Annotated in this window: 54 protein-coding genes, 1 other RNA gene and 1 pseudogene (1 of these 56 running past the window's edge); 28 read left to right on the top strand and 28 right to left on the bottom strand. The window is 39.5% G+C overall.

Translation table 11 applies throughout. The features are described from left to right. Nucleotides 1-481, bottom strand: a 481-nt coding sequence (locus AC1M9F_RS12745; protein WP_481597952.1) for a 3-oxoacid CoA-transferase subunit A, incomplete at its 3' end; no start/stop codon positions are given. 272 nt (nt 482-753) lie between these two features. Between AC1M9F_RS12745 and pcaU the strand changes: the two genes are divergently transcribed. Then, on the top strand, nt 754-1578 hold the full coding sequence (gene pcaU / locus AC1M9F_RS12750; protein ID WP_481597953.1) for an IclR family transcriptional regulator PcaU: 825 nt from the start codon (nt 754-756) through the stop codon (nt 1576-1578). 77 nt (nt 1579-1655) lie between these two features. Here the strand turns inward: pcaU and pobA are convergent, their stop codons facing one another. Next, nucleotides 1656-2846, bottom strand: coding sequence for a 4-hydroxybenzoate 3-monooxygenase (gene pobA / locus AC1M9F_RS12755; RefSeq protein WP_481597954.1), 1191 nt, complete (start codon nt 2844-2846; stop codon nt 1656-1658). Between the two features lie 155 nt (nt 2847-3001). Between pobA and AC1M9F_RS12760 the strand changes: the two genes are divergently transcribed. The 6 genes from AC1M9F_RS12760 to AC1M9F_RS12785 all read left to right on the top strand — a co-directional run bounded on the left by AC1M9F_RS12760 (nt 3002) and on the right by AC1M9F_RS12785 (nt 8735). Then, a complete protein-coding gene (locus tag AC1M9F_RS12760; protein ID WP_180000496.1) occupies nt 3002-3811 on the top strand; it encodes an IclR family transcriptional regulator domain-containing protein in 810 nt (269 codons plus the stop codon). 365 nt (nt 3812-4176) lie between these two features. After that, complete coding sequence (locus tag AC1M9F_RS12765; RefSeq protein WP_481594067.1) at nt 4177-5523, top strand: MFS transporter; 1347 nt, start codon at nt 4177-4179, stop codon at nt 5521-5523. A gap of 64 nt (nt 5524-5587) precedes the next feature. Beyond that, complete coding sequence (locus AC1M9F_RS12770; protein WP_481597955.1) at nt 5588-6853, top strand: OprD family outer membrane porin; 1266 nt, start codon at nt 5588-5590, stop codon at nt 6851-6853. Nucleotides 6854-6992: 139 nt separating this feature from the next. After that, nucleotides 6993-7571 carry a nuclear transport factor 2 family protein gene (locus tag AC1M9F_RS12775; protein ID WP_481597956.1) on the top strand — a complete coding sequence of 193 codons (579 nt, stop codon included), beginning with the start codon at nt 6993-6995 and terminating at the stop codon, nt 7569-7571. After that, entirely contained in the window at nt 7541-8041 is a 501-nt protein-coding gene (locus tag AC1M9F_RS12780; RefSeq protein ID WP_481597957.1) for a chalcone isomerase family protein, read from the top strand. Before AC1M9F_RS12775 ends, AC1M9F_RS12780 begins: the two co-directional genes overlap by 31 nt. A 10-nt stretch (nt 8042-8051) precedes the next feature. Further along, a complete protein-coding gene (locus AC1M9F_RS12785) occupies nt 8052-8735 on the top strand; it encodes a response regulator transcription factor (RefSeq protein ID WP_092768268.1) in 684 nt (227 codons plus the stop codon). A 49-nt stretch (nt 8736-8784) separates the two neighbouring features. Here AC1M9F_RS12785 and AC1M9F_RS12790 read toward each other — a convergent pair whose 3' ends face one another. From AC1M9F_RS12790 to AC1M9F_RS12820, 7 genes are read right to left on the bottom strand one after another with little or no spacing between them, the layout of a single operon-like run. Next, nucleotides 8785-10128, bottom strand: a complete 1344-nt coding sequence (locus tag AC1M9F_RS12790; protein WP_481591954.1) for a sensor histidine kinase — start codon at nt 10126-10128, stop codon at nt 8785-8787. 44 nt (nt 10129-10172) lie between these two features. After that, complete coding sequence (locus AC1M9F_RS12795) at nt 10173-11222, bottom strand: SAM-dependent methyltransferase (protein ID WP_180028022.1); 1050 nt, start codon at nt 11220-11222, stop codon at nt 10173-10175. 8 nt (nt 11223-11230) lie between these two features. Then, a complete protein-coding gene (locus AC1M9F_RS12800; RefSeq protein WP_481596545.1) occupies nt 11231-12010 on the bottom strand; it encodes a DUF1295 domain-containing protein in 780 nt (259 codons plus the stop codon). Nucleotides 12011-12030: 20 nt separating this feature from the next. Then, complete coding sequence (locus AC1M9F_RS12805; RefSeq protein ID WP_035269391.1) at nt 12031-13227, bottom strand: SAM-dependent methyltransferase; 1197 nt, start codon at nt 13225-13227, stop codon at nt 12031-12033. Nucleotide 13228: 1 nt separating this feature from the next. After that, nucleotides 13229-14017, bottom strand: a complete 789-nt coding sequence (locus AC1M9F_RS12810) for a DUF1365 domain-containing protein (protein ID WP_481597958.1) — start codon at nt 14015-14017, stop codon at nt 13229-13231. A gap of 8 nt (nt 14018-14025) precedes the next feature. After that, a complete protein-coding gene (locus AC1M9F_RS12815; RefSeq protein ID WP_481597959.1) occupies nt 14026-15312 on the bottom strand; it encodes an NAD(P)/FAD-dependent oxidoreductase in 1287 nt (428 codons plus the stop codon). Continuing rightward, nucleotides 15309-16283 carry an acyl-CoA desaturase gene (locus tag AC1M9F_RS12820; protein WP_481597960.1) on the bottom strand — a complete coding sequence of 325 codons (975 nt, stop codon included), beginning with the start codon at nt 16281-16283 and terminating at the stop codon, nt 15309-15311. Before AC1M9F_RS12820 ends, AC1M9F_RS12815 begins: the two co-directional genes overlap by 4 nt. A gap of 424 nt (nt 16284-16707) precedes the next feature. Here AC1M9F_RS12820 and AC1M9F_RS12825 point away from each other — a divergent pair, with 424 nt between their 5' ends. The 4 genes from AC1M9F_RS12825 (at nt 16708) to AC1M9F_RS12840 (ending at nt 20559) form a co-directional block, all read left to right on the top strand. Next, on the top strand, nt 16708-17340 hold the full coding sequence (locus AC1M9F_RS12825; RefSeq protein ID WP_481597977.1) for a paraquat-inducible protein A: 633 nt from the start codon (nt 16708-16710) through the stop codon (nt 17338-17340). Nucleotides 17341-17375: 35 nt separating this feature from the next. Beyond that, a complete protein-coding gene (locus AC1M9F_RS12830) occupies nt 17376-18110 on the top strand; it encodes a paraquat-inducible protein A (RefSeq protein ID WP_481590812.1) in 735 nt (244 codons plus the stop codon). A gap of 93 nt (nt 18111-18203) precedes the next feature. Beyond that, the gene (locus AC1M9F_RS12835) at nt 18204-19853 is read left to right on the top strand and encodes a PqiB family protein (RefSeq protein WP_481589476.1); all 1650 of its coding nucleotides are present in this window, start codon (nt 18204-18206) and stop codon (nt 19851-19853) included. After that, complete coding sequence (locus tag AC1M9F_RS12840) at nt 19840-20559, top strand: PqiC family protein (RefSeq protein WP_081403296.1); 720 nt, start codon at nt 19840-19842, stop codon at nt 20557-20559. Before AC1M9F_RS12835 ends, AC1M9F_RS12840 begins: the two co-directional genes overlap by 14 nt. 178 nt (nt 20560-20737) lie before the next feature. Here the strand turns inward: AC1M9F_RS12840 and AC1M9F_RS12845 are convergent, their stop codons facing one another. Together AC1M9F_RS12845 and AC1M9F_RS12850 are read right to left on the bottom strand one after the other, a co-directional pair. Beyond that, nucleotides 20738-20851, bottom strand: a complete 114-nt coding sequence (locus AC1M9F_RS12845; RefSeq protein WP_416224330.1) for a hypothetical protein — start codon at nt 20849-20851, stop codon at nt 20738-20740. A gap of 3 nt (nt 20852-20854) precedes the next feature. Then, nucleotides 20855-21295: a transposase gene (locus AC1M9F_RS12850; protein WP_481590774.1), complete on the bottom strand. Its 441-nt coding sequence runs from the start codon at nt 21293-21295 to the stop codon at nt 20855-20857. A gap of 260 nt (nt 21296-21555) precedes the next feature. On the opposite strand from AC1M9F_RS12850, the pseudogene AC1M9F_RS12855 reads away from it, so the two are divergent. Next, nucleotides 21556-22306, top strand: a pseudogene (locus tag AC1M9F_RS12855) (tyrosine-type recombinase/integrase); the annotation flags it as partial. 96 nt (nt 22307-22402) lie between these two features. Here AC1M9F_RS12855 and ssrA read toward each other — a convergent pair. Further along, nucleotides 22403-22763: a transfer-messenger RNA gene (gene ssrA, locus AC1M9F_RS12860) on the bottom strand. Nucleotides 22764-22895: 132 nt separating this feature from the next. On the opposite strand from ssrA, the gene glpK reads away from it, so the two are divergent. Beyond that, on the top strand, nt 22896-24380 hold the full coding sequence (gene glpK / locus AC1M9F_RS12865) for a glycerol kinase GlpK (RefSeq protein ID WP_481597961.1): 1485 nt from the start codon (nt 22896-22898) through the stop codon (nt 24378-24380). A gap of 52 nt (nt 24381-24432) precedes the next feature. Here the strand turns inward: glpK and AC1M9F_RS12870 are convergent, their stop codons facing one another. Beyond that, nucleotides 24433-24930 carry a thioesterase family protein gene (locus tag AC1M9F_RS12870; RefSeq protein WP_180028745.1) on the bottom strand — a complete coding sequence of 166 codons (498 nt, stop codon included), beginning with the start codon at nt 24928-24930 and terminating at the stop codon, nt 24433-24435. Nucleotides 24931-25038: 108 nt separating this feature from the next. On the opposite strand from AC1M9F_RS12870, the gene hemB reads away from it, so the two are divergent. After that, the gene (gene hemB, locus AC1M9F_RS12875; RefSeq protein WP_180000234.1) at nt 25039-26049 is read left to right on the top strand and encodes a porphobilinogen synthase; all 1011 of its coding nucleotides are present in this window, start codon (nt 25039-25041) and stop codon (nt 26047-26049) included. 200 nt (nt 26050-26249) lie between these two features. Next, nucleotides 26250-27356, top strand: coding sequence for a glycine oxidase ThiO (gene thiO, locus AC1M9F_RS12880; protein WP_481597962.1), 1107 nt, complete (start codon nt 26250-26252; stop codon nt 27354-27356). Here thiO and AC1M9F_RS12885 read toward each other — a convergent pair. Beyond that, nucleotides 27353-28264, bottom strand: coding sequence for a TIGR01777 family oxidoreductase (locus AC1M9F_RS12885; protein WP_481597963.1), 912 nt, complete (start codon nt 28262-28264; stop codon nt 27353-27355). The genes thiO and AC1M9F_RS12885 overlap by 4 nt on opposite strands. A 64-nt stretch (nt 28265-28328) precedes the next feature. Continuing rightward, on the bottom strand, nt 28329-28781 hold the full coding sequence (locus tag AC1M9F_RS12890) for an ABZJ_00895 family protein (protein WP_481597964.1): 453 nt from the start codon (nt 28779-28781) through the stop codon (nt 28329-28331). 725 nt (nt 28782-29506) lie between these two features. On the opposite strand from AC1M9F_RS12890, the gene AC1M9F_RS12895 reads away from it, so the two are divergent. The 3 genes from AC1M9F_RS12895 (at nt 29507) to AC1M9F_RS12905 (ending at nt 35232) form a co-directional block, all read left to right on the top strand. Next, nucleotides 29507-30280 (top strand): hypothetical protein, encoded by a 774-nt coding sequence (locus AC1M9F_RS12895; protein ID WP_481597965.1) that lies wholly within the window; start codon nt 29507-29509, stop codon nt 30278-30280. A gap of 95 nt (nt 30281-30375) precedes the next feature. Next, entirely contained in the window at nt 30376-31623 is a 1248-nt protein-coding gene (locus AC1M9F_RS12900; RefSeq protein ID WP_481597966.1) for an exonuclease SbcCD subunit D, read from the top strand. A 9-nt stretch (nt 31624-31632) separates the two neighbouring features. Further along, nucleotides 31633-35232: an AAA family ATPase gene (locus tag AC1M9F_RS12905; RefSeq protein WP_481597967.1), complete on the top strand. Its 3600-nt coding sequence runs from the start codon at nt 31633-31635 to the stop codon at nt 35230-35232. A gap of 44 nt (nt 35233-35276) precedes the next feature. On the opposite strand, the gene AC1M9F_RS12910 is transcribed toward AC1M9F_RS12905, so the two are convergent. Together AC1M9F_RS12910 and AC1M9F_RS12915 are read right to left on the bottom strand one after the other, a co-directional pair. Further along, nucleotides 35277-36074 carry a thioesterase family protein gene (locus AC1M9F_RS12910; RefSeq protein WP_180028750.1) on the bottom strand — a complete coding sequence of 266 codons (798 nt, stop codon included), beginning with the start codon at nt 36072-36074 and terminating at the stop codon, nt 35277-35279. Between the two features lie 116 nt (nt 36075-36190). After that, nucleotides 36191-36877, bottom strand: coding sequence for a YggS family pyridoxal phosphate-dependent enzyme (locus AC1M9F_RS12915; RefSeq protein WP_035267462.1), 687 nt, complete (start codon nt 36875-36877; stop codon nt 36191-36193). Nucleotides 36878-36999: 122 nt separating this feature from the next. Between AC1M9F_RS12915 and AC1M9F_RS12920 the strand changes: the two genes are divergently transcribed. Next, the gene (locus tag AC1M9F_RS12920) at nt 37000-38037 is read left to right on the top strand and encodes a type IV pilus twitching motility protein PilT (RefSeq protein ID WP_092768204.1); all 1038 of its coding nucleotides are present in this window, start codon (nt 37000-37002) and stop codon (nt 38035-38037) included. 34 nt (nt 38038-38071) lie between these two features. Next, nucleotides 38072-39196, top strand: coding sequence for a PilT/PilU family type 4a pilus ATPase (locus AC1M9F_RS12925; protein ID WP_481597968.1), 1125 nt, complete (start codon nt 38072-38074; stop codon nt 39194-39196). Nucleotides 39197-39251: 55 nt separating this feature from the next. Here the strand turns inward: AC1M9F_RS12925 and fur are convergent, their stop codons facing one another. Further along, nucleotides 39252-39689: a ferric iron uptake transcriptional regulator gene (gene fur / locus AC1M9F_RS12930; protein WP_035267453.1), complete on the bottom strand. Its 438-nt coding sequence runs from the start codon at nt 39687-39689 to the stop codon at nt 39252-39254. A gap of 112 nt (nt 39690-39801) precedes the next feature. Between fur and AC1M9F_RS12935 the strand changes: the two genes are divergently transcribed. Continuing rightward, a complete protein-coding gene (locus tag AC1M9F_RS12935) occupies nt 39802-40200 on the top strand; it encodes an outer membrane protein assembly factor BamE (RefSeq protein ID WP_092768200.1) in 399 nt (132 codons plus the stop codon). 45 nt (nt 40201-40245) lie between these two features. On the opposite strand, the gene AC1M9F_RS12940 is transcribed toward AC1M9F_RS12935, so the two are convergent. The 8 genes from AC1M9F_RS12940 to AC1M9F_RS12975 all read right to left on the bottom strand — a co-directional run bounded on the left by AC1M9F_RS12940 (nt 40246) and on the right by AC1M9F_RS12975 (nt 48636). Then, entirely contained in the window at nt 40246-40569 is a 324-nt protein-coding gene (locus tag AC1M9F_RS12940) for an RnfH family protein (protein ID WP_092768198.1), read from the bottom strand. Beyond that, the gene (locus AC1M9F_RS12945; RefSeq protein ID WP_481597969.1) at nt 40566-41648 is read right to left on the bottom strand and encodes a hypothetical protein; all 1083 of its coding nucleotides are present in this window, start codon (nt 41646-41648) and stop codon (nt 40566-40568) included. The genes AC1M9F_RS12940 and AC1M9F_RS12945 overlap by 4 nt, the downstream gene beginning before the upstream one ends. Before the next feature lie 109 nt (nt 41649-41757). Next, a complete protein-coding gene (locus AC1M9F_RS12950) occupies nt 41758-42606 on the bottom strand; it encodes a class II glutamine amidotransferase (RefSeq protein ID WP_481593835.1) in 849 nt (282 codons plus the stop codon). A 172-nt stretch (nt 42607-42778) separates the two neighbouring features. Then, on the bottom strand, nt 42779-43684 hold the full coding sequence (argB, locus tag AC1M9F_RS12955) for an acetylglutamate kinase (RefSeq protein WP_035267425.1): 906 nt from the start codon (nt 43682-43684) through the stop codon (nt 42779-42781). Between the two features lie 22 nt (nt 43685-43706). Continuing rightward, a complete protein-coding gene (locus AC1M9F_RS12960) occupies nt 43707-45131 on the bottom strand; it encodes a phosphomannomutase/phosphoglucomutase (protein WP_481597970.1) in 1425 nt (474 codons plus the stop codon). 195 nt (nt 45132-45326) lie between these two features. After that, nucleotides 45327-45779: a dUTP diphosphatase gene (dut, locus tag AC1M9F_RS12965; protein WP_035267418.1), complete on the bottom strand. Its 453-nt coding sequence runs from the start codon at nt 45777-45779 to the stop codon at nt 45327-45329. Between the two features lie 24 nt (nt 45780-45803). Beyond that, the gene (locus AC1M9F_RS12970) at nt 45804-47843 is read right to left on the bottom strand and encodes a UvrD-helicase domain-containing protein (protein WP_035267404.1); all 2040 of its coding nucleotides are present in this window, start codon (nt 47841-47843) and stop codon (nt 45804-45806) included. 139 nt (nt 47844-47982) lie between these two features. Beyond that, nucleotides 47983-48636 (bottom strand): YiaD family glycine zipper/OmpA-like lipoprotein, encoded by a 654-nt coding sequence (locus AC1M9F_RS12975; protein WP_092768184.1) that lies wholly within the window; start codon nt 48634-48636, stop codon nt 47983-47985. 244 nt (nt 48637-48880) lie between these two features. Between AC1M9F_RS12975 and AC1M9F_RS12980 the strand changes: the two genes are divergently transcribed. The 6 genes from AC1M9F_RS12980 to AC1M9F_RS13005 all read left to right on the top strand — a co-directional run bounded on the left by AC1M9F_RS12980 (nt 48881) and on the right by AC1M9F_RS13005 (nt 53338). Further along, a complete protein-coding gene (locus AC1M9F_RS12980; RefSeq protein ID WP_481589486.1) occupies nt 48881-49810 on the top strand; it encodes an acyltransferase in 930 nt (309 codons plus the stop codon). A gap of 23 nt (nt 49811-49833) precedes the next feature. Further along, the gene (locus AC1M9F_RS12985; protein ID WP_481597971.1) at nt 49834-50883 is read left to right on the top strand and encodes a preprotein translocase subunit SecA; all 1050 of its coding nucleotides are present in this window, start codon (nt 49834-49836) and stop codon (nt 50881-50883) included. 116 nt (nt 50884-50999) lie between these two features. Then, the gene (gene minC / locus AC1M9F_RS12990; RefSeq protein WP_180000266.1) at nt 51000-51713 is read left to right on the top strand and encodes a septum site-determining protein MinC; all 714 of its coding nucleotides are present in this window, start codon (nt 51000-51002) and stop codon (nt 51711-51713) included. A gap of 61 nt (nt 51714-51774) precedes the next feature. Further along, on the top strand, nt 51775-52587 hold the full coding sequence (minD, locus tag AC1M9F_RS12995) for a septum site-determining protein MinD (protein WP_035267390.1): 813 nt from the start codon (nt 51775-51777) through the stop codon (nt 52585-52587). A 2-nt stretch (nt 52588-52589) separates the two neighbouring features. Further along, a complete protein-coding gene (minE, locus tag AC1M9F_RS13000; RefSeq protein ID WP_035267388.1) occupies nt 52590-52862 on the top strand; it encodes a cell division topological specificity factor MinE in 273 nt (90 codons plus the stop codon). A gap of 188 nt (nt 52863-53050) precedes the next feature. Next, nucleotides 53051-53338, top strand: a complete 288-nt coding sequence (locus tag AC1M9F_RS13005; RefSeq protein WP_481587883.1) for a PA4642 family protein — start codon at nt 53051-53053, stop codon at nt 53336-53338. Between the two features lie 112 nt (nt 53339-53450). Here AC1M9F_RS13005 and AC1M9F_RS13010 read toward each other — a convergent pair whose 3' ends face one another. Then, nucleotides 53451-55853, bottom strand: coding sequence for a YadA-like family protein (locus tag AC1M9F_RS13010; RefSeq protein WP_481597972.1), 2403 nt, complete (start codon nt 55851-55853; stop codon nt 53451-53453). A 467-nt stretch (nt 55854-56320) separates the two neighbouring features. Here AC1M9F_RS13010 and AC1M9F_RS13015 point away from each other — a divergent pair, with 467 nt between their 5' ends. Further along, nucleotides 56321-57190 carry a helix-turn-helix transcriptional regulator gene (locus tag AC1M9F_RS13015; RefSeq protein ID WP_035267383.1) on the top strand — a complete coding sequence of 290 codons (870 nt, stop codon included), beginning with the start codon at nt 56321-56323 and terminating at the stop codon, nt 57188-57190. 45 nt (nt 57191-57235) lie between these two features. On the opposite strand, the gene AC1M9F_RS13020 is transcribed toward AC1M9F_RS13015, so the two are convergent. Then, nucleotides 57236-57671, bottom strand: the final stretch of a protein-coding gene (locus AC1M9F_RS13020; RefSeq protein ID WP_481597973.1) for a DNA translocase FtsK 4TM domain-containing protein. The gene runs 2717 nt beyond the window's last position; the window shows 436 of its 3153 coding nt (coding positions 2718-3153); its start codon lies off the right edge, out of view; its stop codon occupies nt 57236-57238.

The raw sequence follows: 57671 nt of genomic DNA on the forward strand, positions 1-57671 counted from the left end.
TATGCGCTTTAATTAACGCAAAGTCAGCTTTGATTGGATTTTCTAAAACGTAGTCTTTACCTTCATAATTCATGGTTGGTTTGCCTTCAGCAAGCAAAGTACCAAAACCTGTAGGTGTGTAGATTGGACCTAAGCCCATACCCGCCGCTTGAATACGGCAAGCCAAGTTGCCTTGCGGTACAAGTTCTAACTCGATTTTGCCTGCACGGTAGAGTTCATCGAAGACATAAGAGTCAGACTGACGAGGAAAAGAACAGATGATTTTACGTACAGCGCCTGCTTGTAACAGTTTAGCCAAGCCGTAATCACCATTACCTGCGTTGTTGTTGACGATCACTAAGTCTTTAATACCGAGTTCAATTAAGCCATCGATGAGTTCAGCAGGCTGACCTGCAGTACCAAACCCACCAATCATAATGGTTGAACCGTCTTTAATTTGGGATAAAGCTTCAACTAAAGACTGTGACGATTTATCGATCATCCAACAACTCCCTCTGTACAACATATTTTAATATTTGGGGAATCCACGATTAGCGCAATTTCAATCTGGACGGAGATTGAAATATGCAACTAAATCGCTTGGATTCCGTCACTCCATTCTTGATAAATTAAAAAGCTTGAGCTACGTTGAAAAAAGGTTTTTGTACGATTTACAGATTTTTTGTTCGATGATCGAACAATATCTTGAGTATATTGCTCAAGATTCTAAATCAGCATCAATAATTCAATTTTTAAAATAGCAAGGAAAATGCTGTGTCTACAGAATCAGACTCAAGGAACAGACAACTTCAAAATCCAGATAATAAAAAGTGGATTCGTCATGAAGACTTTATTGCAGGTATCAGCAAAGGACTTGCTATCTTGGATTGTTTTGCAAATGACCGTCACCGTTTAAATGTGACCATGGCTGCAGAAAAAACAGGGTTGACTCGAGCCGCTGCAAGACGACATTTAATGACTTTAGAATATTTAGGTTATTTAGAGTTTGATGGTCATTACTATTATTTAACACCTAAAATTTTAAAATTTTCAGGTGCATATTTAAGTGGTGCACATCTGCCTAAAATTGCTCAGCCATTGTTGAATTTACTTACTCAGCAAACCTCTCTCATTTATTCCGTGATGGTATTAGATGGCTACGAAGCTATTACGATTGCACGTAGTGCAGCGCATCAACAGACTGATCGTGTTAATCCTTATGGATTACATTTAGGTAACCGACTACCCGCTCATGCGACATCTGCAGGGAAAATTTTATTAAGTTATTTATCCAAGGAAGCACAACAAGAATGGTTGGAAAAATATCCACTCAAAGCACTCACCAAATATACGTATACCGATAATGAGAAATTTATAAAATTATTAGCAGAAGTTAGAGCTGATGAATATTGTTACTCAGCTGAAGAACATGAGTTAGGCGTACATGCTTTGGCTGTACCTATTCACAATCATCGTGCTGATGTTGTCGCAGCATTGAACATTGTGTCACCGACAGGTAAAACCAGTAAGGAATATTTAATTCAGTATATTCTGCCCTTATTACAGCAAACCTCGATTGAATTTAGACAATTTGTTTAATAAAAAAACACACCAAATTGTGGAGCAATTTGGTGTGTGCTAAAAATTAGCCAATGGATTAAGCTTGACTTCGAGGATTAACTCGCTTTTTGGAGTGGTAGTCCAACATAGTTTTCAGCAAGCGTAGTTTGCCCTGCTTCTGAACCAAGAATATAACTTAATTCAGCTTGTTTGATTTTATGCTCGAATTCGGTTTCTGCCTCAAAACGATGTAATAAATGAGTCATCCACCAAGAGAAACGCTCTGCTTTCCATACACGTTTTAAGCAATTTTCAGAATACTGCTCAATCCCCTGCTCAGAACCCGTTTGATAATATTCAATGAGAGCTTGAGAAAGATACGCAATATCAGATGCAGCGAGGTTTAAACCTTTAGCTCCTGTTGGCGGTACAATATGAGCAGCATCACCCGCCAAGAACATTTTACCAAAACGCATTGGTTCAGTGACAAAACTACGTAATGGCGCAATACTCTTCTCAATTGATGGACCAGTCACGAGCTTTTCACGGCTTTCAGGATCTAGACGATTTTTTAACTCTTCCCAAAATTGCTCATCTGACCAGTTTTCAACTTTATCCGTTAACGGTACTTGTAGATAATAGCGACTTCTCGTGTTAGAACGCATACTGCATAATGCAAATCCACGATCAGATTGCACATAAATTAGTTCATCCGCAACAGGAGGTACATCTGCCAATACCCCTAACCAGCCAAATGGATAGACTTTCTCAAAAGTTTTAATTTTGTCTTCTGGCACACTGGCACGGCACACACCATGGTACCCATCACAACCTGCGATAAAATCACATTCAACTTTAACTTGCTGACCATTATGCTCAAAAGTAACACTTGGTTGACCGTAGAAATCATGTACTTGAACGTTAGCTGATTCATAGAATGAAGTGAGTTGAGCCACTGTGCGAGCCTGCATTAAATCTTTGGTGACTTCAGTTTGGCCATATACCGTAACTTGTTTACCACCCGTCAACTGCGTTAAATCAACACGGTGCTTTTCACCATTGGTTAGAATTTCAATACCCTGATGAGGTAACCCTTTTTCACGGAGTTGCTGATCTACACCAGCTTCAGTCAATAAATCTACTGAAACTTGCTCTAAAATCCCAGCACGGATACGACTGGCAACATATTCAGCACTACGCTGTTCAATTAAAATATGATCAATACCCGCTTTATATAGCAGTTGACCGAGTAATAAACCTGCTGGACCTGAACCAATAATCGCGACTTTCGTTTTTAAAATTTCCATATTGCAAACACCCTCAATTTTTTTCCTTTTGTAAAACCTAATGAAATTCCAACTGAGGTACTAGACTTTAGCCCTAAATACGACCGAATTTAGTGACAAATGACCGATCATCGGACAAGATATCAGAATTAAAGGGTGTAAATCAGAGCAATATCATGCGCAATGAATTGATTTCAAATGCTAAAAATAAAGAAGTAATTCAATATGATGATTATATTGCAGGCCTTGCTAAAGGTTTGAATCTATTAGAGTGCTTTGGTGTTGAACGTCAAAAATTAAATGTCACCCAAATTGCTGAACGTACAGGATTGAGTCGCAGCGCAGCACGTCGATATTTAAGAACTTTAAAATTTTTAGGTTATTTAGACACAGATGAACATTTTTATTGGCTCACCTACAAAGTTTTACGCTTTTCAAGTGCTTATCTAAGCTCTGCATATTTGCCAAAAGTCGCTCAACCTATGCTGAATTTACTCAGTATTAAAACTGCACTGAGCTATTCAGTCACGGTACTCGATGAACATGAAGTAGTACCTGTTGCGAAAAGTGTTCCTCAACAGAACGAATCATCTAAAATGAGTCCGTTGGGTATTCATCTAGGGAATCGCCTTCCAGCCTACGCCACCTCAACAGGTAAAATACTACTCTCAAGATTGAGCCATGATGAACTTAATCAATGGCTTGCACAATATCCACTCAAGAGATTAACGCCTTTTACCATCATAGATCATCAAAAGTTTATAAACACCATTGCAACTGTTCAAAAACAAGACTATTGCATTTCTACAGAAGAACATGAATTGGGAATTATTGCTTTAGCTGTCCCTATTCTCAACATGCAAGGTGATACTGTAGCCGCACTCAACTGTATCGGATCCAGCCACAGAATTACAGAAACATATTTAATCCAAAATATTTTGCCCCAGCTTAAACAAGTAGCTCATGATTTGCGCGCTATTTTATAAAATTCGGAAGATTCGAATGAACTTTTAAGATTTTTTTCCTTTCTTTAACTGAGGCGTTCATTTTTTTAATCCCTAGTACTTTAGTATATTTTTCAAGTACTTCTTCGCAAATATGGATCCATTTAATCTAAAATATATCTAAGTTAATATTTTTTTGCTTGAATTTGGATCCAATAATGCTAAATTCATGCACATTGCAGACGTGTTGATTATTTCATCAATACCAGAATATGGACGGGTTCTGACTGCGATGAACACCTTAAACATTACTAGGATGACTTCTGAAGTCTGCCTACGTTTATGACATGTAATCACATGCCACACGTAGTGCTTTTCAATGAGGTCTTATTCCATGGAGAAAGTAAATGGTTCAGAACCCGCGTGAGGAAATGAATAACAAGACCATGAATGGGTTTCAGTGGTTTGTTATCGGTATCTGTATTTTATTAAATGTTATTGATGGCTTTGACGTTCTTGTCATGGCCTTTACTGCTGCATCTGTTTCTGCCGAGTGGGGACTGACTGGCGCTGAACTTGGTGCACTATTAAGTGCTGGCTTATTTGGTATGGGTGCTGGCTCACTATTTCTTGCACCTTGGGCTGACAAAATCGGTCGCCGCCCACTCATCTTACTTTGCCTACTTATCTCTGGAGTAAGTATGGTTGCAGCATCATTTGCTCAGACTGCAATGCAACTTGGCATGATGCGTTTTGTGACTGGTTTAGGCATCGGCGGTATTCTCGCAAGTAGTAATGTTATTGCAAGTGAGTACGCATCTCTGCGTTGGAGAAGTCTCGCAGTCAGCTTACAATGTACAGGTTACGCGATTGGTGCAACCGTTGGTGGGATTATTGCTATTGCACTTATCAGCAATTTCGGATGGCGTGCAGTCTTCTTAACAGGTGGTCTAGCGACTTTATTCATGTTGGTCGTGTCTTATTTCACCTTACCAGAATCACTTGATTACCTTTTGGTTAAACAGCCAAAAAATGCTCTAGAACGTATTAATGTTTTAGCAAAGAAAATCAATATTACCCCATTACAGCAACTTCCTACGGTTACTATGACCAGCGAACAAGCAAAGAGTGGTTTGGCACGTTTGTTCAGCCCTAAATTGGCGCTTCAAACGATTTGTATCTGGTTTAGCTTCTTCTTCGTTATGTTTGGTTTCTACTTCGTCATGAGTTGGACACCAAAAATCTTGTCTGCAAATGGGATGACCACTGAACAAGGTGTAACAGCAGGTGTCCTGATTAGTGCTGGCGGTATGTTTGGTGCTGCGCTGTTAGGTCTGATTAGTTCACGTATCCGTATTTACTATGTTCAAGCGGCTTTCCTTGCCTTAACTGCAATCTTGATCTGGTTATTTGTGAACAGCACTGGTTCACTCATGATCGCATTCATTCTTGCTTTATTCCTTGGCATGATGTCAAACGGATGTGTCGCAGGTCTATATGCGATGTCTCCTGCAATCTATGATGCTGATGTTCGTGCGACTGGTGTAGGTTATGCGATTGGTTTTGGTCGTGTAGGCGGTATTTTGTCTCCACTGGTAGCAGGTGCTTTCCTCGACAGTGGTATCTCATCACTTGTACTTTACGGTTATTATGCATTGGCATTCGTTGCAGCCATTATCATGGTATTAAGCATTTCAAAACTCAAAAATAAAGAAACTGCACAATTGCATTTCCAACAACCAACATCTGCATAATCATTTTTTTAATACTTTAGAGCTAGACAAGACGTCTAGCTCCACTTTTCATATAGGGACAATAATGAGATTTTCTTCAATCTTTTTAGGGGTAATTGCGTCTGGATTTCTATCAACAACGCAAGCAAATTCATTTATAGATGATTCATCAGTCAATCTAACAGCTCGCAATTTTTATTTTGATCGCTCATATACACAAGATGAATCAGGTAAAGCTCAGAAAGACTGGGCTCAAGGTTTTATCTTTAAAGCTAATTCAGGCTATACACCAGGTACCGTAGGACTAGGTTTAGACATTATGGCACTGGCCGGTTTTAATCTTTTAGGCAGTGATGCCGACGATTATGCAGCTTCGGGATTACTACCAAGCAGTCCATCAGGTAAAGCTGATCAGTATGGAGAAATTCGCTGGACGGTAAAAGCGAAAGTGGGAAAATCGACTTTACATGGGGGTACGCTCGCACCAATGTTCCCTGTTTTGTTCTCATCACCAGCTCGCTTATTCCAGCAAAATTATCGAGGTACACATCTTCAAATCAATGAAGTAGATAATTTGAAAATTCATGCCCTGTATGTGGATCGTGTGAATCAACGTGATTCAACAGATTATGAAAAAATTAAAGTTGGCAATCCTAATAAGCGATTTAAGACTGCTGCCGAATCATCTGGCTTACACATGCTTGGTGCTGAATATAAATTTAACGATCAAATTAGTGCGCAACTCTTTCATGCCAACCTTCATGATGTTTATCACCAAAATTTCATTGGTGCAAAAAGCAAACATGATATAGGTATTGGGCATTTATTAGGGGATGTACGCCTGTTTGTGAGTGAAGACTCAGGTCAAGCTCGTGCAGGACATATTGAAAATCAACATTTGAGCGGTATTTTTGGGCTTAACCGTAACAATCATACTTTCAGTTTGGGCTATATGCAGTCTTTTGGTGATACAGCTCTTCCGACCTTAGCGGGTTCAGAGCCAGCAGTGTTCTTAGATAGTATGAGTGCTGATTTCACCAACATTAATGAAAAAGTCTATCACGCACGCTATGACTATGACTTTAAAGACACTTCATTGAAAGGTCTAAAGTTTATGACTCGTTATAGTAAAGGCGATGATATTGAAATTCGTAACACCGACAATCAGACGTTTGAACAAGATGCTCTTGATTTCGAGCTCAGCTATCGTGTTCCAACGGGTAAACTCGAAGGTTTAAATATTCGTACACGTTATAGTCGCTACCGTAACGATATCCCACCAGTAGGTATGGCATTTAAGTCGGATGACGAAATGCGTGTCAACATTGATTACACTTGGAAATTTAAATAAAACAAAGTTAAAGGGAGTTCAACGGAACTCCCTTTAACACAAATACCTTTCATTGATCACAGCTCATATTTTAATTTCACATCCGTTTCACAAGATTGCCAGTAGATTAAAAATAAGAATAAATTAGTGGATTGAGATCATGAAACACGTCAAAAAAATTGTGGCTGCGACATTGAGCCTTCCTCTACTCTTTTTATCAGGCTGTGCAAGCATCCCAAGTTACTCTGATGATTATGCTCAAGCAAGATCGACAGTTCAAGGCATCACCATGACGCCTGCCAAAGCTCAAGATATAGGAGTTCGTTTTACCAGTGCATTCAATACTTTAGGTACACCTGAATTCACTTACCGAGCAAGCAATCTGTATGCTGACAGTTTATATATCAATGACACACTTTCACAATTTAGTAAGCGTGAAAATCTAGTCGAACATTTCAAAGGTATGAATAACCGTGTCAGTAATGTTTCAGTCAAATTGCTAAACACATCACATTTTGACGACTCAGCCTATGTGCATTGGCGTATGGCATATGATTTTAAAATCTTCGGCACGACTCGAAGCATGGAATCACATGGAATTAGTGAAATAAAACTCAATGAGCAAGACAAAATTGTGTTCCAGCAAGACTTTTGGGACCCAGCTGATGGCTTATTTCGCTCACTACCATATGCTGGAGGGTTATACGCATGGTTATTACCTTTCAAAAAATCGCAATAATGGCCCTCTCTGCTTTGAGTCTATTCTTCTTACCACTCGCGCATGCACAAAGTGTGCGTGAGTGTGGTCAAGGAGACCTCAAAGTCAGACAAAAAAATGTCGGTAAAGCAACTTATTTCGCTCAAAATTGTCAAAGCACTTGGAAGAATCAAGATATTCGCATGGACTTTGCTTATACTCAAAATATTCCAGAATGGGCTTTTAAAAAGGCTGCAACGCACTTTCTCAAACGAAATATCAAACAAGCCAATACGTTGAAACAGCTTGACCAGATCACACAATTGTACCAACCCGTTCGGTCTGGTGATATTTACAGTCTAAGCTATAACCATACGACCCAGACTTTAACCTTAAGTCTAAATCAAAAAATTTTGGGTAAAATTCAATACATGAATGCCAATGATTATTTTAATATTTGGCTGGGTTCATCTCCATTTAGTGATACTTTAAAAAAGCAATTATTGGACTAATCGTGTCGCCATGACTAAACATTTTATTTTAATGGTCGAAGATCATTACGAACTTGCTTCAACATTATGTGAATTTTTAGAAGAGCATAATTTTGTGGTTGATCATGCGCGTAATTTGGATGTGGCACGTCAACTGCTTAAACAACATCCTTATCATATTCTACTGTTAGATATTAATTTACCTGACGGTACAGGTTATGACCTGTGTGAATGGCTTCGCAACGAACAGGGACTCGACCTCCCAGTACTGATGCTGACTGCTCGTGATACTTTGGATGATAAATTAAAAGGTTTCCGAGCTGGTACAGATGATTATTTAGTGAAACCATTTGATTTTAATGAATTGGTTTATCGTGTTCGTGCACTGATCAAACGCTCATTAGGAGAAGTATCTAACAGCCAAATTAAAATTCACGATCTCACATTAGACCCTGCTTTACAGCAAATCACACGTGCAGGTCAAATGATCGAACTGCCACCTATTCAATTCAAACTTTTAAAATTACTCATGCGAAACTCACCTAAAGTGCTCACTAAACAGGAGATCATGCTTGAGTTATGGGGGGATGAAGAACCAGAAAGCGATGCGCTCAGAAGCCATATCTATAATTTAAGAAAAATGGTCGATAAGCCCTTTGAACAAAAATTAATACACACCGTTTCAGGGGTAGGTCTAAAGATCGCAGTTGAATAAAACTAGTTACTACTGAATTCACACTTCAGATCAAATTCCCCCAAATACACTATTTTGGAGGCTGATCATTCAAGTAAACGACCACAATCAGTCCTGAACTGAGTGACAAGTCAACTTTTGGATGAGTCATCAAATAGTATTCACGATCAAATAACTCTACTCTCCAGCCAAGTTGTTTACATAATTTTTGAACCAGTTGTAGCCCGATACCATGACCTTTGATATCGAGTTGCAGCTGCTGATTCGTTAATTCTTGCACTTTAGAGTTATTCGGTAAATCAATCCCGATCCCATTATCTGCGACCAACACTTTATTTTTTTCGAGAATAACATTAATGCTTGTACCTTGAGAGTAATTCAATGCATTTCTTAAAATATTGCTGAATACCATTTTCGTCATCGATGGATATAAATGACGTTTGACCTCATCAACTTCGATGTTTAAATCGATACTCATTCCTTTAGCCAAACTGACACTATTCAAGTCGCTCACAACATCTTGAAGCAGTTCTGATAAGCGTGTTTTTTCACTTTGTAAATTGCTTGTGGTATTTCGAGCAATGGCCAAAAGTGTATCGACCAATAACTGCATATCTTCAATTGTGTTTTGCAATCGAGTAAAGGATTTGTTATCACCATAACGGGCCTGACAAAGTTGTACATTGCCCTTCAATATTGTGAGCGGTGTTCGAAGTTCATGACTAACATCGCCAGTAAACTCTCTTTCACGCTGAATGAATTCGCTTAGAACTTGATGATATTTTTCAAGTGCTTGCTTGAGATATTCAGCCTCCAAATTAGAATCTGTTTTAATTTCTTTAAATGGTGATGCTCGATTATTCTGATGTTCCCAATCGATATGTTCGAGTGCATTGGCTAAGCGTGTGATGGGCGAAAAATAGCGGCGTGCACGGCGATTCCACCACCACAGCACACTGTATAGCAAAAATAAGCTGACCATGAGTGGCGCTAAACCAAACAGCCAAATAAGCTTATTAACATTACTTTCACCAAACACTAAAAAAACGTGTTCACCATTGCGTGTCCCATAAACCGTCATCCGGTCTTTACCATCGATATAGTGTCGATGTACACCCGATTGGAGTTTTAAATTACGAAATTCAGAGGGGGCTAACTCGTCATCGGACCAACGATATCCATATAAATTTTTAGTGTCGGGTAAAGCAGCTTCTGGATTACGCTCCATACGCTGCCAGTAATGCTCCATCTCCTGTTCGAGCGCTGTGGTCAGCAATGTTCCTTTAATGACCCAAGCACTGCAACCAATCCCAATCACAATAGACAAGGCAATAAGACCAATTTGTAGCCAATAATAGCGGTTAAACACCTCACCCAAAGGATGATCGCGTTTATCCCTAAATAGCCTCATCATGGACATGTACCCTCTTCACCTTATCGCTAAGCTTAGTTTGAACTTCAAACAGCTCGCTTCTTAAACAAATAATGGCCAATCACCCACTCACGACCTTTGTCATAACCAAACAGTTCTGCACAAGCCATGAAAAAGATTCTCCAACGTTGCCACCAGATTTCCGCATCTTGACCATAAGTTTGCTTAAATAGTGGTTTAAGTAAGTCCTTTTTTTGGTCCATATTATTTAACCATGCATTGGCTGTATGTTCATACTGTTGTCCAGACCATTGCCATTGGTTTTCTAACTGTAAATGATCCTGAAAGTGCAGGAAAGTCGAAACAGCAGGCATTAAACCGCCTGTAAAAAAATATTTAGACATCCAGTCATAATCATTTTTAACTTCAAATGGATAGTGAATAAATCGATGGCAGAAAATATGACACCACAATAAACCATCTGCTTTGAGCCATTGGCTAATATTGGCAAATAATCGCTGATAGTTTCGAACATGCTCAAACATTTCAACGGATACAACACGATCAAAAGAGTTTTGCTCCAACTCGAGTTGATTTACATCACAGGTGATGACTGTCAAATTGTTAAATTGCTTTTCTTTGGCTTGTTGTTGAATGTGAAGACGTTGAGTATTGGAGTTTGATACTACCGTAATGTTGGCATTTGGATAATGCTCTGCCATATACAAACTGAGTGATCCCCAACCACAGCCTATTTCTAAGATGTCCTGACCATCTTGTAATTGCGCACGTTCACAGTAGACCTGCAGGGCATTTTCCTCAGCTTGATCTAAACTGGTTTTAGCATCATGGAATAAACTGGCACTGTACTTTAAACGCTTGCCCAACACGGCCTGAAAGAATGCTGTAGGCAATTCATAATGTTGTTCATTTGCCTTGTCTGTATCAATCGCGATTTCACTTTTTTTCAAGTCTCTTAATACATCCATATAACGCTGTGAAGCGAATACAGGGTCAAAACGACCTTCTTGCTCAAGACGTTTTTTGCAAAGTGCTTGGATACCAAGACGAATAACTTGATCTGGAACTTTGCCACTTTCAATGAGTTTTAACGATTGTTGAACGATTGAATCCATGTAATTACCTACTTTTTCGGTGGCCAAGGAAGAAACATTGATGTTTTTTGTTGGTACATCTTGTAGTTTGCACCACGATTTTTGAGCGCTTGCTGTTCACTAAATGGAATACCCGTGATGTAGTACAAAAAGAGCCACATCAACACCGGATAGATCCACAACCAAGGCGTTCCCGCCGCTATACCTAAGATTGGATAAGCAAACCAATGTATCCATTCAAAAAAGTAATTCGGATGGCGTGAATATTTCCATAACCCTTGATCCATCGTTTTGCCACGATTATTCGGGTTCAATTTAAATTGATACAACTGATGATCTGCGAGTGCCTCACCAATAAATGCAACCAGCATGATTAATCCTGAAATCAGCAGCAGCAGTTCTGTCGAGTTACTCCACTGCATCGCAGGTATACTGAGCAATTTGATCATTGGATATGAGAATAAGGAGATCAACCCAGCCTGAAATAGAAAAAAGAGAAGAAAACCTAAATGTTGAAAGTCTCCCATCGCACGGCGCATATTGGCATAACGCGTGTCCTCAGCATCTTCTCGGATATATCTTCTGAATAAATGCCATGCTAAACGGAGAAACCAAAGACTACTGGCGATCGCTAGAAAAATGCGAACAGATGTAGGGGCTTCATTCATTACATTTGCTGCGATGAGGACATTTAAAGCTATTCCAAAGCTCCAAATGACATCGACCAAACCTGCACGATGATTAAATGTCACCCAAATCCATGCACAAAGCATCAGGAAAACATTCATCACAAATAAATTGAGCAACATCGAGATGTCCTCTCACTGATTTAGTATGGACTTGCTTCAAACAATAAATGCACATCACTAATGACGCCTTCGAGAAAACCTCCTTCGCAATAACATAAATAAAAATCCCACATGCGAATAAAGTTTTCATCAAAGCCCAGTGCTAAAACTTGCTCACGCTGTTGTAGAAAACGTTCACGCCAGCAGTGAATCGTTTGTGCATAACTTAAACCAATATCTTCAAGATGCTTTAGACGTAATTTTTGTTCTGATGCAACGTTGGTCATCACGCTGATACAAGGAATAAAACTACCTGGGAAAATGTATCTTTTGATGTAATCGACCGTACTCAATGCCTTTTCATATCGCGCATCTTCAATGGTGATGGCTTGAATAAGCGCCAAACCATTAGGTTTTAACAGCTGTCTACACTTTTCAAAATATGTCGATAGATATTGAGCACCAACGGCTTCAATCATTTCAATTGAAACCAATTTATCGAATTTACCTTCAAGTAAACGATAATCTTTTAATTTAACTTCAACACGATGAGACAGACCCGCAGCGTCAATTCTAGCTTTAGCTTCGTCATATTGAGCTTGAGAAATGGTAATAGTAGTCACTTTACAACCATAGTTTTGCGCAGCATAGATCGCAAAACCACCCCATCCACTGCCAATTTCAACCAAATGATCCATCGGTTGAAGTTTCAATTTTTGGCATATGATTTCTTTTTTATAATCGGATGCTTGTTCCAAAGTCATAGATTGATCTTTGAATACCGCGCTGGAGTACATCATGCTCGGATCAAGAAATAACTTAAAAAAGTCATTACTTAAATCATAATGCTCAGCAATATTTTTGCGACTACCTTCCAATGAGTTTTTACGCGATGCATACCAAGTTTTGAGCAAGAGTTGACTCGCCTTTGCTAAGGCACTTTGGTTCATACGATCTAAAATATCGCGATTTCTCGCAAGAATTCGCACAATCTTCACTAAATCTGGTGTCGTCCAATATCCTTGAATGAAACCTTCAGCTGCACCAAGAACCCCCTGACGAAAAAGTAGATCCATCAACTTTGCATCATGGACCTCAATCACTGCGTCTAGATCACTCACCTCACCGACTGAACCCTCCCAAATCCCTTTAAAATGAATTTGGCCGTGTTTTAATTTCAGTAAATGACGTAATACCAACGGTAGTGAAGATTGCTCTCCCATTAACAATGATTTCATATCACAGCTTATCCTTCGTTTTATTGGGATGCCGATAAAATGGAACTCTATTTATCCAAAGCTTAAAGGCATGATAATAAATACCTGCAACCATCTTGATCGGCTCAAATAGTTTAAAAACAGCATAGCGATGAAGTTGTGAAGGAAGTGTGATGGGAGTTAACTCAAAACGCATTGATGCATCGAATTGTAATTTTTCCTCTTTAAACAATTGCATAAGCACATAATTTTGTTTTTCAGCCAAACTAAACGTCCATTGATACTTCAGATCCATTGGCATGAAGGGTGACACGTGAAAAGCTTTGTCAAACTGGAAGTGGAAGCTCGTATATTCGGAATGCTGCTCCCCCCCGGTGCGACAATCGTGAACATATACCTGTCTTTCTAACCAGGGTGTATTGGTGATTTCACTGAGAATGAACTGTAATTTTTGCTGGGCATTAAATAGAAAATAAAAAACCACCGAATTAAATCTGAAGCCAAGCGTGCGCGGCAAAGCCAACACCCGAATTTCAGCGAGCTCCGTAGGCTCTTCTAAAGTATGCTCTTCCAACACATGCAGAGCCTTCTCTCGAATCGTGCCTTGATAGTTTGCCAAGAAGTCATCAGAATCTAGGCTCAGAAAGTTCCATTTTTTCGTTGACCAAAGTATCGAAGTTTGCGCGAAGTGTTTGAGCTGTTCTGGATCAAACCACAAATACGTCAGCTGACTCTGAAAAGCATAAGGCTTAGGCAAGTAACGGCGATGACGAATGTCAGCAACTGCAATTGCAAGTGGATACAGCTGCATAAGTACTCCTAAGCGGCTTGATTCGATGAATTTAATAAGGCTTCAACCACCCATGACGCACTTCTTGCACCATCTTCATGGAAGCCCCATCCCCAATAAGCACCACAAAAATAGGTCCGATTTAAACCGTTTATTTCAGACCATCTTGACTGAGCTGCAATGGATTCCGCATTAAATACAGGATGACGATAGTGACGCTGAACCCAGACTTTGTTTGGATCTAAATCAAAATTCGGATTTAATGTCGCAAAAATCTGAGTTTCACATTTCAAATTTTGTAGCTGATTCATCCAATAACTAAATCCATAATGGACACTACTTTGCTGAAATGGAGTGACTTGACCCGCTCTATTCGGTGTGACATGCACATGCCAACTTGCCCACTGACGTTTTGATTTTGGCATAATGCTGGTATCTGAATGCAACACCATATGATTGTCTTGATACTGAAATTTTTCTAATATTTCTGATTCTTTAAACGTTGGTTCAGCGAGCAACTTCAATGTGTCATCTGCATGACTTGCAAATACTACCCAATCAAACCGTTCAACTCCCTCCCCCGTTTCAATACTCACGTCATTTGCTGAGCGCTTAACTGACTTCACTTCTACTTTTTTAAACTGAATATGCTTTGCTTGAGTTTGAATTGCACGGATATATTTAGAAGACCCGCCTTTTACGGTTAACCATTGTGGTCGATCTTTGAGTTGCAACATACGATGATGTTGAAAAAAACTGACTACAAATTTATATGGAATCTGACCTGCTTGCTCCACTGGGCATGACCATAATGCACCGCACATCGGATAGAGATGCTCTTGCCTAAACGCATCCGAGTATCCATGCTCGTTAAGATATTGCTCAATAGTGTAATGCGGGTCGGTCTCATCCACATCAAGATCTTTATTTGCTGCATAAAATCTGAATAAATCTGACAGCATCGCTCTAAAGCGGGTCTTTAAAAAATTCTGTGGTTTGAACAATAATGAGAATTTCTTGGAAGGGTTATATTGCAATCCTGTGACCTGATTATTAACTGAAAACCCCATATCGCTGCTTTGAGCTTGTACACCAAGCTCCTTCAACATCTCACAAAATAAAGGATAGTTGTGTTCATTAAAAACAATGAATCCGCTATCCACTGCAACTTGCTCACCATCGATCTTTAATTGATGAGTATCAGTATGTCCCCCAAAATAATTATTCTTTTCAAATACGGTCACCTCATGCAACTTACTCAACTTCCAAGCTGCATAAAGTCCTGAAATACCCGATCCAATAATTGCAATTTTCATCTTGATTCCTTTGACTGAACTTGAGAATGTTGGAGTTTTGCCTTTTTCGAACGCGTAATTTTACTTGCTTCATAGACTCGAGCTGGTATGGGTTTCATTCCCCAAACCAAGCCGAACCATGACATAAATTTTAAGATGTAATAGGTCACATCGATCTGCCACCAATAGAACCCTTGGCGCGTACTTCCTGCATAAAAATGATGATTGTTGTGCCAGCCTTCACCAAGTGTAATTAGAGATAAAAATAAGTTGTTGCGACTATGATCATTCGTCTCAAAATCTCGGCTTCCATAATGGTGAGCCAGTGAGTTAATGCACAATGTGGCATGAATAAGCAGAACAGTTGAAATTGCGCCTCCCCATACCAATAACTGTAAACCACTGGTTCCCCAATGCGGCCACATCCAAGCAGCCCATTCCCCAAGACCATAAATTCCGATAGCCGTTATTAAGACGATCATCAAACTAAAACGATCTAACCAAATCAGCTCCGGAAACTTCAGCCAATCTTTAATGACACTTTTACGCGTTGAAAAATTATATTCATTTAAAAACCAACCAACATGGCTATACCAAAATCCATGCGTTGATGAATGTGGGTCTTGAGGAGTATCTGTATAACGATGATGATATCGATGATGTGCTGCCCACCATAATGGTCCACGCTGCGCACTCATTGTGCCAATTAAAATAAAGATAAATTGCAGCCATCTCGAAGTCTGAAAAGTTTTGTGTGACAAATAACGATGAAAAAAAGCCGTGATTGCGAACATGCGAATAAAATAAAAAAACAACATAAATGCAAAAGCAAACCAAGAAAATCCGACCCAAAACACTGCCAGACAAGCAAGATGCAGTAGGATAAAAGGAATTATTCTGAGCCATTGAATCTGTTTACTCTCAGAGGTCAATGCATCATGTGGTACGCTTACGGACCAACTATCCAGCCATTGCATGAGGCTTTTCAACATACAGTCATCCCAAACTAAGCAATCGATCTTTATGATTTAAATAAAGTGTAGTTCTTGATATATGAAGTTTATGTGAAGCACACGCTGTATCTTGAATTTCACGCTGAATCATTGAATTTAATATTAATTTAATTTCATCATATAAACTTAACTCACCCTCATTTTGACTACACAAATGCTGATCAATGAGCACTTCAACCCCTTTTATACCCTCGTTGAGTTACATGACTACACACTGATAAGCCAAACCAAAAAGGTATGTATCTCGATTCAACAAAATAATCATAGGCAAACCTATTGAATCTCGATATAAACTATAGGGAGAAATAAAAAAACCAAGAATATTGATGAAAAAGTTGAGACAACGATGTCTGAAACGAATGTAGAAACTGTATCGGATTCTAAACGCGACCCTGATTTAAGAATGGTGCAAATCAATCAAAATTATGTTGCTTGTGAAGAGTGCGATACGCTCTTTCGTAAATCCGATTTATATAAGAATGAACGTGCCTATTGTTCGGCTTGCGGTTCCGAGCTCTATCGTAAAATTCCAAAATTTAACACACTGTTGGCCTTAGTCTGTACTGCATTAATTATCTTTGCGATTGCCAATAGTTTTTCAATTGTCAAAGTTGAACTCCAAGGCATTTATTCAGAAACCACATTATTGGGTGCGGCTTGGGCAATGTTCGAGGCTGATCGTGCTTTTGTAGGCTTTCTTATTCTGATGACCACTTTTGTTGTCCCTTTGGCCTACTTACTTCTGATGGGATATATTCTTTTGATGGCAATGTTCAATAAAAATGTTATTGCAACCCAACAGTATGCATCACTTAAACTCGCATTACGGTCACTATTTCAACTGAGAGCTTGGGGAATGGTTGAAGTCTTTCTGATTGGCGTTTTGGTCACCTTGGTGAAATTAGTGGGGATGGTGGTTGTGATTCCTGGAATTGCCTTATGGGCATTTGCCATTTTAAGTGTTTTGTTGGTCTATTTAGTATCAATCAAAATCAAGGATCTATGGAGCGTAATTGATGGAAATCAAATCTCATGACCATTACTTCCACTCATACGAATCAACCCGATCAGATGAAGCATTCGCCACACCCTATGCAGAAATCTGTCTCATTAGAAACGCTTGCACCGCGTGCAATTGATCTTGAGCTCACACTTTGTCATTGCTGTGGAACACTCAACCGCATGACGTCCTTGTCTGCCATGGAACAAGCACGAAAATCCCGCTGTACTCGTTGTGATAGCCCATTACATACCCGTAAAACCCGAAGTTTAGAACGAACTCTAGCTTATTTAATTGCAGCAAGTATTCTTTATATACCAGCTAATGTTTTACCGATGACGATTACAGAATCTATTCTTGGTCGTCAACAAGACACTATTATGAGTGGAGTCATCTATTTCTGGAAAAGTGGTGACTATTTCGTTTCGTCCGTTATTTTTATTGCCAGTATATTTATTCCACTACTGAAATTGGTCATCCTTGCTCTCCTGCTCAGTGCTGTACATTTACAAGCCTCAAAAAAAATTCACCTCTCACCGAAGCATTGCTCGATCATGTATAGAGTCGTGGAGTTTATTGGCCGTTGGTCAATGATTGATGTTTTCGTTGTCGCCATGCTAGCAGCACTAATCCAAATTCAATCATTGGCAACTATTTTAGCAGGCACAGGTGCAGTCGCTTTTGGTGCAGTTGTGGTTTTGACCATGTTAGCCTCACTGAGTTTTGATCCTAGAATCATTTGGGACAACTATTACGTTTCAATTCTGAGTCAGCATGAAAAAAAAAATGACGCTACAGAACATTGAGATTTACATAAAACCCTTTCACTTCTTGCTTGATCTTCATATGATGAAGCGTACAAACAACAACCACATTACGATTTAATAAGATCAATAACTATGTCAGAAAACCAATCGAGTAATGGTCATCCTCATGATGAACAAGTTCTGAGTCAGGTCGGTGTACCTGATAAGAAACGTAGCAAATGGAAACCTTCTCTCATTTGGATTATTCCAATTGTGGCATTACTCATTGCATTTTCATTAGCTCTCAAGGCGTATTTGAATACTGGTCCTGTTATTGAGGTTTCTTTTAGGACTGCAGAAGGCATTGAAGCTGGCAAAACTACAGTTCGTTATCGTCAAGTTAATGTAGGTCTAGTGCGTGAAATTGACCTTTCGGAAGATCGGTCTCATATCATTGCTAAAATTGAACTTCGGAAAGATGCCAGTAATTTTGCTACGGAAGATTCACGTTTTTGGGTAGTGAGACCACGTATTGGTGCAAGTGGGGTTTCAGGTATCGATACTTTACTTTCTGGCGCATATATTGAAGTAGATGGCGGTAAATCAGATGTCAAAACCACTTCATTTAAAGGGCTAGAAACTCCACCCGTCGTGACTTCCGATGTTCCTGGAAAAATCTTTTTCTTAAAGGCACAAGATTTAGGTTCGCTCGATTTCGGCTCACCTATTTATTATCGAAGAATCAACGTTGGACAAGTAACCTCTTACCAACTGGCTGATGATGGAAAAAGCGTTGAACTTCAAACTTTCATTAAGTCACCTTATGACAAATTTGTCACCACAGATGCGCGTTTCTGGCAAGCCAGTGGTGTAGATGTCAATTTGAATGCTTCGGGCTTTAGTTTAAACACACAATCTTTGGCAAGCATCATTTCGGGAGGGATCGCATTTGGTTATCCTGAAAATTCTGATGCAGCTCCTGCTCCGAATAAAATGAAATTTGAATTATTTGACTCTGAAAAGCTTGCGCTTAAAGAGCCTGATCTTAATCCAAGACGGATCGTAATGTATTTCAATGAGTCATTGCGAGGTTTATCAGTAGGAGCTCCAATTGATTTCATGGGTGTCGAAGTCGGTACTGTGAAAAAAATCAACACTGAGTTCTACAATAATCACTCGCAAATTCGAATGCGTGTTGATGCTGAAGTTTATCCTTCACGTATTGCTGGTGGTCATGAGTTGGACCCGCAAGGTACAGTATTCAAACAATTTGTTGAGCGTGGTTGGCGAGCTCAAATGCGGACTGGCAATTTACTTACAGGTCAAAACTACATTAGCTTTGATCTTTTCCCTAAAGCTAAATATGCCACTGCAATCCGTCGAAATGATGGTGTAGTTGAAGTTCCAACAACTCCTACAGAATTAAAAGGCCTTCAAGCACAAGTGTCCCAAATCGCCGATAATGTATCTAAATTTCCATTGGTTGAAATTGGTCAGGACGTTCGTCAAACCTTGGCAAACTTAGATAAAACTATACGATCTTCAAAAAGTTTGGTCGATCAACTGGATGGCAAAGTTGCGCCTAATTTACAAGCCACTTTGGATGATGTTCGTAAAACAGTTCAGTCTTCTGAAACCATCTTGGCAAGTGATGCACCATTACAACAAGATCTACGTCGTGCTTTACAACAAATTACCCGTGCCGCAGCTTCATTGCAGTTAATGGCAGATCAAATAGAACAAAATCCTGAGTCATTGATTCGTGGAAAAACAGCGGAGCCGAAGAAAGATGACAGAGAATAAATTATTGAAATCTCAGCAACGCTGCTACCTAAAAGTCCTTTCAAGCTTGAGTGTTGGTTTGTTTGCACTCATCGTCAGTGGGTGCTCTTCATCCCCTACGCCTAAGTTCTATTCATTGAGCACTCAAACGCTAACATCATCTTCGTCAAATCTAAAAGTGAGGATGATTGAGGTGCTTCCTGTTGGATTATCCGATCGTTTAAACCGAATTCCATTGGTAATTCAACAAGAAAATGGGCAGGCTAAAGTATTGTTCGATGATCGTTGGACATCTACTTTATCGGCTGAATTGAGAGATGCTGTTTCTGCGCGTTTACAGCAAACATTAGGTGCAGTGGATCGTTATAATAGTGGTATGACTGGTGGACAAGCAGCTTATCGAATTGCCTTAGATTTTTCTAACTTTGATTTCATCGAAAAATCAAATCAGCAACGCTTTATGCTCATGAATGCGACTTGGACTTTAAGATATGATGATCCTAATCGCCCCTTATCCATACCCAAAAACGCTCAAACATTACCTCAACGTCATCAACTCAGTTGTCGGATGAGTTTTTATGAAGAAATTCCACAAAAAAATAAAGACTTAAACACTTTAGTCACTGTTTCGCAAAAAGCCATTGATCAACTTTCAATCAGTATTGCAAGTTCAGTCAAGCACTTAGAAAATAGGAATCAGCCGATTACTGGTGGGGTATGTAGTTAATTTTCATAAAAACTTGAGATTTCTTTTGAATCTGTTTTGAATACAGCAAAGCTCTGAGTTGTATTTAAAACATCTATCTTTGATAAATTGGTATATAATTTTTTAGATAAAGACATTCAACAATAGAATTCTTTCATAATTCATTTTTATGCAGTTCCATGTTATAGATTCCAGCAATTTAATTGAATCTTAAACCTAGTCTTTTGACTCGATTACGATATCGCGCCGCAAGGACTTTGAAGGCTTTCAAACTGCCGAATACATGTTCAATCCCAATTCTTCTTTTATTGATTTCTCAATTGTAAACTTTTAGCTCGGGATCTAGTTTGCAGCATCTCTTTGCTTTTAGAGGCAATGAGCTATTTGGATACATTGCATAGATTCCATGATAGCCTTCATCTGCATGAATAAAAGCACCTTTAGGAATCGGATTCAAGTTGCGTTTGAAAAGCTCGAAATCATGTACAGCACCACGACTCGTGCATAAACTCAGAAATTGCTGTGTTCTATAATAGATAATGGCTTGAACTTTAAATGTATGTGCCTTCTTCTTGCCACTATAGCTTTTCTTCTGTTTTTTAGGTCTTTGTGTTGGAGTTTCTGTGGCATCTACGATCACCACGTTCCAGTCGATACCTTCGCCTTCAGGCAGACTCTCGGGTAAATTAAATAGATTGGACTTGATCAGGCAATCATCTACATCGTGGAAGATTTGTGAAGCAGTAGGCTCTGACACGCCAATAGCTCAGACGGAGTAAAGCCTGATTTTCTTCACTTAACTTGGATAGTCTACCTTTAGCAGGCACAAGCATTTTTAGTAGTTCAACCATTAAATCAATGGTTGACTATAAGATGCCTGTGTATCGCTTGAAATGTGTATCAAAAAGTTTCTTTCAGTTGATGATTTTAGTCCGCAAATTATGTATGGATTTTTAAATTTTTCGGTACAAATAATCAGCAAGAGATAGATCGTTTTGTGATTTATGAAACAGATCTATCATCGATCGTGATTTTCAAACAGCGAAAACATTTAATAACTGTGCAACTACGCTAAGCGGGGTATTTAAATTGGCTGTTAAGCATAATCTGATTTCTCCAAATCCTATGTATACAATTAAGAATCGTAAGGTTCAGGCAGAAATACCTGCCCCCTTCACACGTAAGGAGATGGAAGCCTTACTAGCTTGGCTCGACAAAAGCTTACATGATGAGGATAAATTTTGTCGCTAGTATTTTGAATTTGCTTTTTGGACAGGCTGTAGACCTTCAGAAATGATTGCGCTCAGAAAAAGTGTTATTGACTGGTTCAATGGCACATTCAAAGTTAACAAAAGTCATGTACGTGGTTTAGAAAAGAAAGTGACCAAAACACATACTTCTCGTGAGGCCTATTTGAATGAACGCTTGACTTTGGCTTTAAAAGCTTTGCTTCAATTTAAAAAGGATCAAGGCTACCAAACAGATTATGTAATGCTATGTCCCAAGATGAAGGAATCATTATTTAATGAAAAACCACCGAGAGAGCGTCTTGTAGAAGCAATGAAATCGTGTTCTATACGTCATCGCCCTGCATACAATGCGAGACATACTTATGTGATGATGTTGCTCATGGATGTCTAAATCCAATGTTTGTCTCTGATCAACTTAGGCATAGCTTACACATGCTGATCAAACGCTATTTTAAATGGTTGCATGAATATAGAACTGGCAAGAAATTACGAAACTCAGCGTGGCAAGTGCAGCTTAAAAACTTCGAAATCAAAATCACCTGGAGTGAAAATGTGGCAAATATGTAGCAATAAAAAAGCCACTTAAAAAAGTGGCTGATTTATAACAAGAATTTTGGTGGAGATGGCGGGAGTCGAACCCGCGTCCGCAAGCACTACACTCGAGATTACTACATGCTTAGATATCGTCTATTGTTTTAACCCTCAAAGACCCGACGAACAGGGTTAAGAGAGCGATCCTTTAAGTTTAGTACAACACCCCAAGGCTTGATGTTATACGGACTTGTGTGCGTGCGCTTCAGTCGGGATCTCTAACCACAAGTATTCAGAGATGCGGACAAGCTGCCCTTAGGCAGCTAGAGCGTAAGATTCGTCGTTTGCGACTATTTAAAATGCAAATTTTATTTACGAGAGAAAATGCGCTCTCGGCATGCATCTATGAGTTTCATCACCAGCGTCGAAGCCAGGAACATCCCCAAAGTACAACGCAATCATAGCATAAAAGTTTGAAAATACGACCTCTAATTTCACAACAATTACACATACACATGCGCTTATTTCAATAATTGAGATAAAATCCCTTTTTTCAAGTTCAAAATTGCATATTTTATGAGTTATTTACTTGCACTGGATCAAGGGACGACGTCAAGTCGTGCGATCATTTTTGATGAACATGGAAACGTTCATGCAACAGCTCAAAGAGAAACTAAAATACGAACCCCAAAGTCAGGCTGGGTAGAGCAAAATGCACAAGAGATTTGGAGCTCACAAATCGCAGTGGTACAGCAAGCAATTGCTGATGCGCGATTACTGCCTAAAGATATCAAAGCTTTAGGCCTAACCAATCAACGCGAAACGACAGTGATTTGGGATAAAAAAACTGGTGAACCTCTAGCCCCTGCGATTATTTGGCAAGATCGCAGAGCGAGTGATTGGTGTAATTCCCTCATTCAACAAGACTTACAAACCAAGATAAATTTCACCACAGGACTCCGCATTGATCCTTATTTCAGTGCTGGAAAATTAGTGTGGTTACTTGAAAATATTAATGGTTTAAGAGCTCGTGCGGAACAAGGCGAAGTGGCTTTTGGCACCATTGATAGTTGGTTAGTTTGGAATCTCACTCAAGGTGCTGAACATGTAATTGAAGTCTCTAATGCTTCAAGAACCATGTTAATGAATTTGCATACTCAGCAATGGGACGACGAGTTACTCGCACTATTTAACATCCCAAAAGCAATACTACCCAAAATCGTAGCCTCTGATTGCCATATTGCCAATACAGCCAAAGGTCTATTAGGTGCAGAAATTCCAATTACAGGGATTCTAGGTGATCAACAATCAGCGTTATTTGGTCAATCATGTTTTGACGTAGGCTCAGCTAAAAACACCTATGGTACTGGCTGCTTTATGTTATTCAATACAGGTGATCAAATTCAACTGAGTCAAAATCAACTCCTCTCCACTTTAGCTTGGCAATGCGAAGAACACACCTCGTATGCGCTTGAAGGTAGTGTTTTTATGGCTGGTGCAATTGTACAATGGTTACGTGATGGACTTGGAATTATTCAAAGTAGCCAAGAAGTTGAACAATTGGCGTGTCAAGTTAACAGTACCGATGGTGTCGTACTTGTTCCTGCCTTTACAGGCTTAGGAGCACCTCATTGGGATACGGATGCCCGCGCATTATTATGCGGTATGTCTAGAGGGACAAATAAAGCACATATTGCGCGAGCAGCTCTCGAATCAATCGCATTTCAAGTCGCTGACGTTTTGAATGCCATGCAATCTGATATTCGAAACCCTTTAAAAGAATTACGTGTAGATGGTGGTGCGAGTCAAAATGATATGCTAATGCAATTTCAAGCCGACTTACTGAATGTTCCTGTGTTAAGACCGCAACTTTTGGAGTCAACGGCTTGGGGAGCTGCGGCAATGGCAGGTTTAACTGCAGGTGTATTTAAAAATCCGTCTGATATTGCGGCATCATGGAAATTGGAAAAAGCCTTTGAGCCAACAATGTCTGAAGATCAACGTCAATTTCATTTACATCAATGGAATAGTGCGTTAAAACGTTCAAGATCAGATGTTTAGTATAAAAAACCGCCTACAAGGGCGGTTTTTTTATAAGAGATACATAGATTTTTCAATATGCGTATGAAGCAATACCTGTTGCAATTGCTTTACCTTCATCATTCACCATATTCATGCGCATCGTACAACCTTTACGACCCATGCGTAGGACTTCAGCAGTGGCAATAAAATACTTTCCGCGCCCTGGTGATAAATAATCCACTCGCATATCCACTGTTGCTAAACGTGAAACTTTCTTTAAAGTTTCAGGCAGCATATCAGGCTCTGCACGCTTGTAAAGCTCGCCCATTGCAACAATCCCGCCAATACTATCGAGTAATGTTGCCGCTACACCGCCATGCAAAATTTGGAAAGAAATATTACCAATGAGATTAGGTTTCATCTCAATATAACCTTGGATTTCACCTTCTACGACACGCATTTTCATTTCGTTGTAAGCGAAATAAGGAGAGGTATTAAATACTTGAGTGAGTTGATTTAATACCACTTCAAGATCTGGTTTAGCACCTAAATGGAGGTTACCCATCCATTTTTTTTGGGAATCGTTCATACAAAACTCAAATTAACATCATGAGAAAAAACCATCAGCATTTTCCCAAAAACCGCCTTAAGGGGGCTACAATTAGACCCAAGTAAAATACCAAACATCGAGATTGTGATGACTTATACGTTTAATCGCCCTGCTTTTCCTGCAACACGCATGCGCCGTATTCGAAAAAATGACAAACTCAGAGCGATGGTGAGAGAAACACATCTTTCTGCTGAACATCTCATTTATCCGGTATTTGTTCTACCAGGTCAAAATCAAACCCAAGAAATACCTAGTATGCCAAATATTCACCGTCTTTCAGCTGATTTGTTGTTAAACAAAGCTGAAAAACTTTTAGAATTAGGTGTATCTAAATTAGCTTTATTCCCAGTTACCCCACAAGAAGACAAAAGTTTAACTGCTGAAGCAGCATGGAGAGATGATGGTTTAGTTCAAAGCACTGTCCGTCTTCTAAAAAAAGAATTACCAGAAATGGTACTCATCACTGATGGCGCTTTAGACCCTTATACAACACACGGTCAGGATGGCATCATCGATGAAACAGGTTATGTCCTGAATGATGAAACTGTTGAGTGTCTGATTAAACAAGGTTTAAGCCATGCAGAAGCAGGAGCCGATGTTTTCGCACCGAGTGATATGATGGATGGTCGTATTGCTGCGATTCGTCAAGCATTTGAAGCAAATGGTCATATTTATACCAATATCATGGCTTATTCTGCCAAATATGCATCAAGCTTCTATGGTCCTTTCCGTGATGCAGTGGGTTCAGCATCTAATTTAAAAGGTGGTAATAAGTATAACTACCAAATGGATGTAGGAAACCGAGCTGAAGCTCTTCACGAAATTGCACTAGATATTCAAGAAGGTGCAGACATGGTGATCGTAAAACCAGGGATGCCATATCTAGATATTGTACGTGAAGTTAAAGACACATTTGGCATTCCAACATTTGTTTATCAAGTGAGTGGTGAATATGCCATGTTGGCAGCAGCAATCCAAAACGGCTGGCTTTCTGAAAGTGTGATTTTAGAATCATTGATGAGCTGTCGTCGTGCTGGTGCAGATGGAATTTGGACCTATTTTGCTGAAGATGCTGCAAAAATGCTTAAAGATCTGTAATACACTATTGAATCAAAAGCGCTTTTACATAAAGCGCTTTTTTTCTACTACAATCATCATCATTGTATTCGAGACCCAACTTTTAACTCACTCATTTAACATCTTACATCTCATCGATCTCTTTACATCATTGAGATTATTTGCACGATTAGAGCTTGAATATGGTCTAATACACCCCGTCATTTTGAAGGTGGATAAAAATGCACGTTGCCATCATTGGATGTGGAATTAGCGGCTTACTAACAGCGCTTGAATTAATCGAACAAGGTTGTGAAATTACCCTCATTGATCAAAAACAAGCAGCTAAAGCTGCATCTTGGGCAGGTGGTGGTATTTTGTCACCTATGTATCCTTGGCGTTATCCCAAAGCAGTCAATCAATTGGCACAACATGGTAAATCGTTATATCAATCTTGGAATCAAAAAATTCAACCATTGAGTGGCATTGATTTCGAAATTCACGATTCAGGCATGTTAATTTTTGATGAAGATGATTTTGAGATTGGACTCAGTTATAAGGCGCAATATAACGAGCCAATGCAGCATTGCGATTTACTCGACGAGACTCAATTAAGAAATCTGAATCCACGAGTTTCTAATACTTTCAAGCAGGCTTTGCATTTTCCACAATTGTCTAATGTTCGTAATCCTCGTCTTTTAAAGTCTATTCTGACTTATCTTAAATCACATTCAAAAGTAAAGATTATCGAGCATAAGTGGGTAGAAAAATTACTGATTCAAAATCAGCAAGTGCAATCCATTGTTCTGCATGATCAACATCAAATTAAAGCTGATCAGTATGTTATCGCTACTGGAGCTTGGTCGGCACATTGGGCATCACAACTCGATTTCAATATCCCTGTTCAACCTGTTCAGGGGCAGATGATCCTATTCAAAACCCCTGAAAACTGGCTACCCACGATGTGTATGTACAAGGTCATGTATATGATTCCACGTCGAGATGGCCATATCGTCTGTGGTTCCAGTATGGCGGAATTAGGTTTTGAACATCGCCCAAATTTGAAAACACAACAATCCATTTACCAAGCATGCATTCAACTCATACCTGAACTTAAAAATTTCCCGATTGTGCAACAATGGGCAGGCTTGAGACCTAGCTCACCTGATGGAATTCCATATATCGGTTTAATGCCTGAAATGAAAAACTTATGGGCGAATTTTGGTCATTTTAGAAATGGTTTATGCATGGGGCCAGCTGCAGCGCAGTTACTACGACAACTCATGCTGAATCAGACCACCCTCGTTGATCCTAGCCCCTATGACCCATCTTTGAAGTTTCAAGTTTAATGTGATGGAAGTAGTTGCTCCAACGCCATTTTGAGTTCTGGATACTGAAATGTATAACCTGCTTGAATAAGTGCTTCTGGTATAACGTATTGTCCATTTAAAACCAATTGAGACTGCTCACCTAACATGATTTTAAACAATGAATCAGGCAGACTTAAAAGCGGTTTCTTGTTTAAAATTTTTGCTGCGGTGCGAACAAAATACACCTGATTCGTTTGTTCAGGAGCAACGAAATTAAAAACTTCGTTTGGAGTGTCATTCAACATCAGAAATTCAATCGCCTTAATCACGTCCTGAATATGAATCCATGCTAAGGGCTGCTGACCTGAACCAATTTTACCTACCAGATTAAATCGAATCGGTAAGAGTAATTGTTGTAAAATTCCTCCGCCATGCCCAAACACCACGCCTAAACGAATGACCTTAATATCAAACTGATTTTTGTGTTGGAGAGCCGACCTCTCCCACTCTTGGCAAAGTTCGGACATAAAGATCGGTTGAGATGATCCCTGCTCATTGTTTTTTTCTGACCATTCTTGATCAGGTTCAATACCATAATACCCCACAGCAGAACCAGAAATAATTCGCTTGGGATGTTGCTGATGGGTCAGCAGATAATGAAATAATGCATCGGTCGTCTTCACCCGACTGTCGATGAGTTTTTGTTTTCGCCTTTGTGTCCAGCGACCATCACCAATACTTTCACCCGCTAAGTTAATAACATAATCAATTTGAGCGTGTTGGATATCATCGAAAGATTGAACCCATGTCAAACGTGGATGCTTCATTTTTGGATTGGACTGTCGGCTTAAACCAATCACTTGATAATCTTGATCTAGCAAATATGCAACCAAATAAGACCCAATAAAACCTGTTGCACCAGTAACCAAAACGCAAGGATGATACATAGCAATACTCTTATGATCTGATCTCTCAATCATGGTGAAAGATGCCTTTGAGCTCAATTCATGATTACTTATTTACCACCAATTTATTCGCCATGCGCTTCGCTTGTGGACCATAAAACCAAAAGGTAATTAAATATAATGGTATCGCTAGCATCAAAATCATAATTACACTGAGACTTAAGAAACTGGAATTTTGGACATAGAGTAAAAAGTTCTGCCAAATTTCAGGGTCTTTTCTCGAAAAAAATAAAATACTTAAAAAAACACCAAGAAAGTTATAGCCCCAAAAGATCAACGTAAAACCTAATGTGAATTTTTTACGTTCTTTATCCGAAGGTGCACGTTGTTGTTGATCAATAAATTTATATAAAACAACAATCATCGCAATTAAATATGGAAGTGCAGTGACTATTCCTGCAATTGCCGAAGGCAATAACGCTGCCAAAATACCTGCAACCAGCGTTAATCCTAAGCAAAGTAAAAAGAACCATAAAAAATATTTTCTTAAAGAAACCATAACTCTCAGACGCAATAAATTCCTGTCACAAAGCATAACCGAAAATAAATCAAATATTTTTAATTTTCTTGTCAACCGAATCACAACCTTATGCGTTATATAAGGTACAAGGTCAGTAGCAACCGCGTAGTCATTGCACCGGCATCCGCAATGATACACGGTGACCTTATACCCCAATGAGACCTATAAATCATGCTTCTTGCAGAAAAATTTAGTTTAGCAGCCTAAATTTGAATGACTGAAGTATTTTGGCCGACGATTTCACATCACTCGAATCGTCGGCTTTATTTTTGAACTTAATAAATTTTCTAAATATACTTTTATCCATAAAGATGAGATAACAATCAGAATAAATCCTAGTCGCAATGTATAAAGAAAAAATTAAACATAAAATTAGTCTAAAAAAACGTCTAAATTTTAAATCAGACTTTTGGGATGTATTGAATTATCCCTTCACTCGCTTTCTTATCGGTATCGTATTAATTTGCTATTGCACTGTTTTTCTTAAAGCTTTTCTTAATCATCAATTTCACATACCGCTTACAATCATCAGTTTACTCTGTGGTGTTTTTTATCAAAGTTATCAAATCATTAAAAATAAAGAAAAAATCTTAATTTATTCAATTTTAAGTCTATTTCTGAGTGCACTTTCATTTATTTCTATACAGAGTTCTAGCTCGAATCCATTAATAATTTGGGTCTATTTCTATCTTGGTGCTTACTTAATGATTTTTTCTGTAGAGCATCATCAGAGTTTAACCACACCTTTTGGTGAAGGGCTTAGTTTTTTATTCGCACTTGGAATTTGCTATTGGTTTTTCGAAAAACAGATGCTTGGTGTTGATACAGTATTATCGACATTCATCACAATAATCTTGTTAATATTTTTACTCTATTCGATTGTACATGCCTTTTTTGAAATTAAGCATCATCATTTAAGCCGTTTTCTACTGAGTTTCTTTACTTGTTGTTCAATTTTAATTTTGTCTATTGATCAAATTATAGAACTTTATTCACAGGGCGATATTACATCTGAGCATCGTTGGGTTGAGCGTTTAATTTTATTATTTCAATATTTTTTACTCGGTTTATCGTCTTTATATCTTTTTCAAAACTTAATGCTGCTTCTCAGCTATTTTCCCAATAAATACACGCGTTCTTATTTTTCAGATGTCAAACAAAATACGCTGATCCATATCAAACGTTTTTCAGAAGATCAAATTTCTAAAACAGAAGCTTGGTTTGCACTCATTTTTACGGTTTCAGTCTATTCTTTAAATTATATCTATCAAATAATTCCCATCAATATGAGTATTTGGCTAAGCATTCTATTGGTACCCTTAGTCATCCAATCTTTTTTTCATCATAAAGTAGATCAATCGTTAACAGCAGCTAAACTGCATGCATCCTCTTCTCATAAGCAAATCTCGATCAACTCGAGAATCAAAAATAGAAACAAGAGAAAAAGACGAAAAAAGAGTAAATCGAATAAAAAATAGCGATTAAAAGCTGTCTTATAGAGATGTTAAAAATTTCGATGTTTTAAAGTCCGATATTGGATAAGATGACAATTGAGATGTTTTGGGGTTCGGTAATGGCAGTGCGTTTTTTTCATACTTCAGATTGGCATTTGGGGCAATTTTTTCACAATCATGATCGTGACTATGAACACACACAATTTTTAAATTGGCTACTTGCGCAAATTCAACAAAAACAACCGAATGCCCTGCTGATTGCCGGTGATATTTTTGATGTGGTCAATCCTGCATCATCTGCTCAAAAACAGTTATACCAGTTTCTCACCGATGCCCATGCCATTGCCCCGCATATGCAAACCTTAATGATCGCAGGTAATCATGATTCCGGTTACCGCATTGAACAGGTTGAACCTTTTCTAGCGAAATTCAATGCCAAAGCGGTCGGTATTATTGGCAAACAGGATGGTGAATTTGATCTCGATCGTTTGTTGGTACCTATTTATGATGCTGATAAAAATATCGTTGCTTGGTGCTTAACCCTGCCTTATTTACGCAGTGCCGAAATTACAGGCTTAAATGAAAATACCACCAACAGCCAAAATGCGATTGCCTATTTACACCAACAACTTATTGCGGAAGCTAAAGCGCGTAAACAACCCAATCAAGCCTTAATTTTGATGTCACATGCCCATATGCAAGGCGGTGAAACCTCAGATTCCGAACGTCCGATTGTGATTGGTAACGAAGAGGCTTTATCCACTGCATTATTTGATGATGTGATTGATTATGTGGCACTCGGTCATTTGCATAAACCGCAAAAAGTTGGAGAGGAACATATTCGCTACAGTGGCTCACCTATTCCACTGTCTTTTAGTGAACGCAACTATAAACATCAAGTGGTTGAAGTCACCATTGACCCCGAAGCTGATGAACAAAATCATTTTCAATATCAAGCGCACGTTATTCCACGTACCGTGGATTTGATTCGAATTCGTGAACCCTTGTCTGAATTAATCACTACGGTACATGCCCTGCCAAAAGGCGAAATTGACAATCTCAATGCACGACATTTTCTAGAGATTGAATATACGACCGATGCCCCACCGCCTGTAGACTTACGTCAGCAGATTGAACTGGCACTGCCACCAAATCGTTATCGTTTACTGCGTATAGCTCGAATTTATCAAAAAGTAACGGAGCAAAACGATGAAAGTCACAAAGTCGATTTAGCGCCCCCCACCCCTGAAAAATTATTTTTAAGCTTGTGGGAAAAAATGGGCTATGAGCAGGATGAATCGGTGAAGCGTGATTTCTTAACTTTGCTTGAAGCGGCACAACACGATTTGGATCAAAAAGCGCACTAAGGACAGGTCATGAAAATTATTCGACTCAGTTTAAACAACTTGGCCTCTTTAGCCGGTGAACAACATATCCATTTTGAACAAGCGCCATTGGCTCAAGCAGGTCTGATTGCCATTACTGGTAAAACAGGTGCAGGAAAATCGACGCTGCTCGATGCCATGTGTTTAGCTTTGTACGATGAAATCCCACGTTTACGTGGCGCAGCTGGCAGCATGAAAGATGTAGGCGGTAAAGACATTTCAATTAAAGATTCGAAGAATATTCTGCGTCGTGGTACCACCGCTGGTTTTGCTGAACTTGAATTTCTTGCCCTTGATGGTAAACGCTATTTGGCGCGGTGGGACATTAGCCGTGCGCGTAAAAAAGTTGATGGCAATTTAAAAGTCGAGCGCTTTGTTCAATGTTTAGATGATGGCGCGACCTTAACGCAAAAAATCTCGGAAGTGACGCCACTGATTGAAAAGCTGATTGGTCTCAGTTTTGAGCAATTTACCCGTGCAGTCCTGTTAGCACAGTCTGAAGTCGGTGCATTTTTAAAAGCCAAAGACCATGAACGTGCAGACTTACTCGAATATTTAACCAATTCGCAAATTTTTAGTGAAGTCAGTAAAAAAGCCGCTGATAAATTTAGTGAAATTAAACAGCAACGTACTGATTTAGAAAAGCAACTCGGTCATATTGATATTCTGAGTGAAGAACAACTTGCAGCCTTAAATCAACAACATCAGCAGTTAAAACAACAACTCGTACATTTGGCACAATCAGAAAAGCTGCTTGAAAATGAACGTAAATGGTATCTTGAGCGTGATCAATTGTATGCTGAAGTCCATGGCAAAAAAGAGATTTATGAAGTTCAGCTTGATGCCGTAAATAAATCCGCAGCACAACAACAATTGCTACAACAGCTTGATGCATTTCAAGCCATTCGTGAACAATATGTACAGCGTGCACGTTTAGAACCACAAAAACTTGAGGTGCAACAAAAACAACTGGCCTTTCAAGCTGAGTTTGTCTCTTTACAACAACAAGCTACTACTGAACAACAGCGCTTAAAGGCCTATGAACATGCCCAAGCGCAATTTGAGCAGCAACGTTTGGATATTAAGCCTCATCTTGAACAAGGCTTAAAGTTGGATCATGACATTCACAGTATTTCTGAACAGTATAAAAAACTCAGTGCAGATAAAGATCAGCTTGTTCTCAATGAATTAGAACAGTCAAAACATGCTGTGGAACAACAACAGACCAGCGTATTGGCTTGGCAAAATAAACAGCAACAAATCAACTTTGAGTTAACCCAAAGCCAATTTTTACAATGCTTTGACCAAGAACCACAAAGTACTTTGCAGGCGCTACAACACTATGTAGAGCAATATCAGTTGCTTCATCAACAAGAGCCAGAACTATTACAACAATCCTTCGCAACTTTAGAACAACAACAGCAAACCGTTGTACAACGTCTGCAAAGCTATGTGGCTCAACATGAAAGTCTTGACGCTTTGACACAATCGCTGAAAAACATCCAACAACAGCGTGAACAGCACCAAAGCACGGTATTACGACTGCAACATCAACAGCAGCAGCTTGAGCAAGTCATCAACCATGTCAGTGAAATACAAACTCTGACAGGCTCAATCGCTGAACAACAAAAGCAACTGCAGATTATTCAACAGACCCTTGAAAAACGCTTGAGCGAAAAAGCCACACAAGAAGCCGCCTATACCCAGCTACAAAGCATCTTGGAGGCACAGCGTCTATTGCATAGCGAAAACGTGCAGCATTTACGTGAACAGCTCAAAGCCAATCAACCGTGTATGGTCTGTGGGAGCCATGAACATCCGTTTTTACAAAGTCAGCAACGCTTAGAACAAGGTTTATTGCAACTACACGAGCAGCAATTACAGGAGGCTCGTCAACAACTGGAACAGTTCAATCGTGAGGTACAGCAAGCCCAGATTGAGCAATCCAAAGTACAGACCTTACTTGAACAACAACAACAACGTGTGCAACAGCTGACGCAGTCGACTCAGCAACAGATCGTGCATATTCAAGCAGCATTACAACAACTGGGTTTAGATCTCGACACGGCAGACCCGATTCAGTTACAGCAGCGCATAATGCAGCAGATCGAAACACTGCAATCGCATATCGAACAACAACAGGCACAAGAACAACAACTTGGTCAATTGCTTGAGCAATGGCGTAAGGAGCAACAGCAACAACAGCAATTACAATTGAATATTCAACGTCGTGTGCAACTTGATCAAGGTATTCAACCCATTGTGCAGTTACTGCCTGCTCGCTATCAGCAAGACATGCCAATACATTGGGTTGCTGAATTACAACAGCAGCTACAGCAACGTGTTGCATTGCTCACCATGCAAAAACAGGTAGAGACATCACTGCTGCAAGCACAGCAGGAACTTGAAAAAATGACGCTGCGCTTTGAAGCAGCGCAAAAGCACGAACAACACCTGACTCACCAGATTGAACAACTGATTGAGCAAGGCAAAATGTTACGCTCGAAACTTGCGGAACTGACCCAAGACTATGCCGGTCAAAGCTACCGTTATGCTGCGGATTGGCAAAAACATTTAGAGGAAACTGCTGTCGCCCATGCCAATGAGGTTCATGCACAACGCAGTAAAACTGCACATGCTGAACAACAGCTGAATGCAGCCAATTTACAACAGCAGCAGTTGCTCAGTGATTTACATCATATTGAACAGGCATTACAGCAAGTACAACAGGCTATTCAGCAATGGCAACTGAGCCATCCGACCGTGACCACAGATCAAATCACAACATGGTTAAGCATTGATTTAGCCCAACATCAACAAATACGCCATGAGTTAAATACGCAGCGACAACTTTTAGAGAATGCCAAAACCGCTTGGCAAGTTTTAGAAGAACGTTATCAAGCCCATTTAAAACATCAGCCTGAACATGATCTCAGCATGCTCGAGCAGCGACTTGCGAACTTGCAAACGGAAAAGCTCGCTCAACAAGAAGCACTCACCGATACAGAAACTCAGTTACGTATGAATGCTGCCAATCAAGCCAACTATGCTAAGTATCAAAGCCAAATAGAACAAATCAAGGCGGAAGAATATCGTTGGGGACGTATCTACGATTTGATTGGGCATAAGGAAGGCACCAAGTTTAAAAAGATTGCTCAAGAGCATCATTTAGATATTTTGGTGGAATATGCCAATCAGCAATTACAGCCGCTTGCGCCACGTTATCAGTTGCATCGTATTCCTGACAGTTTAAGTTTGGCCATTATTGACCTAGATATGAACAGCGAAGTTCGACCTGTGTTGTCCTTATCAGGTGGTGAAACTTTCTTAGTGTCTTTAGCCCTTGCTTTAGCGATTGCTAACATGGCATCAGGTTCAATGAAACTTGAATCACTGTTTATTGATGAAGGCTTTGGCACGCTCGATCCTGCATCACTACATATGGTGATGAATGCCTTAGATCATTTACAAAGTCAGGGACGTAAAGTGGTGTTGATCTCGCATGTACAGGAAATGCATGAACGCATTCCAGTACAGATTCAGGTCAAACCTGTAGGTGCAGGTGCCAGTACCATTAATATTGTCGGTTAATGATTAATGATAAAAAGTTGAAGCCGTCAAATGACGGCTTTAATCTAAGCCAGTTTTCTTAAAGTTAAAATTTGCTCAGCTCGTCCAAAAGGTCCGTTCAGATCATGAAGAATAGATGAAGTTAACCCGATACCGTCATCACCATATTGTTGCACTGTTTCCAGACCTAGCCACTTACCTATTGGCATACGATAGAGATGTATCTGTAAATCTAAATTTGGAAAAGTATAGTTAAACGGCCAACCTTGTCGTGTGACAATTCCATTCGCTGTATCGACCATTCCCATCAACTTCACAAAGTCTGAATGTATTTGTCCTTCAACCATGTCATAAGGATTGGTTAGCCATACAATGCCCTTGCCTGCCCGTCGATCTAAACGGCGTGCCTCAAGTGATTGAATATAGCCTCCAGGCCAGTTTCTAATTTCTTCCCATAAGATCCCCTCGTCAGGATCAGCAACTTTTTGATCTTCTAATCCTGCGACTGCCTGAGTATCACTCATCATCATTCGCCAAGTACGTGCCTGAATACAGCTTTTACCATGTGCAGACATGGTCGACTCGATCAATTCAATGGTTTTTCCAGGTCGAATAATTCGAGTTTCAATTTGAAACTCCCCAGCGGGTATCAGGCCCAAAATATCTAAACTTATACGTCCAATCCGTAGGTCAGACCGAGCAGAAAAGTGATCCAACTCTGCACAAATAATCCCTGTTGCGGGCGCCATATGCTGTTCGTGCGCATTCCATGCACCTTGAGCATGTATAGTCGACTTATACTTAGCCAGTACTGATCCATCATCACACACTTTTCGTTCTAAAAGCTGATAATACGAACTCATCCAATTCTTCCCTGTTTTATGATTATGTGAAATATATTGGTTTATTTTTATACATAAAAAGTTGTATTTACAATGACAGCGACTGAACCCGAAAGTTCAGTGCAGACTGAATCCAATCATTTTGAGTAATCTCGCGCCCCAAATAAGGCCGTCCCTATGCGAACCATAGTCGATCCAGCGCTAATCGCATCTTGTAAATCACCCGACATTCCCATACTCAAGGTATCCCAATCAGAAGGATGTGCATGATGCTCTTTCATCTGATCAAAAAGTGTCTTGGCATCATAGAGTGCATCTACATTGCCAGGTGCTGGAATGACCATTAATCCTCGTAATCGAAGTCGAGGTAATATGCTCATTTGAGCAACCAGATCTTCGACCTCTGAAACTGCACAACCATCTTTGCTTTCTTGAGCATCAATATTCACTTGAAGACAAATATTGATAGGCTCCTGTTCGATTGTGCGTTGATTAGAGAGTCGCTCTGCGATAATAAAGCGATCAACCCCATGCACCCATGCAAATTGTTCAGCCAACTGTTTGGTTTTATTGCGTTGTACATGACCAATAAAATGCCATTCGATGTCTAAATCATTCAGCGCTTTGATTTTATCTAATGCTTCTTGCAGGTAATTCTCACCAAATGCTCGTTGACCAGTCTGATACATTTCTCTCAAAATATCCGCTGGATGCGTTTTGGAAACAGCAAGGAGTTTAACCTCGTTAGATTGTCGTTGAGCAACTTCACAGGCTTGTTCAATTTGTTGAATGACACTATTTCTCGCTTGCTCTAGACTCATCATGTATAGCTATCTCAGTTAATTCATCTTTTTTTACTTTCTTGCACGCTAACTGTTGGTTAAGCTGTAGGAAAGCCTTATTATTCTATCAAAATAATTACGATTTTAATGCGTTCGGGGAATTTATGGATATTACAGAATTACTGGCATTTTCAGTGAAAAACGGGGCGTCTGACTTGCACCTTTCTGCAGGAATGCCACCGATGATTCGTGTTGATGGTGAAGTTCGTCGTATTAACTTACCAGCCTTAGAACACAAAGAAGTACACCGCTTAATCTACGACATCATGAATGATAAACAACGTCGCGATTATGAAGAAAAATTAGAAACCGATTTCTCATTTGAAGTACCTGGTGTAGCACGCTTCCGTGTCAACGCATTCAACCAAAATCGTGGCGCTGGCGCGGTATTCCGTACCATTCCTTCTCAAGTGATTTCTATGGAAGACTTGGGCATGGGGCAAATTTTCAAAGACATTTGCGCCTATCCACGAGGAATTGTTTTGGTCACAGGACCAACGGGTTCAGGTAAATCGACTACGCTTGCGGCGATGATGGATTACATTAACGACAACCGTTACGACCATATTTTAACCGTCGAAGATCCAATTGAATTTGTGCACCAATCCAAAAAGTGTTTGATTAACCAGCGAGAAGTGCATCGTGACACACATGGTTTTAATGAAGCGCTACGCTCTGCACTGCGTGAAGATCCAGATATTATTCTCGTCGGTGAAATGCGTGACCTCGAAACCATTCGACTTGCACTCACTGCTGCGGAAACTGGTCACTTGGTGTTTGGAACACTGCATACCACATCTGCCGCAAAAACAATTGACCGTATTATCGACGTGTTTCCTGCCGATGAGAAAGACATGGTTCGTGCCATGCTTTCTGAATCGCTTCAAGCCGTCATCTCTCAAACACTTTTGAAGAAAACAGGTGGCGGTCGGGTAGCTGCTCACGAAATTATGATTGGAATTCCAGCGATTCGAAATCTCATCCGTGAGAACAAAGTTGCACAAATGTATTCTGCAATACAAACCGGTGCAAATTATGGCATGACCACTCTCGATCAAAGTCTCAAAAATCTTGTCGCGAAAGGCATTATTACCCCGCAAGTTGCACGTACTGCGGCTAAACAACCAGAATCATTTTTATAAAAAAGTGAACGTCATTTGATTTAGGGGAATCAAAATGGATTTTAATGACCTGCTCGACATGATGATTGCGCGCAAGGCTTCAGATTTATTTATCAGTGCAGATATTGAACCATCAATGAAAATTAATGGTGAAATTGTGCCTGTAGTTAAAACAAAACTCACTGGTGAAATCATAGGGCAATTGATTCACTCGATTATGAGTGAAAGACAACGAATTGAATTTGCTGCAACACACGAATGTAATTTTGCTATTGCCAATCGTGATAAAACTGCACGTTTTCGTGTCAGTGCTTTTCAGCAACGTGATCAACCTGGCATGGTCTTACGTCGGATTGAAACTGTCATTCCAAGTATTGATGAGCTGAAACTACCGCCCGTACTTAAAGATTTAGCAATGACTAAGCGCGGGATCATCTTATTTGTAGGTGCTACTGGTACAGGTAAATCGACTTCGCTTGCAGCAATGATCGGTCATCGTAATCAAAATTCTAAAGGTCATATCATTACCATTGAAGACCCAATCGAATTTATTCATCAACATCAAGGCTGTATCATTACTCAACGTGAAGTTGGCATTGATACAGACTCCTTTGAAATTGCACTGAAAAACACACTCCGTCAAGCACCTGATGTTATTCTTATTGGTGAGATCCGCTCACGTGAAACCATGAACTATGCGATTAGTTTTGCTGAAACAGGTCATTTAGTATTTGCGACTTTACATGCAAATAATGCCAACCAAGCCTTAGATCGTATTATTCATTTCTTTGAGACAGATCGTCACAGCCAACTGTTTATGGACCTCTCACTTAATTTGAAGGCAATCATTGCACAACAGTTAATTGCGACTCCTGATAAAAAATCACGTCATCCCGCAATTGAAATCTTAATCAATTCTCCACTGATTTCAGACTTAGTGCGTAAAGGCGAAGTTCATGAAATTAAGGAAGTCATGAAGCGTTCCCGTGAAATTGGAATGCAGACGTTTGATCAAGCGCTATTTGACTTATATAAAGCTAAGAAAATCACTTATGACGAAGCATTACGTCATGCTGACTCTGCCAACGATTTACGCTTACAAATCAAACTCTCTGAAGAAGATCCAAACTATCTGTTGAATTCTGGCCCCCGCCTCACTTTTGATGGTCAAGATGATTAATTAATAGTGAATAAAAAAGGAGCAATCATTGCTCCTTTTTTAATGCAATCAAGATTTATTTTTTACGGTATGCTTCTTGGCATTCAGGCGCATCGCAATAACCATATAAATTCAAAGAGTGACCTGTTAAAACAAAACCAAGTTGTTCAGCAACATTATGTTGTTCTTGTTCAATCAAATCATTGTGGAATTCAACAACTTTGTTGCAGTTCTGGCAGACCATATGATCGTGGTGATCATCTTGCATGATTTCGAATACAGAGTGATTATTCTCGAAATGATGACGTTGGATAATACCAGCAGCTTCAAACTGAGTTAACACACGATATACAGTTGCTAGACCGACATCTTCGCCCTGCTCAAGTAAGGTCTTATAGATATCTTCCGCGCTCAAATGATGCTGTCTTGAATTTTCTAATAATTCCAAAATCTTGATTCGTGGAAGGGTAACTTTAAGTCCAGCTTTGCGTAAATCTTGATTTGAAATAGGCATATAAAAAGGTCTCTCAACAAATTTTAAGTTGGAATATGCAACAGAGTTGAGATGCAGTATGATCTATCCTTGGATCAATTGCATCATAATTAATTTGGGATAGTGTAGCAAAATGCAAAAAATCATGCTGACGTTATTCGTCGCTTCTTTACTGGGTGGTTGTTCTGTCTTTGGTGTATACAAAGTTGATATTCCTCAAGGAACACCATTAACCCAAGCGCAAGCTTCAAAAATTCAAGTCGGGATGACTTACCAACAAGTTCGTTTTTTACTTGGTAGCCCAACCATTTCAGATCCTTTGAATCCTTTACGTTGGGATTACATCTACAATTATACCCCAGGTACATATGCTAAAAAAGCAAATATTCCTGCAACTCAAGGTCAGCATCTAAAAGTATATTTCGATGGTTCTGGCGTCGTGAATAAAATCGAAGGTTTAGAAACTATCCCAGAAACTCAACCTGGTTTACCAGGTTCGAAAGATGCGATTTTGAACGCGCCACCACTATAAAGAATTAGACATAAAAGAAAACCCCTCAAAGAGGGGTTTTTCATATCATTTCAATTGTTTAAAGCGATTGCCACGACAATAGCGCCCAACTGGATTCGCTGCCGCTCGCTTACGGCGAATATCTTTTGGATTAATCGTTAATGCCCGATAGATTTCCACCCGATCACCTGCTTGCAGAACATGCGATTGATCTTGTACTTTCGTCCCAAAAATTCCAACAGCATACTCGTCTGGCAACTGCGTACACGACGCGATACCACTTTGTGTAATAGCATCCGCAACAGACATGCCTTCCACAAATTCAAGTTCAATGTGAAACTGCTGGTCTACAGCAGCATAAGCAACCCAAACTTTTGCATTTTGGATCATGGTAACCATTGACCTAAGTAAGAAATCATTGCAGCCACAATTGCTAAAGGTGTCACAATACGTACAGCCACACGCCAGATATTATAAAAAGCTTCATTACTAAAATTCAGCGCTTTACGTAAATGACTAATTTTCATGATCCAACCCACGAAAATTGCATAGATTAAACAAATGCTTAATCCCCAAAGCATTAAAATCGGAGTTAAAAATAGATCGGCTGCAGGGAATACCCAAATTAAAAGTGGTGCAAGCAATAAAAAATATTGCACCGCTTGTGCTAATCCACGATGTGCGAGTTGTTCCTTCCCAAGTTGCAGGAGTAAAGCTACTGCAAATATTGTCGCGATTAAAACGATATATGCTGGAATTGCAGCACTAATTGCAAAATATCCAAATCCAGCCACAGCCACCAGTTGCGCTAGCCAAATCGGTAAAGTTTTTGGCGTTGCAGCATCTTGTTTCTCTTGATTGAGATTTGTCTGCCAATATAATCCAAGCCCGAGACCTGAAGCTACTAAAGCGAGAATAGTTGCATTACCCCACTCTTTAAACTCAACAGGAGTCAGCTGCCAATCATTGACTTGGACACCAAAAACCTGAGCCGCGATTAAACTTGCAATCGTTGCAATCGCAGTAAGTACAACCAATACAGAACGTTGAAGAAATGATAAACCAAATGCAATGAATGCTGCGATACCCATCAAAATATTTGAACCAATACCAAAATCATTTTGTTGTGCTACAGCATTAGAAGTATTAAGTAATATACCGCCCGCTAAGAATGGAATAAAAATAACAGCAAGCCAACCAACCACTCTCCAACGTTGGTGCGCATCGGCTTCACGGGTCAATTTTGATAATGCGTTCAGCGCTGATGTTTGAGCTCGTTTCGCCAATCCAATTTCTAAATAGATAATTGGCAACGCTAAAAACAACATCGTTGCAAACCAAAGCAACCAAAAATCGAGTTGTCGATCAATTTGCAAGCCTAAGCTTGGTGCCAGACCCACAATAATGATAAATGATAAACAAAATGCCATCAGCGGCGATAACCATCGTGACATAGCGGTGTCCTGCATGAGGTATTCCATTAAAAAGTTTTACGCTATTTTGCCTAGCTCAATCATTAAAATCAAAGTCTGGCGTTAAAAAAGTACGTGTAGATCTTAGACACTTCAAATTAAATTTTTAATATTGATCCGCGCGAGTAACACGTTTCAAGCTTGGGTCACGGGCTTCTCTGACCAATCGCTCAACGTGAGTTATGGTACGTAATGTTGGCTTACCATCCTGAAATAAAATCATTTCGCCGGGCGTATATGCAAACCAAGCTTCATTATCTGTTAATGGTTCTGTCGTAATTACAGCCACACGATCTTCAGGTGTCGTGACCTGACTAAAATCGACTTCAACATCAATATCAATTAATCGTGCAGGTTGAAATGGATATTCGCGAACAATCCAGTGTAATTTTGTGGTCGCATAACTATACAAAGCCTGTCCATTTGATAAACAAAAATTGAATGTCCCATGCTCTGCTATTGTTGGCGAAATTTCTTCTAAAGCATGAAATACATCTTGGACACTTGGCTCTACATAACCAAACTTTTGTACGAGATGTTCTAATAAATAGCAAAATGCAAGCTCACTATCTGTATTACCTACTGGTGTGAACTGTCCCGACAACCTTGGATGAAAATCATGCAGATCACCATTATGCGCGAAAATCCATTGTCTCCCCCACAATTCACGAATAAACGGATGAGAATTTTCTAAAGTAATTTTTCCCTGTGTTGCTTTACGAATATGCGCAATGACATTACGCGATTTAATCGGATAATTACGAACGAATTCTGCAATTGGAGACTCGACTGCAGATTGGTTATCAACAAATAAGCGGCATGCCTTATCCTCAAAGAAAGCGATGCCAAAACCATCTGAGTGATCTGACGTTATTCCAGCGCGCTGAGAAAAACCACGAAAAGAAAACGTAATATCCGTAGGGGTGGCACAATTCATTCCAAGTAGTTGGCACATAATCTTTCATTTTGCTTTAGTTATCAGTTTTATTGTGCATCAGCCTTATAGATGTTGCAAATATGAATATGGCAATTGAATATGTTTTATGCTGGATATATGGGACATAAAACGATTATTCTTATCAAACAAAAAAAGCCACCGAAGTGACTTTTTATTATGTGATTATGAATTAGTGCGCCGACTTAGAACGATTGGTAATCAATGTTCCAACACCGTGATCCGTAAAAATTTCCAACAAAGTCGCATGTGGAACACGACCATCCACAATATGCGCGCTCACTACACCACCTTTCACCGCATCAAGCGCACATCCCACTTTCGGAATCATACCGCCGTAGATCACACCTGTATCGATCAAGCGATCGACTTCTTGTGTTGTTAGTCCAGTGAGTAGGTTTTTATTCTCATCCAATACACCACTGATATTCGTAAGAAGAATTAACTTTTCTGCACCCAAAGCTTCAGCAACTTTACCAGCAACTAAATCTGCATTGATATTGTAAGTATTACCTTCCTCATCAACACCAAGTGGAGCAATCACTGGAATAAAATCACTTTGAGTGAACATTTCCAGAACGTCAGTTTTTACACCGACCACTTCACCCACTAACCCAAGATCAATTTGTTGAACAGATCCATCCTCTTGGGTTTTTTCCATCAACAACTTTTGAGCACGAATTAAGTTACCGTCTTTACCCGTTAATCCAATTGCACGACCACCATGTTGATTGATCAAATTCACAATAGACTTATTTACACTTCCGCCCAACACCATTTCTACAACTTCCATAGTTGCAGGATCAGTTACACGCATTCCATCAATACGGTCTGATTCACGCCCAAGTTGTTTCAAAAATGAATCGACTTGAGGACCACCACCATGAACCACAATCGGATTAAGACCAACTGTTTTCAATAGCACGATATCACGGGCAAACGAACTTTCTAATGCAGGATCAGTCATTGCATTGCCGCCATATTTCACTACAAGTGTTTTACCTGTAAATCTTTGGATGTATGGCAAAGCTTCTGTCAAAATTTGAGCTTTGTCGATGCCAGTTTGTTGGTGTGGCATTCGCCTCTCCTTCATTCCTACATTAGTGTGCATTCAAAATACTTTGAGCAAGCACAGGATATTTTTCATTTAAAATTTTTACAAAATGCTGGCGAATTTCATAAAGTTTCGATGGGCTATCTGCATCAAACCGTACCGTGAAGTATTCACCAGTATTTGATGCTCGCATAATGCCAAATCCGTAGTCAAAATCAAGGCGAATACCATCGATTTTACTCATTTTGGCCCCAGTAATTTTACAATTCTGCTCTATCAAGGCTAGGACGTCTTGCGGATTTGCATCTTGCGTTTCAATATAGGTATCTTCAGTACCAAAGCGATCTGGGAATTGAGCGAGATATTCAGATAGCGTGATATTAAGTTGACTCAATGCCTCCATGACCCGTAATGCTGCATAGATACCATCATCGTAACCAAAACCACGACCATCATTGAAGACATAATGACCCGCATATTCTCCCCCAAAAACAGCTCGACCTTTGGATTGGGAAATATAACGGCGCATGAAACTGCTGCCAGTACGAATCATTTTTGCGATGCCTTGTAATTGTTCAATGGTTTTTGACACCATCGTTGAACATTTTACGTCATAAACAATTTCATGATGCGGATGCTGAGTTAAACACAATGATGCGAATAATGCTAACAAGCGATCAGCAGACACAATGTGAGCATTCTCATCCAAAATGACGGCACGATCACCATCACCATCAAGAGCAATCCCCAAATCCGCCTGATGCAACAAAATTTTTTCTTTTAGCTGCGTCAAATGCTTCGCTTGTGAAGGGTCTGGAGGATGATCAGGAAACTCTCCATTTTCACGACAACGTATTGAAATGACTTCACATCCCATTTTTTGTAGTACTAAATCAGCACAACGCCCAGCGGCACCATGCATACCATCTAATACAACCTTGAGTGGACGCTTTAATTGAATATCCTTGAGCAAAGCATGCTGATAAGCCAAGCAATACTCTGATTTAATCTGATGTGTCAGTTGAGGTGGCGTTGGAAAGTGATCATGTTGAAAATAGAAACCTTCTGCATACTCCCCAACATTTTGAATCATGTCTGGACAAGGTGGTTCGTATTCAATAATCCATTTAATCCCATTATCATGTTTAGGGTTATGACTCGCGGTCACCATGATGCCATTGCCATTTTTATGTCGAGCAGCAAAATACATTTGTGGGGTTGAACAACATCCAATGTTCTCGACATTCATCCCTTGTTTTTTGAAGACTGATTCAATAATCCAAGCAAAAGTAGGTCCAGTCAGTCGAGCGTCATAACCTAGCACGATACTTTTCTGACCACGTGATTGATACTGAGCAACGAGCCCATGTGCAATCGCATAAATTGTTCTTGTATCCAATTGACTGACTTTTCCGCGAATATCATAAGCACGGAAAATTTGTCTTGGAAAAATAAGTGGTTGGGTATTCATTCTTAATTAACACCGTTGACTGCTGAGTCAGAACAGCGTGATGAGAGTTGATCCAAATAAATTTTGAATATATTGAGTAATAAAAAATATCGTTATTCTTTATATAACGTGTACCAATTTCAATTTATATAATCTTTGTTAATATTTTGCAACATATAAATAAAAGCCTGATTTTACAGGCTTTTATCCAAAATACTATTGTTTTCCAGTGTGTCCGAATCCACCAGCTCCTCGCTCACTTGCCTTGAATTCGTCAACTAAATCAAATTCAGCTTGTAAAACAGGAACCAATACGTATTGAGCCAATCGCTCACCTGGCTCTAATGTAAATGCATTTTGACTGCGGTTCCAAACTGAAACCATTAATTCACCTTGATAATCTGAATCAATTAGACCGACGAGATTTCCTAATACAATCCCGTGTTTATGACCTAAGCCAGAACGAGGCAAAATCAAACCCGCATAACTTGGGTCTTCGATATAAATTGCCATACCTGTTTTAACTAAAACAGTCTGACCAGGCTCAATAGTGATCGCTTCATCTACACATGCACGTAAATCTAAACCTGCTGATCCTGTTGTTGCATAAGTAGGTAATGGCCATTCTTGACCAAGTCGTTGGTCAAGTACTTTAACTTGAACTTTCATATTCAATCCTGTTTTAAAATGTAATTAACGTTTGAGTAAAGCTTTCAGATTTTGCAGATAATGCTGTGCCTGTAATTTTGGATCGATATTTTCAGCCAATTTCTTTTTTCGACCTAGCCAATCGACTTCATCTTGTGGCAATTCGTCCAAGAAGCGACTTGGTGTCATTTGTTTCATCTGACCACCATTTTTACGCTGTTCTGCAAGCGTCAAAGTCAGACCTTGTTTGGCACGGGTAATACCAACGTACATCAGTCGACGTTCTTCTTCGATGGTGTCAGCCACAATTGAATTTTTGTGCGGAAGCAACTCTTCCTCAAGCCCCATAATATAAACAAATGGGAATTCCAAGCCTTTAGAAGCATGCAAAGTCAGTAAATTTACTTTATCAATATCTTCATCTTCTTGCTGTTGCTCCAACATATCCAGCAACACCATCTTACGAATGACACTTTCGATATTTTTTTCATCGACATCTTCAGCACGATTGATCAAACTTTGAATACTGCTATAAAGCACTTCAATATTGTCAATTTTAGTTTTTTCTTGTGCTGGCGTCGCTGCCGTTTCTTTGATGTAGTCGATATATCCTGCCTCAACCATCATTTGGCGGACTTTAGGTACAGGTTCATCATCATCTAACAATTCACGCGTAAAACCTTCGATAAAATCGGCAAACTCAGCCAATTGAGATGTCGCCTTCTTCGGTAATACCATACTTAGACGCTGATCATTCGCGGCACCTAGTAGAGAAAGATTATTCTCTTGCGCAAATAAACCTAGTTTTTCTAAAGTCACAGGTCCTATGGCGCGTTTAGGTGTGTTGATAATCCGTAAGAAAGCACTGTCATCTTCAGGATTAATAATGAGACGTAGATAGCTCATAATATCCTTGATTTCAGCACGACCAAAGAACGACTGACCACCAGAAAGTTTGTAAGGAATCTGCATCTGACGAAGTTGTGTTTCTAAAACACGTGCTTGGAAGTTTCCACGGTATAACACGGCGTAATCTTTCCAATTTTTGCCATTCATCAATTTATGAGTCAGCAAATCTTTAACAACACGTTCCGCTTCATCATCATCATTACGACAAGTAATAATACGGATCACCTCACCATGTCCTTTATCACTCCACAATTTTTTATCAAAAATATGTGGGTTATTCTCAATCACATGGTTTGCAGCTTTTAAAATACGACTGGTTGAACGATAGTTTTGCTCAAGCTTAATGACTTTTAAATTGGGGAAATCTTCCTTCAATAAGGCCATGTTTTCTGGCTTTGCCCCCCGCCAAGCATAAATTGATTGGTCATCATCCCCTACAGCCGTAAATTGTCCCATGACACCAACAAGCAGTTTGACCAAGATATATTGGGCGGTATTGGTATCTTGATATTCATCAACCAATAAATAACGTACACGGTTTTGCCATTTATCACGGACTTCAGCATTTTCTTGAAGAAGGCGTGTCGGCATTACGATTAAATCGTCAAAATCGACCGCATTATAGGCACGTAAATTACGCTCATAAAGTTGATAGAGATGCGCAAATTGAACATCTTCAGCCGTTTCACAAGTCGTATGTGCTTGCTCAGGCAAAATTAGATCGTTTTTCCAATCTGAGATCATCTTCATAGCTTTTGCGATCAGCTCTTTACTTTCTGCACCAGACAAATTATCTCGGTGCATTAAATCCATTAAAATACGCTTACAGTCATCAGCATCTAAAATGGAAAAGTTTGCTTTAAGTGGCGTATGTTTTAATTCTAGTCTTAATAAATTCAAACCAAAGGTGTGAAAGGTAGAAACAGATAAACCCTTTCCATCCTCTTTACCAAGCAATTTACCGACACGCTCTTTCATCTCTCGTGCAGCTTTGTTGGTAAAAGTCATCGCCGTAATACGATGTGCTGGTATACCGCATTTTTTGACTAAATATGCAATTTTCTGTGTGATTACAGAGGTCTTACCTGAGCCTGCCCCAGCAAGTACTAACAAGGGTCCTTGAGTGTATTTCATGGCTTCAAGTTGCTTGTCGTTCAAATGACTGGCTGATGACATATTCTTTCCTCTTTTCCTTCAGCGCTCGATTATAGTCATCTGCTTCGAATATGACTAACGTTAAATTTAATGAAGGTATATTTGAATAAATTTCAGACATAAAAAAACCACCCGAAGGTGGCTTTTTTAAGATCATGTATTATTGAACTGCGTAAACAGCAATCTCTACACGACGGTTTTGTTCTTTACCTGCTGCAGTTGTGTTATCAGCAATTGGGTTTGAAGAACCTAAACCTTGAGCATTAATACGTGCTGTAGAAACACCCTTAGATGCTAAATAGCTAGCAACAGATTGAGCACGTGCTTGTGACAATGGGATGTTAATCGCATCATTACCTGAACTATCAGTATAACCAGTTACAAGGATACCGCTCTTGTTGTCTTCAGTTAAAACTTGTGCAACACGGTTTAAAGTGTCATAGAAGTTTGGCTTGATATTTGATTTATTTGTATCAAACGTGATAGCACCTGGCATTACTAAGTTAATAGAGCCATCTGGATTACGGTTTACATCAATACCTGTACCAGCAGTTGCTTGGCGTAATTTTTTCTCTTTATTGTCGAGATATACGCCTGCAGCACCACCTAATACAGCACCAATCGCTGCTGCACGGTTATTTTGACGGCTAGTGTTCGCATTACCTTTAGAAACACCGTAACCAGCTGCTGCACCAATTAAAGCACCCAATGCAGTTTTGTCATACTCGACGCCACCAATATTGTTACCAGTTGTTTGACAACCAGAAAGTACCATTGCCCCAACCACTGCAGCTGAAATAGCTAATGCACGCATGGGATGACTCCTTTTATATGTTTTTGTATGTGATGAATAATGATTTGTTAGAAACAATTTAACCATTACTATTTTGTTAATAATAAACAGTTTATTAACAATATGTAATCTTTTGTAGCATCTTTCGTTAATGCTTCATCATATTTTATACATAGTTAAGAAAACGGGCTTTGTGATTTGAGCGACTCGATTTATAGTGTTTTAAAAATTTCAATCAAATGCAATCACTTTTTAGGACTGTGCAATGGCAGCAGAGAAGCAGAAACAACCTATTTTAAAAAAAATTTCTAAGGGTTTAACCGTAGGTTCTGTAATCACAGGAAGTACATTTTTTCGTGGCCCACCTATTCTTGCATTAGGTTTGACTAAACTCGTAAAAAAATCATCAAAAATCGATGAAACCAATATCAATATCGCCAATGGTTGGATTGGTACGAATAACTGGCTCATTGAAAAAGTTCTCCCTGAGCTTAAATGGCACATCACGATTGATGAAGATCTAGATCTCAATCTACAAGGTCGTTACATCATGACCTGTAATCACCAAAGCTGGGTGGATACAACTGTTACTCAATATTTTGGTCTTAAACGTATGCCGCTCACACGTTTTTTTACGAAATGGGAACTCATTTTTATTCCTTTTGTTGGGCAAGCATTCAAGATCCTTGGTTTTCCTATGATGAAACGTCATACCAAAGCGCAAATCGAAAAAAATCCTGCGCTGAAATATCGTGATATGGAAGAAGCGCGTAAATCGTGTGAACAACTGCTCAGCCAACCTTTTACCTTATTAAATTATTTAGAAGGTACACGCTATACCCCTGAAAAACACGCCCAACAAAAATCTCCGTATAAAAATTTACTTAGGCCCAAAGCAGGTGGTTTAGCACTTGCCCTAAATATTCTAGGAAGTGAAATTGATGCGCTAGTCGATATGACCATTGTCTATCCAGATGGTGTGCCAGGTTATGGAGATTTTTGGTTAGGAGAAGTTTCTCAAATTGCCGTGAATTTAAGAAAAATTGAAATTCCTGCTTGGGTTCATGGCGGCAATTATGAGGATGATGCCGACTATCGCGCTCGTTTCCAAAAATGGGTTGATGAGCTTTGGACAGAAAAAGATCAGTTAATTACACAGTTAAAACAACAGCTTCAAGCTGAATCTGTAAATTAAGCTGTCCTCAGAATGTATTGCATATGACAGATCGCATGACTAATCCTCGAAAAACTTTCCGTCCACAGCGTCATGACACTTTATTTTGGAAGATGTTCCTGATTTATGACATCTTTATGATGCTCATTATTTTAGTCAATTTGTTTTGTCTATGTGCCAATGCATTTTTAATGAGTAATTTTGGCTCATGGGTATTTGACACGGTTCAATTACCTCAAATTCTGGAGTTTTATAAATCCGAGCTTCACCCATGGGTCATCATTACTGAAAGTTGGTTTATCACATTTTTAATTGTTGAACTCGCTGTAAGATGGCTGATTGCAATCGTCAATAAACATCATCAGCGTTGGTTTTTCTTTCCCTTCATTCATTGGTATGAAATATTAGCCATTATCCCTTACCTTCGCTTTTTACGTTTAATTCGCGTCGGAGTGATTGCCTATAGACTGCATGAGCTAGGCTATAAAGTCATACCTAATAAATGGTTCAGACGTCTTAATTTTTACTATAACGTGATCATGGAAGAGCTCTCTGATCGTGTGGTGATTACTGTCATTGATAGTGTAAAAAAAGAGTTAGACACTAGCTCGACCCATAAAAAAATCATTCATGATCTGGTGAATCACCATCGAGACATGTTTGCCACGACATTAGCGCAAGTCTTACAAGAATCTTTAGCAACCGAATTAAAACTTCAAAAAGATAATATCTCGCAAGGCGTTGGTCACATTGTCATTAAAGCTATTGAAGACACACCAGAACTAACACAGCTCTTAAAGCTGATTCCATTGGTGGGTGGTCGTATAGAACAGCAAATCCACAACATTGGTCAACGATTAGGTGAAAATATTACCGACGGTTTAGTTGAACCTTTTATTTCTGGAACCATTGATAAACCGAATGCGCATTATCAACTCATTGCTGAAAAAATTAGCCAGCTCAATATTGATAATCATGCATTAGAACAACTCGTTGAATCTGTCGTTTATGAAAGTCTTGAGTCTTTAAGAAAACAGGTGGCAGTAAAACAATGGCAAATAGAGTTATCAAAAAACAATCAAGTCAAGGAATGATCATTTCTCTATTAATTTAATATATCCGCTAGAGAATTCTTGAGAATTGAACTAGCATTTGCACAATTAACAATTTTTACTTCGATTATAAAGCGCGAAGCAAGCAAGGAATGAATATGGCAGATATTCGGATTACCGGTAGAATGGTGAATTTTACCCGAATTACCTTTGACACCAATGATCATAATGTTATCCGCCAACAATTAAGTGCCATGATGAGTGAAACCTCTTATGAAGGTGCGCTTGTCATTCTAGACACAACCGTTGAACAAGAACTCATTGGACTCATTCAATTGGTCATCAGTTTAGGGTTACAGCCAATGGCTGTCGTTGATGGTTTAATGGGTGATGAAGCACGTGCGATCCAATTCCCAGTTCTTGCGGCTGATCGTCCTTTGCAGCGCATCAAAGCAACAAAAGAACAAGTGGTAGAAGCCCCAGCAAATACCCCTGAAGCTGAGAAGGCTCCAACACACATAGCTCCTGCAACTACACATAAAACTTCGTATCACGATGAAGTGCTTAGAACAGGACAATGTCTGGTACAAGATCACGGCGATATTATTTTAACTGCTGGAATTAATAGTGGCTCTGAAATCATCGCTTCAGGAAATATACATATTTATGGCTCTGCTCGTGGTAGAGTCATCGCCGGCGCCGGTGGCAATACAGCAGCACGAATTTTCTGTCATGTTTTAGAAGCTGAATTAGTATCTATCGCAGGAACATATTGTGTTGCAGATGATATTCCACCACATATGCTAAAAAAGTCAGTACATATCTATTTAAATGATGCTCAAGAGCTTGTCTTTGAAGCACTCGAATTTTAATGTATAACTAAACATGAGAACCCCTATAGTATTGGGGATAAACATAACAGGAGTGGATTCGGTGGCGAAAATTGTTGTCGTAACATCAGGTAAAGGTGGCGTAGGTAAAACAACTACCAGTGCATCTTTTGCAACAGGTTTAGCCCTTCGTGGCCACAAAACTGTTGTAATCGATTTTGACGTAGGTTTACGTAACCTCGACCTTATCATGGGTTGTGAGCGTCGTGTTGTTTATGATTTTGTGAATGTATTAAATAACGAAGCGAGATTACAACAAGCACTTATTCGCGATAAAGAAATCGAAAATCTATATATTTTACCTGCATCACAAACCCGTGATAAAGATGCGTTGACCGATGAAGGTGTTGCACGTGTTATGGACGAACTTTCTCAAGAGTTCGACTACATCATTTGTGACTCTCCTGCAGGTATTGAACGTGGTGCGATTTTAGCAATGTACCATGCTGATGAAGCAATCATTGTAACGAACCCTGAAATTTCATCTGTCCGAGATTCCGATCGTATTATTGGTATGTTGGACAGTAAAACGAAGAAAGTAGAAAATAACGAAGGTCGTATTCGTAAGCATCTTTGTATCACACGCTTCAACCCTGAACGTGCTGACAAGCAAGAAATGTTAACAGTCGATGATATTTCTAAAGATATCCTTCGCGTGCCAACGCTCGGTGTAATTCCTGAATGTAAAAGCGTGTTACAAGCTTCGAATGAAGGTAAGCCTGTTATTCTTTATACTGAAGAAGCAGCTGGACAAGCTTATGACGATCTTGTTGCACGCTTCCTTGGTGAAGAACGTCCATATCGTCACATCTCTGTGAAGCCGAAAGGCTGGTTAGCACGTTTATTTGGAGCATAAAGATGGCAGGATTCTGGAGTAAACTTTTTAGTAGTGATGACAAACCATCAAGTGCACAAACAGCTAAAGATCGCTTAAAAGTTATCGTGGCATCTGAAAATGGTCTAGGTAAGCGTTTAAGCCAAGATAAAATTGATTTAATGAAAAAAGAAATCATGCAAGTTGTGAATCGTTATGTGCGTGGTGTAGATGAACAGCATATACAAATGTCGGTTCGCTCAGAAGCAAATATCGAAATGCTAGAAATGAATATCAATTTGCCTGAAGAACGTTAATCTGATTTTTGATTAGTCAAGCAAATTGAATCAGGGCAAAATATGAGAGTGGCAGAAATAGGCTATTAGCTATATTCCGCCCACTTGAAGCAGAGCTTCAAGTCTTGCGACTAGACAAAGCAGTGCTTTGCTCATCTAGTCTCATATTTTGCCCTTTTTTATTGATTAAAAATACCAAGGAGATTGTGATGGCATTATCACAGCCAGCCACGTTCAATGAAGAATGGTCAGACGAGCGTGTTTTTGCCTATTTAAATCAGTTACCTCCTGAAGGTGTAAACGCTGATTTTCATGTTCTCTATCATGCTTTTAAACATATGCGTGCTAATGACTATGAGCGTTTACTCACTAAATTTATAGCAGATGGTCGTAATCTTAACGCTCAAAATCCTGAAGGCAAACGTATTCATGATGTGATCGCAGAATTCCCACGCCAAAGTGCAGAATTCCTTGCTGTTTTAGCAAAATTTGCCTAAAAAACAGATAAAAAAGCCTGCTTGAGCAGGCTTTTTTGATTTAAATCTATCTTATACCTGTTAAAAAATAGTTTCGTATTAAGGTTACTTTTACGTTTGGGTGAAACTTAGATTATTTCCATTGCCAACCCAATGCAATAGCACCACCAACATCACCTTGTGAACTTGCGGTTCCAGACGCTTTATAGACAAAGCGATTCGTTTCAGAAACCCCACTAAATCCAATGGCAATACCTTGCTCACCATCCCATGTACCAGCAGCTGCACTGAACATACTTGCACCAGCATAAGTTGGCTGGGGTAATGAAGCGACAGCCAAAGATGATGCAATAGCTGCTCGAGTGTCACGTCGTTCATCGGCAAAACTCTGTTCTAAAGCATTTACACGTCGACTAGTATACTCATTGGCCTGATTCAATATTTCATTGGTTCGTATATTCGTATATTCCTGTGCATCGCTCAAAACTTGCTGATCTGCTTGACGCATTTGTTTTACATTGACTGCGTCGGTATCCGCTGTACCTGCTGCCACATTAACAATTTGGCGCTGTTGCGTAGAGGAACCCACTGAAACCGTATTGTCCCGATCGGTAGACGAAGCATTTCCTAAAAGAACAGCATTATTTGCGTCAGACGTTATATTATTCCCAAGAGCTACAGTACTATTTCCTGAAATATTGTTGAAATTACCAACTGAATGCGTATTTTCACCCGTAACCGTATTGTGATTTCCTAAAGCTGTTGCATGTTCACCAGCGACTTGTGATTCAGCCCCAATTACAATACTCTCACGACCCGATGCTACTGATGAACTTCCGATTGCAAGAGCATCTTCACCTGTTGCATTTGGTAATATTGCATTTTCACTAGGATTTGTTCCAACAGATATTGCGACAGTTCCACCACTAGCCAAAGACGTTAGCCACTGTTGTTCGGTGCCATTAAAGCCATTTTGTACAGCAATCTCAAAAGCACTAAAACCTTGATCACCTTTGTCACCTTTGTCACCTTTTAAGCCTTGAAGTCCTTGATCACCTTTATCGCCCTTGTCGCCTTTTAAGCCTTGAAGTCCTTGATCACCTTGATCTCCCTTATCACCTTTCAATCCTTGAGGACCTTGGTTACCTTTATCTCCTTTGAGTGACGTCAGCCAATCTTGCTCTGTTCCTACAAATCCATTATTCACCGCCACTTGGTAAGCACTATCACCTTGTGGTCCTACACCGCCACCAGGTCCACCGCTTGCACCTGGTATACCTTGATCCCCTTTGTCACCTTTCAACCCTTGTGGACCTTGATCACCTTTATCTCCCTTATCGCCTTTTTCACCTTTTAATGATGTAAGCCAATCTGTTTCAGAGCCCTCAAATCCATTACTCACAGCAACCTCGTACGCACTTGGTCCAGCTGGTCCAGTGGTACCTGTACCTGTTTCACCACCAACACCATTATTTTCGAGTGCAGACACTCGGTCTTTTAACGCTGTAAATTCAATATCAATCCCTCTAATTGTTTGATTTAGGTTTTGGTATGTAGAGCCTTGCATTTCAAATGAAAGGGGCATCACACTCCCCTGAAACATAGTCACCCCAGTACCCAGAATTCTTTGTAAACTGGCTGTCAATTGATCAACATTAATAGCATCATGAGTATCTAATCCCCATGCTAAGTTCATGATTCGGCGTTTTAATTGATCACTACCGACTGAAATAACATTCTCTCGATCTGCAACCGATGCACTACCTAAAGCAACAGAGTTGCTCGCATAAACCTGACTCAGCTCACCAATCGCGACTGACTCTCTTACGGATGTATAATTTGGTCCTGGTCGAATAATAATAGAACCACCGACAGCCACATTAGTGTGACCTTGCACATTACTGTTGGAGGCAAATATATGAGAACTCGTCGCACCAACCTCATTAAATCCACCAAAAATCATCGAGCCATTAGTGTTGACGTCGTGAATATTATTCATACCAACAACAACAGATTTTACAGACGAGTTTAAATTTGAAATCCCTATAGAGATACCCCCTTCAGCAGTATTTGAACTACCGATCGCAATACTCCCTTCCCCCTTAACCACTTGATTATTACCAATGGCAATATTACTTGTATGATGTGTTGTGTTTTGATTTCCAATGACCACATTATTTTGCGTTGTCGTTACAGCGTTTGGTGTCACCGTATTATTCAAACCAAAAACAGTATGATTCATCCCAATATTGACGTTATTGCTTTGTCCCATAACCACACTGTTCGGTGCAACCACTGAGTTATTTTCACCACAGATGAAAGATGTAGTGTCTGAATTCGTCGCTGTGCCTGTTGAACCCTCACATTCATCAGCTTGCACCTGACTCGTCATTGCGGTTAATGCCCCAATTAAAATCAGATAACCTGTCGTCATTCCAATATTTTTTAAAGATTGTGTAAAACGTGTACGTCCAAGTTCCCCTGTTACGACTAATTTTCCATTACGATTACGGATAACTCGGTATATATGGTTCATGTAATTCCCCTTAGTTTTTGACATGGTCATGTCACTTGCAGGTTTTCCATAGTTTGCAAGAAAGACCTTTTATAATGAGGAAAATCAAACCATAAAGCTGATAATCTAGAAGCCCCCCTTTAAGGGGGGATGAAAAAAATATTTTTGTGAAAAAATGATTAATATTTACTTTTTTATCTCAATTTTTTTAAAAAAATCTATAATTTGAATTTGTTATAATCAAAACAGTTCAATCGAAGATGAATTCAATAAGTTTTCGTAAAAGTGATCGAACAAGGCTCGGCACCCTCCATCGCCTGAGAAATCTTTGCTGTACTCAACTTCCGCTCCTTACCATTGCGCCCAGTATTTTTGACTATTTGAATTTTTTGATTCCACATGATGCCTACGGTATGGCACTGACCTATCCAAATGGTGAACCTTATATACTGTATTACAAAAATCTTAACCCTCGGTCGATGAGGTATGTGCAAGAAAATACTGAATTATTCTTAAACTTAAAAACCGAAAGCCATATCCGCTGGCTCAACTGCCCTATGTTACCCAAAGTCGGAAATCTTTTACGCCCAGATGATCCGTATTTTCATAGCTTAACCTACCAGATGATTGTGCGCCAAAGCGGTCTTCACCATACACTAGATTTAAGATTAGAACGCAATCATATTCCTGCAGGAGGTATTACCCTCTATAGGCGTATGTCACACCCCTTCCAATTACAAGATCATCGTTTATTAGAACAAGCTGGTGTCTATATCGAATATGCGCTTAACAATCAAATGGAGGATGGCGACGATGTAATTGAATCAGATCAAGCGTTGTTAATCGTGAATTCTCAAAATGATTTAGTCATGATGACTGATGCTGCAAAGGATTTACTGAATCTCTTCCCGATACATTATGAATTTTGGGAACCATATAAAGCGTTGCCAAAATCATGCTATCAAGTCATCAATGAGCTTAAATATGGGCAACAAATCCCCAAGCTTAGTTTGACCATTCCTAATGGAATATTAACCCTTCGTGCTGAATGGTTAAGTAGTCAAAATACAACCGATACAAATATCGCCTTATACTTAAAGCGCTCATTACCACGCTCCCTCATTATTTTAAAAAAACTAGAAGCACTTGATCTATCCCCCCGAGAATGCCAAGTGGCTTTTTCGTTAATTACAGGCATGAATAAAAGTGAAATTTTACAAAAATTATCCATTAGCCCTGCGGTATTTAAAGATTGTGTCAAGTCAGTTTATCAAAGCTTGAATGTTCACTCTGTGAGTGAACTGATCACATTTGCCAGCCAATGGACTACCCCCAAAAACAACACTTTTTTGAGTTAAATAAAAAAAAGCAACCTATGGTTGCTTTTTCTGAGTCAGTCTTCGTTAAACTAAAATTTCACGTTTACCATTTGCGCCCATTGCACTCACGATACCGTTTTCTTCCATTTGGTCAATAATACGTGCGGCACGATTATAACCCAGACTAAACTTACGCTGTAAAGATGAAGTGGATGCTTTGCGGGTTTCTAAAACAAAAGCAACACATTGATCATAAAGTGCGTCACGGTCAGAAGCACCATCACCATCCTCAAAGCCACGTGATGCTGGCTCTTCATCAAATGGGGTGAGAATTTCATCCACATAGTTTGGTGCACCACGCTCACGCCATGCATCACAAATACGGTTCACTTCGTCATCGGCAATAAATGCACCATGCACACGCTCAGGCTCAATTTTACCTGGTCCTAAGAACAGCATATCACCATGTCCAAGCAAATCTTCTGCACCACCCGCATCCAAAATCGTACGCGAGTCAATT

It is taken from the genome of Acinetobacter sp. ANC_7504 (genome assembly GCF_056779995.1).

What these genes read in the sequence shown, in the direction of transcription:
- pobA (WP_481597954.1), bottom strand. Translation starts at nt 2,846, where the DNA reads ATGGAAATTTTAAAAACGAAAGTCGCGATTATTGGTTCAGGTCCAGCA.
- AC1M9F_RS12760 (WP_180000496.1), top strand. Translation starts at nt 3,002, where the DNA reads ATGCGCAATGAATTGATTTCAAATGCTAAAAATAAAGAAGTAATTCAA.
- AC1M9F_RS12765 (WP_481594067.1), top strand. Translation starts at nt 4,177, where the DNA reads ATGGTTCAGAACCCGCGTGAGGAAATGAATAACAAGACCATGAATGGG.
- AC1M9F_RS12770 (WP_481597955.1), top strand. Translation starts at nt 5,588, where the DNA reads ATGAGATTTTCTTCAATCTTTTTAGGGGTAATTGCGTCTGGATTTCTA.
- AC1M9F_RS12775 (WP_481597956.1), top strand. Translation starts at nt 6,993, where the DNA reads ATGAAACACGTCAAAAAAATTGTGGCTGCGACATTGAGCCTTCCTCTA.
- AC1M9F_RS12780 (WP_481597957.1), top strand. Translation starts at nt 7,541, where the DNA reads ATGGTTATTACCTTTCAAAAAATCGCAATAATGGCCCTCTCTGCTTTG.
- AC1M9F_RS12785 (WP_092768268.1), top strand. Translation starts at nt 8,052, where the DNA reads ATGACTAAACATTTTATTTTAATGGTCGAAGATCATTACGAACTTGCT.
- AC1M9F_RS12790 (WP_481591954.1), bottom strand. Translation starts at nt 10,128, where the DNA reads ATGATGAGGCTATTTAGGGATAAACGCGATCATCCTTTGGGTGAGGTG.
- AC1M9F_RS12795 (WP_180028022.1), bottom strand. Translation starts at nt 11,222, where the DNA reads ATGGATTCAATCGTTCAACAATCGTTAAAACTCATTGAAAGTGGCAAA.
- AC1M9F_RS12800 (WP_481596545.1), bottom strand. Translation starts at nt 12,010, where the DNA reads ATGTTGCTCAATTTATTTGTGATGAATGTTTTCCTGATGCTTTGTGCA.
- AC1M9F_RS12805 (WP_035269391.1), bottom strand. Translation starts at nt 13,227, where the DNA reads ATGAAATCATTGTTAATGGGAGAGCAATCTTCACTACCGTTGGTATTA.
- AC1M9F_RS12810 (WP_481597958.1), bottom strand. Translation starts at nt 14,017, where the DNA reads ATGCAGCTGTATCCACTTGCAATTGCAGTTGCTGACATTCGTCATCGC.
- AC1M9F_RS12815 (WP_481597959.1), bottom strand. Translation starts at nt 15,312, where the DNA reads ATGAAAATTGCAATTATTGGATCGGGTATTTCAGGACTTTATGCAGCT.
- AC1M9F_RS12820 (WP_481597960.1), bottom strand. Translation starts at nt 16,283, where the DNA reads ATGTTGAAAAGCCTCATGCAATGGCTGGATAGTTGGTCCGTAAGCGTA.
- AC1M9F_RS12825 (WP_481597977.1), top strand. Translation starts at nt 16,708, where the DNA reads ATGGTGCAAATCAATCAAAATTATGTTGCTTGTGAAGAGTGCGATACG.
- AC1M9F_RS12830 (WP_481590812.1), top strand. Translation starts at nt 17,376, where the DNA reads ATGAAGCATTCGCCACACCCTATGCAGAAATCTGTCTCATTAGAAACG.
- AC1M9F_RS12835 (WP_481589476.1), top strand. Translation starts at nt 18,204, where the DNA reads ATGTCAGAAAACCAATCGAGTAATGGTCATCCTCATGATGAACAAGTT.
- AC1M9F_RS12840 (WP_081403296.1), top strand. Translation starts at nt 19,840, where the DNA reads ATGACAGAGAATAAATTATTGAAATCTCAGCAACGCTGCTACCTAAAA.
- glpK (WP_481597961.1), top strand. Translation starts at nt 22,896, where the DNA reads ATGAGTTATTTACTTGCACTGGATCAAGGGACGACGTCAAGTCGTGCG.
- AC1M9F_RS12870 (WP_180028745.1), bottom strand. Translation starts at nt 24,930, where the DNA reads ATGAACGATTCCCAAAAAAAATGGATGGGTAACCTCCATTTAGGTGCT.
- hemB (WP_180000234.1), top strand. Translation starts at nt 25,039, where the DNA reads ATGACTTATACGTTTAATCGCCCTGCTTTTCCTGCAACACGCATGCGC.
- thiO (WP_481597962.1), top strand. Translation starts at nt 26,250, where the DNA reads ATGCACGTTGCCATCATTGGATGTGGAATTAGCGGCTTACTAACAGCG.
- AC1M9F_RS12885 (WP_481597963.1), bottom strand. Translation starts at nt 28,264, where the DNA reads ATGTATCATCCTTGCGTTTTGGTTACTGGTGCAACAGGTTTTATTGGG.
- AC1M9F_RS12890 (WP_481597964.1), bottom strand. Translation starts at nt 28,781, where the DNA reads ATGGTTTCTTTAAGAAAATATTTTTTATGGTTCTTTTTACTTTGCTTA.
- AC1M9F_RS12895 (WP_481597965.1), top strand. Translation starts at nt 29,507, where the DNA reads ATGATTTTTTCTGTAGAGCATCATCAGAGTTTAACCACACCTTTTGGT.
- AC1M9F_RS12900 (WP_481597966.1), top strand. Translation starts at nt 30,376, where the DNA reads ATGGCAGTGCGTTTTTTTCATACTTCAGATTGGCATTTGGGGCAATTT.
- AC1M9F_RS12905 (WP_481597967.1), top strand. Translation starts at nt 31,633, where the DNA reads ATGAAAATTATTCGACTCAGTTTAAACAACTTGGCCTCTTTAGCCGGT.
- AC1M9F_RS12910 (WP_180028750.1), bottom strand. Translation starts at nt 36,074, where the DNA reads ATGAGTTCGTATTATCAGCTTTTAGAACGAAAAGTGTGTGATGATGGA.
- AC1M9F_RS12915 (WP_035267462.1), bottom strand. Translation starts at nt 36,877, where the DNA reads ATGATGAGTCTAGAGCAAGCGAGAAATAGTGTCATTCAACAAATTGAA.
- AC1M9F_RS12920 (WP_092768204.1), top strand. Translation starts at nt 37,000, where the DNA reads ATGGATATTACAGAATTACTGGCATTTTCAGTGAAAAACGGGGCGTCT.
- AC1M9F_RS12925 (WP_481597968.1), top strand. Translation starts at nt 38,072, where the DNA reads ATGGATTTTAATGACCTGCTCGACATGATGATTGCGCGCAAGGCTTCA.
- fur (WP_035267453.1), bottom strand. Translation starts at nt 39,689, where the DNA reads ATGCCTATTTCAAATCAAGATTTACGCAAAGCTGGACTTAAAGTTACC.
- AC1M9F_RS12935 (WP_092768200.1), top strand. Translation starts at nt 39,802, where the DNA reads ATGCAAAAAATCATGCTGACGTTATTCGTCGCTTCTTTACTGGGTGGT.
- AC1M9F_RS12940 (WP_092768198.1), bottom strand. Translation starts at nt 40,569, where the DNA reads ATGATCCAAAATGCAAAAGTTTGGGTTGCTTATGCTGCTGTAGACCAG.
- AC1M9F_RS12945 (WP_481597969.1), bottom strand. Translation starts at nt 41,648, where the DNA reads ATGCAGGACACCGCTATGTCACGATGGTTATCGCCGCTGATGGCATTT.
- AC1M9F_RS12950 (WP_481593835.1), bottom strand. Translation starts at nt 42,606, where the DNA reads ATGTGCCAACTACTTGGAATGAATTGTGCCACCCCTACGGATATTACG.
- argB (WP_035267425.1), bottom strand. Translation starts at nt 43,684, where the DNA reads ATGCCACACCAACAAACTGGCATCGACAAAGCTCAAATTTTGACAGAA.
- AC1M9F_RS12960 (WP_481597970.1), bottom strand. Translation starts at nt 45,131, where the DNA reads ATGAATACCCAACCACTTATTTTTCCAAGACAAATTTTCCGTGCTTAT.
- dut (WP_035267418.1), bottom strand. Translation starts at nt 45,779, where the DNA reads ATGAAAGTTCAAGTTAAAGTACTTGACCAACGACTTGGTCAAGAATGG.
- AC1M9F_RS12970 (WP_035267404.1), bottom strand. Translation starts at nt 47,843, where the DNA reads ATGTCATCAGCCAGTCATTTGAACGACAAGCAACTTGAAGCCATGAAA.
- AC1M9F_RS12975 (WP_092768184.1), bottom strand. Translation starts at nt 48,636, where the DNA reads ATGCGTGCATTAGCTATTTCAGCTGCAGTGGTTGGGGCAATGGTACTT.
- AC1M9F_RS12980 (WP_481589486.1), top strand. Translation starts at nt 48,881, where the DNA reads ATGGCAGCAGAGAAGCAGAAACAACCTATTTTAAAAAAAATTTCTAAG.
- AC1M9F_RS12985 (WP_481597971.1), top strand. Translation starts at nt 49,834, where the DNA reads ATGACAGATCGCATGACTAATCCTCGAAAAACTTTCCGTCCACAGCGT.
- minC (WP_180000266.1), top strand. Translation starts at nt 51,000, where the DNA reads ATGGCAGATATTCGGATTACCGGTAGAATGGTGAATTTTACCCGAATT.
- minE (WP_035267388.1), top strand. Translation starts at nt 52,590, where the DNA reads ATGGCAGGATTCTGGAGTAAACTTTTTAGTAGTGATGACAAACCATCA.
- AC1M9F_RS13005 (WP_481587883.1), top strand. Translation starts at nt 53,051, where the DNA reads ATGGCATTATCACAGCCAGCCACGTTCAATGAAGAATGGTCAGACGAG.
- AC1M9F_RS13010 (WP_481597972.1), bottom strand. Translation starts at nt 55,853, where the DNA reads ATGAACCATATATACCGAGTTATCCGTAATCGTAATGGAAAATTAGTC.